Genomic DNA, 56,148 nt, shown 5'->3' on the forward strand with positions numbered 1-56,148 from the left:
GTGGCGCAGGCCCGCGCCATCGCCGGGCGCCTGCAGGTGGGCACGGTGTGGATCAACACCATCCACCTGCTCAACCCGCACGCGCCCTTCGCCGGCCGCAAGCAGTCGGGGTTGGGCGTGGAGAACGGCGTCGAGGGCTTGATGGAGTTCAGCGCGCCGCAGACCTTGGCAGTGGCTTGAACTGGAGCGTGGCGAGGCGCCGCGCTTTCTTCTTTCAGCGAGCCGCCGCCAGCGCCACCGCATCCGGCCCGGCCGGAAAGCGAAGCTGGCCGGTCTCGTCGTTGGCCGCCTGCCAGACGCCCTGCGCCACGTCGATGGGCCGCGTCACCTGCGCCTGCTGCCCCAGGCTTGCGAACACGCCCTGCGCGTAACTGCCGTAGGGCTCGGGCAGCAGGCCCTTCATGCGCTCGCCGCCGTTGTCGGCAAAGCGCGTGCCGGGGCCGTAGCCCGGTTCCACCAGCTTGGCCTTGACGCCGAAGGACTGCAGCTCGAAGGCAAGCGAGGCGGTGAAGCCTTCCATCGCCGTCTTGCTCGCGGTGTAGACCGCCACCAGCGGGAAGGGCGCCAGCGTGGCGCTGGAGGTCACGTTGACGATGGTTCCGGTGCCGCGCAGCCGCATGCCAGGGAGGAAGGCCTGCGTCATCGCCATGGCGCCGAAGGTGTTGGTCTCGAAGACCTCGCGGGTGGTGGCCATGGGCGTGGCCTCGAAGGCGCCCAGCAGGCCGATGCCCGCGTTGTTGACCAGCACGTCGATGGGTCCCGAATTGCGGACGGCCGCCGAGATGCTGCGTGGATCGGTCACGTCCAGCGCCATCAGGCGCAGGCGGTCCGAGGCCGGCAGCAGCCCCTCGCGCGGCGTGCGCATGGTGGCGATGACCTGCCAGCCGCGTTCGAGGAAGAGGCGGGCGGTTTCCAGGCCATAGCCCGAGGAGCAGCCGGTGATGAGGATGGTTTTCATGGGAGGACGGCTATGCGTCGAGTTGGGATGGCCAGACTTTAGGCGGCTGAAACCGGACTGACTACAATCAATAGTCCGCATTTGATTCGCAATAGTCCAAACTCATGACCGACCCGCTTTCCGAAGTCATCTCGCTGCTGCAGCCCGGCACGGTGTTCTCCAAGGGCATCAGCGGGGCGGGCAAGTGGGCCGTGCGCTACGAGGCCTTCGGCCATCCCAGCTTCTGCGCCGTGCTCGAAGGCAGCTGCCGCCTCATGGTCGACGGGCACGAGCCGCTCGTGCTGCAGGCGGGCGACTTCCTGCTGATGCCCGCCACGCCCGGGTTCACCATATCCGGCTTCGAGCCGGCGCGGCCGAAGAAGATGGACCCGTCGGTGGCGGCATCGCCCGGCGGCGAACTGCGCCACGGCCGGCAGGAGGGGCCGGTGGACGTGCGCTTGCTGGGCGGCTACTTCGTGTTCGGCTCGCCCGACGCGGCGCTCATCGTCTCCCTGCTGCCGCAGCTGGTGCATGTGCAGGGCGAGCCGCGGCTGTCGGTGCTGGTGCGGCTGCTGGCCGAAGAGGCGCGCGAGCAGCGTGCCGGGCGCGAGCTGGTGCTGGGGCGCATGGTCGAGATCCTGCTCATCGAGGCGCTGCGCTCCGGCACGGGTGCCGGCGCTTCGCCAGGGCTGCTGCGCGGGCTGGCCGATGCGCGCCTCTGCGCCGCCATCCGCCGGATGCACGAGGCGCCCGCGCAGGCCTGGACCATGGAGCAGCTGGCGAAGGAGGCGGCGCTGTCGCGCTCGGCCTTCTTCGAGCGCTTTTCGCGCGCCGTCGGCATCCCGCCCATGGAGTACCTGGTCGCCTGGCGGATGGCCCTGGCCAAGGACCTGCTCAGGCGCCGGGCATGCGGCCTGGCCGAAGTCGCCGAGCGGGTGGGCTACAGCTCGGCCAGCACCTTCAGCACCGCCTTCAGCCGGCACGTGGGGCAGCCGCCGGCCCGCTTCGCACGCGCGCTCGCGACGGCCGTCGCTGCCTGAGATCCGGCCGGCCTTGCGGTTGCCCGCGTCCGCGGGCACCATAGCCGGACCGCGGCAACCCGGCGCTCGGTTGCCGCCCGTCACTCCGCGAGCGCGCCACCCGGGCCACCCCACGCCATGTACGCCATGTACTTCCTCTGGCCGCAGTTTCTCTGGCTGTTGCTGGCGATGCCGCTGTTGCTGGCGCTGTACGTGTGGCTGATCCGCCGCAGGCACCGCGCGGCCCTGCGCTACAGCAGCCTGGAGACCGCCCGTGCGGCCGTCGCGGGGCGCCAGTGGCGCCGGCACCTGCCGCCCGCGCTGCTGCTGCTTGCGCTGGCCGGCCTGGCGGTGGCCGCGGCGCGCCCGGTGGCGCGGGTGCCGCTGCCCTGGGCCCGCACCGTCATCATGATGGCCATGGACGTGTCGCTGAGCATGCGCGTGGGCGACATCGAACCCACCCGCATGGTGGCCGCGCAGGCCGCCGCGAAGGACTTCCTGCGCGACGTGCCGCGCCACATCGAGGTGGGCATGGTCACCTTCGCCGGCAGCAGCCATGTCGCCCGCCAGCCCACGCTGGACCGCGATTCGCTGGCGGCCACCGTCGATGCGATCCAGATGCAGATGGGCACGGCCGTGGGCGACGCCATCGTGCTGTGCCTGGCCGAACTGTTCCCGGAGCAGGCCATCGACGTGACCGACCTGAGCTATGGCAACCGCGCATCGACGGGCCGCAGCCTGGATGACAAGAAGAAGCCCCCGCCGCGCGAATTCAAGCCCGTGGCGCCGGGCTCGAACAACAGCTCGGCCATCATCCTGCTGAGCGACGGCCGCCGCACCACCGGCGTGGACACGCTGGCAGCGGCGAAGATGGCGGCGGACCGCGGCGTGCGCATCTACGTGGTGGGGCTGGGCACGGTGGACGGCGTGGCCAACGCGCCCGAGGGCATGTCGATCTACCTGCAGCTGGACGAGCCCACGCTGCGCGAGGTGGCGCGCGTGACCGGCGGCCAATACCACCATGCCGGCACGGCAGAGCAACTGCGCAGCGTCTACCAGAACCTGGGCTCGCGCATGGAGATCATGACGCGCGAGACCGAGCTGACGGGCCTGTTGGGACTGGCCGCCTGCCTGGTCGCGCTCGTGGGCGCGTCGCTGTCCTTCCTGTGGTTCGGTCGCCTGGCCTGAGGCGGCCCGCCCGCCTTCAGACCGGCCGGATCAGGAAGCGCACCGGCACTTCGCGCCAGACCACGCTGCCGTCGTCGGGCGTGGGCTTGAACTTCCACTTCCACACGGTCTCGACGGCGGAGCGATCGAGTCGTGCGAAGCCACTGGACTCCTTGACCTCCACCGCCAGCGGAACGCCCTGCGGCGAGGTGCGCACGCGCAGCAGCACCGTGCCCTGCTCGTTGTTCGTGCGCGATTCGGGCGGGTAGGGCGCGCTGGGGTTGGGCGGGTTGGCGGTCCACTCGCCGCCGGGCATTGCGGGCGCCGGCGCAGTGCATGCGGCCAGCAGCGCCAGGCCCGTGGCGGCCGCGAGTGCGGCGATTGCAGCTTGCAGGTTCTTCATCATCGCTGTCTTCTCCTGTGGGTCGCGGCGCATGCTGCCACAGGCTTGTAAACGTGCGTGAAGGCGCGAATCAGTCCACGAAGGACTTCACCTTCACCGGCAGCACCGGCGGCTGCCACCGGTAGTCCGGCGCCAGCACGTTGCGCCCGGGCTCCTGGCCGTTCCAGCGCAGGTGCAGCAACTCCGCCAGGGTCCAGCCGGCCCAGTCGGCACGGAATGGTCGCTGCGCCGCCGCCTGGTGCAGCGGCTCGTTGCGCCACACCAGCGCCGGGATGCGGTAGCCCGATTCGGTGTGGGGGCTGTGGCCGGCGCGGTCGCCGCCGTGGCCCACTTCCTGGCCGTGGTCCGACAGGTACATCCAGGCGCGGTGGCCGCCCTGTCCGCGCCCAATGCTGCGGGTGAGTTGCAGCGTCTCCGACACCACGAAGTCGTGGTACAGCAGGGCGGCGTCGTAGTCCTGCCGGAAGCTGCGCACCCAGGCGGCGCGGCCGTCCTTCACCATCTGCGACTCCACCGCGTCCACCTCGTCATCGAAGGGGTTCTGGCCTCCGGGGTAGCGCAGCCGGTAGTGGGGATGCGCGCCCAGCAGGTGCACCACCACCAGCTTGCGCTCGGCCGGGTCCTCCAGCGCTTCCTGGATGCAGTCGAGCAGCTCGCCGTCCAGCGAGGCGCTGGCGCGGCCGGGCGTGCGGTTGACGAACTCGACCACGTCCGCGAGGCGCGCATGCTGCTGCTCGATCGCGACGTCGTCGTGGTTGCTCATCCACCAGACCTTGTAGCCGGCGGCCCGCGCCAGGGCCAGCAGGTGCTGCGGCTGCGCCTCTTCGGGCCGACCGAAGGCGAACATGTTGCGCAGGGCGGGCAGGGTGCTCGCATCCACCGACCAGGCATTGCGCAGCACCAGCATGTTCTCGCCCGCCTGGCGCTGCTGCACCTGCAGGCGCGGCGTGGTCGCGCGGCGGTAGCCGTACAGGCCCATGTTGTCGCGGTTGATGCTGTCGGTGATGACCAGCACCACCGTGGAAGGACCGCTGCGCGTGATGACCGGTGCCGCCTGCTTCGCGCGGGCCAGCACCTCGTCGCGCTCGCGCTGCTGGTCGGCCATGTCGGCCGCGAGCGTCTGCACCGACTGCGCCCAGTTCGACCAGAAGGCCAGGGGATGCAGGCGGCGCCAGGGCTTGCTCGCATAGGCCACGGAGGCGATCAGCAACGCGATCACGAGGGCGATCACCAGCCAGCGCGGCGTCTGCGCCGGGCCCCTGCGGCCGCGGCCGGACAGGCGCCAGGCCAGCGTGCCGGCGCCCGCCAGCGCGGCCAGCCACAGCACCACCGTGCGCCAGTGCAGCCACAGGTACTCGCCGCCTTCGCGCCCGTTGCTGTTGGCCACCGCGCCCAGCACCAGGGCGCCGTCCGGGGCGGCCTGGTAGCTGTCCAGCAGGAAGGCGCGCGCGGCGCCGTCCAGCGCGAAGAGCATGACCCAGGTCCAGAGCGCCACGCGCCGCAGTCGCATCGCGGCGGTGCTGCGAAGTGGCCATGCGAGCCAGGCCAGCAGGGGCAGCAGCAGCAGGAGCAGTTGCGCCACCCGCCGGCCGTCGTGGCCCAGGACGATGAAGACGGCCGCCACTGCCGCGAGCCCGGCCATGGCCCATCCCCATCGTTCGGGCTGCATCCGGGGGGTGGTGGCGGGGATGTTCATTCTGCGGGCGGAGATCGGGCGGGGCGTCGGCTGGCGCGCATTCTGCCGGCCATGCCGCGAGCCGCCCGGCCCATGAACCCAGGACAAGAAAGGGACATTGCCTTTGCTGCGCTGCGGCATCGACAGGGGTGGTGCGGCGCGCGACGCGGGCGCACAATGGTCCGAACCCGGCTCCAACGCCCCTTGTCCATGCTGGCTTTCGAATCCGCCTGGCGAATCCTTTCCGCAGAGCACGCGCAGATGCGCGAGCTTGCGCTGGCCTTGCAGCGCGACGCGCAAGACGGTGGGTGGCGCAGCAGTACCGCCGCGCTGTCGGCGCTGCAACGCAGGCTGCAGGAGCTTCAACAGCTGGACAACGACAGCCACCGCCCCAAGGGCGTCGCGCTGGTGGCCGCGCTGCGCGGCAAGTCGGCCGAGGTGGATGCCCTGCTCGAGACGCTGGAGTCCGACCAGTCCCGCTGCGACGACTGGCTGGCCGAGGCCATCGCGCTGTGCGAGCAGGTGCGGGCCGGCCGCGAGCCGGCCGCCGCCGAACTGCAGCAGACGCTGGGCAGCCATGCGCAGGTGCTGCTCGAACACCTGGATCGCGAGGACACGGTGCTGCGCGAGATTTCGGCCCGATGCCTGGCGCCCGAAGACTGGCCGGCGATCGTGTCCTCGATCTCGAAGGTGCTGCGGGCGTCGCGTCCGGCAGCCCCTACGTCGCGCTGAGCCGCGCGGCCGTATCGCCGGTGCCGATCCAGCGGGTGATCCGGCTGTCGCTGCGCCAGCAGAAGATCTGCACCCAGTCGGTGTCGTGCAGTTTGCCGGCGGGCAGCCGGCGGCCCCGGGTGCGTCCGATCACCGTCACGTGGTTCGTGCCTTCGAGGAATTCCAGCGGCTGGAACTCGACGATCTCGTCGGACTGCGCAAGCGTGGCGAACCACTCGGCCACCTGCTGCTTGCCCTTGCAGGTGCCGCCGAAGGGCGTGCCGGTCTCGGGCTTGCCCAGGAAGCGCCATTCGACGTCGTCGGACAGCAGTTCCAGCAGGGCAGGGATGTCGCGCCGGCCGAAGGCGGCGTAGCCCCGCATCGCGATGTCGGTGGGTGTGCCCATGGCGACTCTCCTCGGTGAAGAAAACGGGCCGAAAGTCTAGTCCTCCGGGGGCCGCTTGCAAGGTGTCTCAGCGCGTTGACACCCGTGGGGGCACGGCGATGTCGAAGTGAAGCACTTCCTCGCGCGCTCCCAGCTTTTCGTAGAGCGCGACGGCCGGCGCATCCGGCGGGTCGGCCTGCACGAAGATCACCCAGGCGCCGCGCCGCGCCGCGAGGTCCTGCAAGCAGCGGATCAGCGCCGTGGCCACCCCGAGGCGGCGCTGCGGCTGGGCCACGGCCAGGTCGTAGATGTAGATCTCGCTGCGCTCCTGCTCGAACTTGGGCAGCTCGTAGGCCGCCAGGCCGCCAACGACCCGGCCGGCGTCGTCGCAGGCGGCCAGCGCGATGAAATGGTCGCTGCCCTGCAGCTTGCGCAGGTAGTCAGGGCGTGGCCGCTTCGCGCCGTAGGTCTGCGTGTCCTCGAAGGCGTCGCCGAAGACGTCGAGCAGCTGCTGCATCAGCGGCTCGACGTCGGCCAGGAGATGGTGGACGGTGAAGGTGCTCATGCACCCCGTTGTAGCGGACGGCGCCTGCATCCGGATGCAGTGACCGTCCGCCGGCCGGGGTCATCCGGCGCTGCGCAGCAGTTCGAGCAGGGTGTAGATCGGGTCCTGCGGCGCCGCGGCACCCACCGGCGCGCGCACGCCGAAGAGCGCGGCCGGATCCTTCTTCAGCTCCGGCCGCTCGCGTTCCTCGATCCAGTCGTAGACGACGACACGGTCGGCCACGCGCCATTCGCCGCCGCGGCGCTCGAAGCGGTCGACGTAGCGGCCGCACAGGAAGGTTTCCGACTCGGGCCTGGCGGCACCGGCCTGCAGCGCGAGAAAGCTGCTCTCCACTGCCGCGCTGTTGCCATGCAGCTCGATGAGGATGTTGCTGACCTGGTGCACCCGGCGCCCGCCGGAGCGCAGCTTCGACAAGGCCTGGTCGATGAAGCCCGAGGCGCTGCCGCGCCAGGCGCCGTGGCAGTCGGTGGCGTCGGGCCAGTAGGCCGAGCGCAGCGCCTCTTCGTCGGCGCGGTCGATGCCGCGGCAGTAGCGGTACAGGCAGTCGCGGATCGCCTCGCGGTCCAGCAGCGCCTGGAGCGCGTCCCCTGGCGAGCCGCTCATGCAGCCGCCGGCGCGGCGGCGCGCTTGAACAGCTGCACCACGTTGCCCTCGGGGTCGCGCAGCGACAGCACGGCGCCGTGCGCGCCCATGTCGCGCACGCCCAGTACCTGGCCGCCGGCGGACTCGATGCGGGGGCGCAGGCCCTCCTGCTCGAAGTCGTCCACTTCCAGCACCACGACCGCGCCCGAGGTGGCGGGCGCTGCTTCTTCGGGGCAGGCCAGCGACAGGCTGGCGTTGCCCAAGTTGTACTGGACCCAGCGCTCGGCATCCCGGAACTTCAGCGGCAGGCCCAGCGCATCGGCGTAGAAGGCATCGAGCTTGCCCGGCTCGCGGGCGACGAGGTAGACGTTCTGCAGTCGCATGACGGTGGTCATGCCGCTCACCCCACCGTGGTCTGCGAGGCGCCGCCGTCGATGGCGAACACGTCGGCGTTGATGAAGCGCGAGGCGTCGCCGGCCAGGAAGCAGATCGCGTCGGCGATGTCCTCCACCGTGCCCAGGCGGCCCAGCGGCGTGCGGCCGATGCGCCTGGCATCGAGGTCCGCGTTGCGGTGCTTGGCCGTGCCCTCGGTGGGCACCGCGCCCGGCGCCACCGCGTTGACGCGGATGCGCTTGGGTCCCAGGTCGGCCGCTGCCGCGCGGGTGATGCCCAGCACGCCAGCCTTGATGCCGCTGTAGACGATGGAGCGCATCGGCGACTTCAAGCCCGCCACCGAGGCCACGTTGATGATCGAGCCGCCGCGCTCCGGGTCCATCACCTCGGCCGCGGCCTGGATGCCCCACACCACCGACTTGAAGCCGATGCCCAGCATGCGGTCCATCACGTCTTCGGTGATCTCGTCGACAGGCTGGTAGCGCACCCAGGCGGCGTTGTTCACCAGGATGTCCAGGCGCCCGGCTTCGCGCGCCAGTTTCAGCACGGCGTCGCGCATGCCTTCGCGGCTGGACACGTCCTGCGCCAGCGCGATGGCGCGGCCGCCCAGGCGCTCGATCTCGCCCACGGTCTCGGCGACGAACTCGGGCTTGAGGTCGTTCACGCCGATGGTGGCGCCCAGCTGGGCCATCGCGAGGGCGGTGGCGCGGCCGATGCCGTGGCCGGCGCCGCTGATGAAGGCCACGCGGCCGTCCAGGGAGGTGTTCATGGTCTCACTCGTCCTTCTTGTTCGCGCCGGCGCTCTCGCGCACCAGCAGTGCGTCGAGCGCCCAGGCGCCTTGGCCCTGGTCTTGCACCAGCAGCGGGTTGATGTCGATCTCGGTCACGCGGTCGGCATGCCGCGCTGCGAAGCGCGAGAGCTTCACGATGGCCTGCGCGGCGGCCTGCACGTCCGCCTTGGGGCGGCCGCGTGCGCCGTCCAGCAGGGCGAAGGCCTTGAGCGAGCGCAGCATGGCCAGGGCCTGCGCCTCGTCCACCGGCGCGGTCTCCAGCGCCACGTCGCGCAGCACCTCTGCAAAGATGCCGCCCAGGCCGACCATCACGACCGGGCCGAAGACCGGGTCCTTCTTGGTGCCCAGGATCAGCTCGGTGCCGCCACGGGCCATCTGCGCCACCAGCACGCCGGTGATGCGCGCCCTGGGCGCCTTGACGGCCACGCGCTCCAGCAGCGCGCCGTACTCGGTGCGCAGCTGCGATTCGGACTGCACGCCCACCACCACGCCACCGACCTCTGTCTTGTGGGCGATGTCGGGCGACACGATCTTGAGCACCACCGGAAAGCCGATGCCGCCCGCGAAATCCAGCGCCTGCGGCAGGCTTTGCACCACCTGCTCGCGCAGCATGGGCAGCCCGGCCTGGCCCAGCGCGGCCTTGGCGTTGGCTTCGTCCTCGAAGGCGGCGTCGGCCAGGGGCGGCAGGTCTTGCAACGAGACGGCAGCGGTCTCCGCGCGCGACTGGTTCTTGCCCAGCTTCACCAGCGCGGCCACCGTCGCGCAGGCGGCGTCGATGCCTTCCACCGTGGGCAGGCCCATGGCGTTGAGCTGCGCCAGCACCTCGCGCGGTCCGCGGCAGCACAACAGGATCAGGCGGTCCGGATGCTTCTCGCGCACCTGCCGCAGCGCGGCGATGTAGGTGTCGCGCAGGCGCGGCACGTGGAAGGCCGCGGCCGATTGCAGGATGAGCGCATCGCACACCGGGTCCTCGGCCACGGCATTGAGCACCTGGGCCAGCAGCTCGGGCTTGCTCGACACCTGCGCCGTCATGTCCACCGGGTTGGCCGGCGAGGCATAGGGCAGCACCGAGAGGATGCGCTCGCGCGTTTCCTGCGAGAGCTTGGGCAGCTCCAGCCCCTGCGCGCTGGCGGCATCCGCCAGCAGCACGCCGAAGCCGCCCGAGGCGGTGATGAGTGCGGTGCGGCCGCCGTGCGGCAGGCGCTGGCGGCCGACGACCGCGATCGCGTGGCCGACTTCCAGCAGCTGCTCGATGCTGGGCACACGCAGCGCGCCGGCGCGGCGCAGCACCGCGTCGAACACCGCGTCGGAGCCGGCCAGCGCGCCGGTGTGCGAGGCCGCGGCCTCGCTGCCGGCTTCGGACACGCCCACCTTCAGCACGACGACGGCCTTGCCGGCTTCGCGCGCAAGGTCGAGCGCCTTCACGAAGCGCTCGCCGTCGCGGCAAGTCTCCATGCAGCACAGGATGACGGAGGTGGACACGTCGCCCGCCAGCGAGGCGATGCCGTCGGCGATGTCCACGTCGCATTCGTTGCCGGTGGTCAGCAGGCGGCTGATGCCCACGCCGCGCTCGGCGGCCAGGCGCATGGTGAAGCTGCCCAGGTTGCCGCTCTGCGAGACGATGCCCACGTTGCCCGCGGCCGGCATGGCCGACTCCAGCGCGACCGAGAAGGTGGCGATGCTTTTCTCGGCAATGCCGATGGCGCCCAGGCAGTTGGGCCCCACCACGCGCATGCCGGAGTCGCGCGCCACTTGGCTGATCTGGCTTTGCAGCCGGCTGCCGGCCTCGCCCATCTCGGAGAAGCCCGAGCTGAGGATCACCGCGGCGCGCACGCCGCGCCGGGCGCAGTCGCGCACCACGTCCAGCACGCCTTCGGGCGGCACCGCCACCACGGCCAGGTCCGGCGCCTCGGGCACCTCGGCCACGCTCGCATATGCCGGCAGCGTCTGCACGACGCCGCCCTTGCGGTTGATGGGATAGATCGCGCCGGCATAGCCGTACTTCTGCAGGAACTGCAGCGGTCGGCCGCCGATCTTGGTGGCGTCGTCCGATGCGCCGAAGATGGCGATCGAGCGCGGTTGGAAGACCGCGTCCAGGCCTCGTCCGATGTCCATGCTCAGCGCCCCTTGTAGACCGGCTGGCGCTTTTCCAGGAAGGCGGTGCGCGCTTCCTGGGCGTCCTCGGTGCGCGAGAGGGCCATGGTGAAGTTCTGCTCGAAGCGGTAGCCGTCGCGCTGGGGCATCAGGTCCATCATGTTGGCGGCCTGCTTGGCATAGGCCACGGCCAGCGGCGCCTTGGAGGCGATATCCTGCGCAATCTGCATGGCCAGGGGCATCAGCTCGTCGGCGGGCACCACCTCGTCGATCACGCCGCGGCGGTACAGCTCGGAGGCCGGCACCTTCATGCCGGTGAAGAACATGCGGCGGGTGAAGGAGCGGCCCACCATCGTGCGCAGCATCGACACGCCGCCGGCCAGGCCGACGTTGATCTCGGGCATGGCGAAGGTCGCGTCCTCGCTGGCCAGGAAGATGTCGCAGGCGGCCATGAGGCCGAAGCCCGCGCCCAGCGCCGGCCCGTTGACCGCGGCGATCACCGGCTTGGCGCATTCGCGGATGGCGTTGCCGGTCTCGCGCGTCAGGCGGTTGTGGCCCAGGAAGTCGCCGGCCCTGTCGGGGTCCGGGCGGTCCTTGAGGTCGGCGCCCGCGCAGAAGTACTTGCCCGTGCCGGTGAGGATGGCCACGCGGATGTCGCTGCGTTCGGACACCTCGTCGAAGGTGTCGATGATGCGCTGGCGGGTGGCGCGGTCCACCGCGTTGACCGGCGGCTTGTCCAGCCGGACGACGGCGATGTATTCGGATACTTCGAGGCTGACGGTCATCGTGCGCTCCCGGCGAGGTTGGAAGAAAGGGAAGGGGTGGATTCGGTGGTGGCCGGCGCCAGCAGCAGCGCGGCATGCGCCAGGCGGTCGCCGTAGCGGAACTCGGAAGCCAGCAGGCGCTGCGCCAGGCGCGTGGCCAGCACTTCCTCGCTCACGCCCATGCCGCCGTGCATCTGGATGGCGGCCTCGGCGCAGGCACGGGCCGACTCGGCCAGCGACACCTTGGCCAGGCGCAGCGTGCGGCGCAGGTCGGGTGCGTCCTGCTCGTGGGCGTGGAAGCAGTGGATCACCAGGCCCTTGGCGCCCAGGTACTTCACGTACATGTCGGCCACGCGGTGGCGCAGCACCTGGAAGGTCGAGAGGCTCACGCCGAACTGGCGGCGTTCCTTCAGGTGCGTGGTGGTCTGCTGGATCAGCGCGGCCAGCGCTGCCACGGTGTCGGTGGCGGTGAGCAGCAGCGCGGCATCGGTGGCGGCCGCCAGCGCATCGCGGGCGGCAGCGCCGCGGGCGATGCAGGCGCTTTCGGGCAGCGTGAGCTTGTCCAGCACGAAGTCGGCGCCGCGGCGGCCTTCCATGGTGCGGTAGCTGGCGACCGGTGCGCCGATGCGCTCCGCGTCCACCAGGAAGAGGGCGGCCTCGCCGTCGACCCAGGCGGGCACCAGCCAGTGCGTGGCGGGCAGCGTGGCGTCGGCGCCCAGCACGCGGCCGCTCAGTTCGTAGCCGATGTCGAGGTGGCGGGCCTGCACGGCGATCTCGTCGGGCGTGGCCGAGAGGGCACACAGCGGCGCGACCTGCGCGCTGCCTTCGGCCACGGCTTCGAGCCAGCGGCCGGCGACTTCAGGCGCCGCCGATTTCAAGAGCAGCGGCACCACGGCGCAGGTTTCCACCACGGGCAGCTGCAAGCCATGCGTGGCCAGGCCTTCGACGATGGAGGCGAGGTCGGCCAGCGTGCCGCCCACGCCGCCCGATTCCTCGGCAACGAGGGTGGCGGTCCAGCCCAGCTCGCGCACCGGGTCGCCTTCGATGGTGGCGGCGCCGGCGTGGTCCTGCGCGTAGCGCTGCGCCGCGTCGAGCAGCATGCCGGGGAAGAGGGAGGGGAAGGAAACGGAGGACATGTGGATCAGGCTCCCAGCAGTTCGTTGGCCACCACGTTGCGCTGCACTTCCGAGGTGCCGCCGGCGATGGTCCGGGCGCGGGTGAACATGTAGTTCTGGATCCAGGTGGCGTCGGCCACCTCCTGGCCTTCGACTTCGGCGAGGAAGCGGTGCGCCGCGTCGGGGCCGACGGCATCCAGGGCGATGGTGGTCAGGCGCTGCGCGCAGTCGGCCACGGTCATCTTGATGGCCGAGGGCTGCACGCCCAGCGGGCGCTGGTGGATCAGGTCGTCGGTGGCCTGGGCCATCATCACGCGGGCCCCCTTCACGTCGGCTTCGCACAGCAGCAGCTTGTGGTGCAGGCCGCTGAAGTCGCGCCTGGCGCCGGCGGCCTTGGTGGCTTCCTCGACCAGGCGCGTGACCTGGCGGCGGATGAGCTCCAGGCGGGCCACGTTGGCCGGAGGCAGGCGCTCGCGCTCCAGCAGGAACTTGGCGCAGGTCCAGCCCTTGCCGACCTCGCCGATCAGGTTGTCGGCGCGCACGCGCACCTCGTCGAAGAACACTTCGTTGAGGTGGTGCCAGCCGTCGATGGTGTGGATGGGGCGCACCGTGATGCCCTTCGTGTCCATGGGCACCAGGATCAGCGAGATGCCTTCCTGCTTCTTCGCTTCCCTGGAGGTGCGAACCAGCATGTAGATCATGCTGGCCTCGTGCGCATGCGACGTCCAGATCTTCTGGCCGTTGATGACCCACTCGTCGCCCTCGCGGCGGGCGCTGGTGGTCAGCGACGCGAGGTCCGAGCCCGAGCCCGGCTCGGAGTAGCCCTGGCACCACCAGTCGGCGCCGTCCAGGATGCGCGGCAGGAAGCGCGCCTTCTGCTCGGGCGTGCCGAAGCGGATGATGACCGGGCCGATGTGGCCCAGGCCGTGGTGGTACAGCGGCGGGCAGTCGTTCTCGGCCATCACCTCCTCGAAGATCAGGCGCTGGCGGATGTCCCAGCCGGTGCCGCCGGCTTCCCTGGCCCAGCCGGGTGCGCCCCAGCCCTTGGCGTTGAGGATCTTCTGCCAGGCCTGGTACTCGCGCTTGGTGATCTTCTGGCCCGCGGCCACGACCGCGCGGATCTCCGGCGGGCAGGCCTCGCGCGCGAAGGCTTCCAGCTCGCGCCGGAAGCCGGCGTAGAACTGCGCGTCGCGCTCGGGGGTGTCGTTCTTTGTGTCGGACATGGTGTCTCCGTGAAGTCCCGTCGAATTCGTTCTCGTGGGCGGCGCCGGACGCCGCCGTGCGCTCAAGCGTCGCGGCGCAGCGTGGCGATCAGCTCTTCCAGCGCGGCCACCGCGGCATCGGCCTCGCGCCGCTTCAGGTGGTGCGCGATGCGGTGGCGGATGGGGAAGAGGTCGGGTCGTGCGCGCGAGGGCAGCACATGGGTCATGCGCTCGCGCAGAACGGTGGCCATGGTCTGCGCCATCAGCATCAGCGCCTCGTTGTGGCCGGCGGTGGCAATGGCCTGGAAGAAGCCGCTGGCCGTCTCGATGCGGCGCGCCAGGGGCGCGTCGGCCGGCATCTCCTCGATGTGGGTGGCCGCGACCTGCACCGCGTCCAACTCCTCAGACGTGCCACGCTCGCAAGCCAGGCGCAGCAGCGTGCCGTACAGGGTGCGGTAGGCCTCGTCGATGTCGGGCTGCCCCAGGCGGCCTTCGACCACCAGCTTGCGCAGCGACTCGGCCAGCATCATGTAGGCGCCCTTGTAGAAAACCAGCGCCTCGTCGGCCGGGCCGCCGCTCATGTGCCGCACCTGGCCGATGAAGACCAGGTGGTCGCCCGCGTCATGGCAGGCGAAGCGGCTGCATTCGAAGCTGGCCAGGCAGTCCTCGATGAGCGGGGTGCCCAGCGGGCCCGGGCGCCACTGCACGCCCTCGAACTTGTTCTCGATCCTGCTCGATGCGAAGCGGCCGGACAGCGCATCCTGGCTCTGCGACAGGATGTTGATGGCGAAGCTCTCGGCCTGCGTGAACACCTCGCGCAGCTTGCTGGCCTTGCGCAGGCTGAACAGCACCAGCGGCGGCTCCAGCGAGACCGAGCTGAAGGAGTTGCAGGTCAGGCCGGCGGGCTCGCCGTCGCGCGTGCGGGTGGTGATTACCGCCACGCCGGTCGGAAAGCAGCCCAGCAGCTGGCGGAACAGCCCGGCCTCGATGGGCGTGAGGCTCGCTGCCGGCGGCTGGCTCTGGGCCTGCACCGCCGGTTCTTCGCGGACGAGGGTGGCTGAAGACGACATGGCGCGGCTCCTTGCTTGCGTGCTTGCTTGCGTGCGGTGGCGCGCCCTCAGGCGGCGGCCAGCTCCGGGGCGGGCTCGGCCACGTGCGGCGGGTCGTTGGCGATCTCCTGCTGCACGGCCGGGATGATGACCTTGGCCCAGGTCTCCAGCTGGCGCAGCATGGTGGGATGGTCGAAGTCGCCCATCTGCGTCTGGAAGCAGTAGTGCACCGGCTTCAAGGCGCGGATCTCGGCGACCACGCGCTCGATCACGGTGTCGATGCTGCCCACCGGCAGCAGGGCGCGCATCTCGTCCAGCGTGGGCTCGCCCTCGACGATGCCTTCTTCCACCTGGTAGTCGTCGGCGATCTGCGCGGTGCGGCGCTTCAGGCTCAGGGCCACGCGGCGCTGGTAGCGGGCGCAGTCCAGGTAGGCCTCGACCTCGGCCTTGTCGTTGCTGGCATAGGCGGCACGCAGCAGGCCCACCGGCACTTTGGCCGCGTCCTTGCCTTCGGCCTTGGCGACCTTGTCGATGAGGGCGCGGTGCGCGTGCATCTTCTCCACGCCGCCGTCGCCGCCGGAGACGAACACGTGGTGGCCGCCCTTGACGGCACGCGACACGAAGGCCGGGTCCACGCTGGTGATCCACATCGGGGGCATCGGCTTTTGCAGCGCGCGCTGGCTGATGGCGCTCATGGGCTGCTGGTAGAACTCGCCGTCGTAGCTGAACTTGGGCTGCTTCAGGCCCAGCTCCAGCATGTCCAGCATCTCGAAGGTGCGCTGCTTGGCCGTGTCCAGCGAGACACCGAAGCGCTCGAACTCGAAGTGCTGGTAGCCCGAGCCGATGCCCAGGTTCAGGCGGCCGTCGGAGAGCTGGTCGACCATGGCGACGTCGGCGATCAGGCGCGCCGGCGTGTACAGCGGGGCGACGACAATGCCGGTGCCCAGGCGGATCTGGCGCGTGGCCGCGGCGCAGTGGGCGATCATGGTCAGCGGCGACGAGCACATGCCGTAGTTGCTGAAGTGATGCTCCGCGTACCATGCGGCGCCGAAGCCCAGCTCGTCCGCCCGGCGCGTCTGCTCGACGGCATCGCGCAGGATCTGGTAGGACGTCTTATGCTTGTTCCGTTGCTGCATCAGGATGAAGATTCCGAAATCCATCGCTGGTCTCCTAAGGGGGTGATTGGGGTTGCGATCGATGGTAGGAGCCGGGTCCGCGCGTGGCGCACCAGCATGCGCACAGCTTCTTTGCGACTTTCGAAATGAAGGCACTCGATTCCCTCCGCATCTTTGTCACCACCCTGCGCAAGGGCAGCCTGTCGGCCGCCGGGCGCAGCCTCTCGCTCTCACCAGCCACCATCTCGCGGCGCATCAGCGCGCTCGAGGAGGAACTGGGCGTGCAGCTGGTCGACCGCACCAGCCGCCACCTGAATGCCACCGAGGCGGGCGTCGCCTTTCTGGAGAGAGCCGAGCGGGTGCTCGAAGCGATGTCCGACGCAGAGGACGCGGCGCGCAACGCCAAGCTGCTGCCCGAGGGGCGCCTGCGCGTGCACTCGCGCACCCAGGTGGGCCTGCGGGTGATCGCGCCGCTGCTGCCGCGCTTCCAGCAGCGCTACCCCGACATCCAGCTGGAGTTCGAGCTTTCGGAGCATCCGGTGAACCTGGTCGACCAGGACTTCGACATCGACATCCGCACCGGCGCCTCCAGCGATTCCAGCTTCGTCATCAAGCGCCTGCTCAGCAGCGACGAGGTGCTGGTGGCCAGCCCCGCCTTCATGAAGGTGCACAAGCGCGTCAAGCATCCCAGCGACCTGCCGCAGGTGCGCTGCCTCACCTACCGGCGCGAGCGCGAGGCCACCACCTGGAAGTACATCGACGAGCAGGGCCAGCAGCAGGAGCTGGTGATCCAGGGCGTGATGAGCGCCAACAACGGCGAGATGCTGCGGCTGGCGGCGCTGGGCGGCATGGGCGTGGCGCTGCTGTCGGAGGCCACGGTGCGCAGCGACATCGAAAGTGGCTCGCTGCTGCGCCTCATGCCGCAGTACCGCTTCGCGGTGCGCGGCTTCTCCAACGGCATCTACGCGGTGTTCCGCCAGAGCACCACGCTGCCGCTCAAGGTGCGCTCCTTCGTCGACTTCGTGGCCGACGAGCTGCGCAGCGCGGACGATCAGATGGCCGCCGCGCGGGCGGCGGCCCTGCAGGCGGCAGGCTCAGGCGGCTGAGGCCGTCGCGCGCGAGGGCGCTGCTGCGGCGAAGCGCGCCGGCGCCAGGCCTGGGGCGGGCAGGCCGCGCAGCTCGAACAGGCCACCGTCCTGCGGCAGCCTGCCTTCCAGGTGCGTGCTGCGCGAGATCGAGGTCACGTACAGGCTGCTCAGGCCCGGTCCGCCGAAGCACAGGCTGGTCGGGTGCGTGGCCGGCAGCTGCACCAGTCGCTCCAGCGTGCCGTCGGGCTTGAAGCGGGCCAGCTGCCCGGTGCGGGTGAGCACGGTCCAGACGTGGCCCTCAGCATCCACGGCCGCGCCGTCGGGGCCGGAGCCGAAGGACTCGGTCTGCACGAAGACGCGCGGTGGGCCCAGCGGGCCCTGCGCCGCGTAGTCGTAGGCGTAGATGGTGCGGATCGCGCTGTCGGCCACGTAGAGCGTGCGGCCGTCGGCGCTGAAGCAGGGGCCGTTGGCCAGGCCGAAACCGGGCGCGATCTGCTCCACGCTGCCATCGGGCCGCAAGCGGTACAGCCCGCCCAGGATCGCGTCGCCTGGCTGGCGGTTGATGTGCATGGTGCCGGCGACGAAGTTGCCGAAGGGGTCGCACTTGCCGTCGTTCAGGCGCACGTCGGGGTGCTCGATGCCGATGCCGGCCAGCGTCTGCAGCTCGCGCGTGGCCCAGCGGTAGCGGGCGAAGCGGGTCTTCAGGGCCACCACCACCGAGCCGTCCTCGCACAGCGCCATCGAGCCGATGGGGGCGGGCAGGCTGTGCTGCTCCAACTCGCCGGTGGACGGCACCAGGCGGCGCAGGCTGCCCGCCAGCGAATCGATCCAGCACAGCGCGCCCGAGGCGGCGTCCCAGCAGGGGCTTTCGCCCAGCAGGTCCTTCGTGTCTCCGATCCTGTGCACCTCGACGGTCATGGTCTCCTCGCCCGGGTCCGGGGAATGGCAGTGGTTGTTGTTGCGTGAACGCGCGCAGTGTCGCAAGCCACCGGGCGCGCTCCCCGGTGTCCGGTGCAAAGCAGCTTTTCACTCCTTGCACCGTCATGGGAAAAGCCGCGGACTAGACTGGATTCAATGCCCCGTTGCCGGGGCGCACAAGGAGACAACAGAGTGATCAAGCGACTTTTCATCGGCGGGCTGCTGCTCGCCCTGGGCACCGCCTTCGGTCCCCTGGCCCACGCGGCCGACCCCGTGACCCGCTTCGTGGTGCCCTTCGCCGCCGGCGGCGGCACCGACCAGTACGTGCGCCTTCTCGCGGCCGAGCTGAGCAAGAAGGGCATCCAGGTCATCGTCGAGAACAAGCCGGGCGCCAGCGGCATCATCGCCGCCGACTACGTCGCCAAGGCGCGGCCGGACGGCCACACGGTGCTGGTGTCCTCCATGGGCACGCTGGCCACCAACACGGTGATGTACGACAAGCTGCCCTACAACCCGGCCAAGGACTTCGCCTCGGTCACGCAGATCGCCTACCAGCCCTCGGTGATCGTGGGCCGCATGGACCTCCCCTACAAGAACATCAAGGAGATGGTCGAGTACGCCAAGAAGAACCCAGGCAAGATCAACCGGGGTTCGCCGGGCGCAACCATCCTGACCAACCTGGCGCCACTGAAGTTCGAGCGCGACGCGGGCTTCAGCACCACGCACGTGCCTTTCAACGGCGACACGCCGGGCATCCAGGCGCTGCTGGGCAACACCATCGACATCCAGGGCACCTCCATCACCGGATCGCTGCAGCACGTGAAGGCCGGCAAGCTGCGCGTGCTGGGCGTGATGGACAGCAAGCGCCTGCCGCAGGTGCCCGACGCGCCCACCTTCAAGGAGCAGGGCTTCGACATCGAGGCGCTGCTCTGGTATTGCCTGTCGGTGCCCTCGGCCACGCCCAAGGACTCGATCAGCAAGCTGAGCAAGGCGGTGAACGAGGTGATCGCCGAGCCCGACTTCGTGCAGCGCGCCCAGGCCATCGGCATGGAGCCGCGCGGCAGCACGCCCGAGCAGATGGACAAGTTCATCCGCAGCGAGTTCGACCGCTGGGTGCCGGTGCTGCAGAGCCTGAACCTGCCCAAGCAGGACAGCTGAGCGAGCGCCGGTCTCTTCTCGCGCAAGGCCCGCTGTCCTACAGGGGGCCTTCTTCTTTTGGGCGCCTGATTCGTCCGTTGCAGCCGTCAGGCGGGCGGGTGTGTGCGACACGGACATTGGGGCCACCGGACGATGTCCCGCTGCCCGGCGACGGCGCACATTGGGGTTGCGCAGCACAAATCGAACAAGGCAATGAGGTCTGGCCGCGCCGAAGAACGACAACGACAACACCAAGGAGTGCGCCATGCCCATCCCGATCCCGCGCCCGGACCACGATCCGATACCGATCCCCGTGCCTTTCCTCCCGCCCGACCGCTCCCAGATGCGCCCCTACGGCGCCAAGCCGGCCTGAGCGCCGCCATTGGGCGAGCGTCCGCACCGCAAGCCTAGGGTTTGCGTCGGGGTGCAAGTGGCGCGCCGCGTTCCAGAATCGCGGCCGATGAAGGCCCCGCTCGCATTCCTAGCTGCCTCCCTGGTCGTGCCCTGTGCGGCACTCGCCCAGGACTCGGGCAGCGACACCACGCCGGCACCCTCGCTGCCGCCCCTCACCGTTACCCTGCCGCGCGGCTCCGCGCCGCCGCTGGCGGTGCCTGCCTCGGTCGACGTGGTGGACGGCGAGCAGTTGCGCAATGCCAACTTGTCGGTGAACCTGTCCGAGGCCATGGGCAGCGTGCCGGGCTTGCAGATCCAGAACCGGCAGAACTACGCGCAGGACCTCCAACTTTCCATCCGCGGCTTCGGCGCGCGTTCGACCTTCGGCGTGCGCGGCGTTCGCATCTACGTGGACGGGGTGCCCGCCACCATGCCGGACGGGCAAGGCCAGACCTCCAACATCGACATCAGTTCCGCCGACCGGGTGGAGGTGCTGCGCGGCCCTTTCTCTGCGCTGTACGGCAATTCCTCGGGCGGCGTGATCCAGGTGTTCACGCAGGCCGGCGAGGGTCCGCCGCGCCTGGGCTTCGGCGTGGCGGCTGGCAGCTACGGGACCTGGCGCGAGAGTGCGCAGGTCAGTGGCTCCACCCCCTCGGTGAGCTATCTCCTGAGCGGCAGCCACTTCGAAACCGACGGCTACCGGGACCACAGCGCGGCCGAACGCAACATCATCAACGGCAAGTTGGGCATCCAGTTGGGCGACGACAGCAAGCTCACGGTGGTGATGAACGGCGTGCGCATCCGCGCCGACGACCCGCTGGGACTGACGCCGCAGCAGTACGCCCTGAATCCGCGCAGCGCCGCCGTGGCGACGCAGTACAACACCCGCAAGACGGTCGACCAGATGCAGGCGGGCCTGATCTACGAGAAACGCCTGAACGCCGACAACGACCTGCGCCTGATGGTCTACGACGGCGAGCGCAGCACCACGCAGTACCAGGCGATTCCGCCCTCGGCGCAGGTGGCGGCCTCGAGCGCGGGCGGCGTGATCGACCTGCACCGCGACTACGGCGGCGTGGACGCGCGGTGGACCACGCGCGGGCAGTTGGCCGGCCGGCCCTTCGAGATTTCCACTGGCCTGGCCTACGACACGCTGGACGAACACCGCCGTGGCTACGAGAACTACACCGGCACCGTGGCCAATCCCACGCTGGGCGTGCGCGGCCGGCTGCGACGGGACGAGATCAACAAGGTCCACAACCTGGACCCCTACGTTCAGGGCCAGTGGCAGATCGCCGACCAGTGGAGCCTGGAGGCCGGCCTGCGCTACAGCACGGTGGATTTCGATTCGAGGGACCAGTACATCCAGCCGGGCAACGGCAACGACAGCGGCACGGCCGACTACAAGCGCGCTTTGCCGATGGTGGCGCTGCGCTATTCGCCCACGCAGGACCTGTCCTTCTACGGCACCTGGGGCCGCGGCTACGAGACGCCGACGCTCAACGAGCTGTCGTACCGGCCGGACGGCAGCAGCGGGCTGAACTTCGCGCTGCAGCCCTCGGTGAACGACAGCGTGGAGTTCGGTGCCAAGGCGAAGCTGGCCGGCGGCCTGCTGACGGCCGCGGTGTTCCAGACGCGCACCAGCGACGAGATCGTGACCAACTCCAACGTGGGCGGCCGCTCGACCTTTCGCAACGCGCCAAGCACCCAGCGCGACGGCTTCGAGCTGGCCTGGCAGCAGGAGACCGCGGGGAACTGGCGCACCCAGCTGGCCTACACCTGGCTGCGCGCACGCTACAGCGATGCCTTCTGTTCGCCGCAGCCCTGCACCGGCGCCAACACGGTGCAGGCGGGCAACGAGATCCCGGGCGTGGCGCCGCAGGCCATCTTCGCGTCCTTCGGCTACGTGCCGCCGCAGGGCTGGCGCGCCGGCGTGGAGATGCGCGCGCTGGACAAGATCCAGGCCAACGACATCAACACCGTGAGCGCGCCGGGCTATGCGGTAGCCGCGATCTACACGGGCTATGTCCTGAAGCTGGAGCACTGGGAATTCAATGCCTTTGCGCGCATCGACAACCTGTTCGAAAAGCAGTACATCGGCTCGGTGATCGTGAACGAGGGCAACGGCCGCTACATCGAGCCGGCCCCTGGGCGCAACTGGACAGCGGGGGTGGGCGCGGCGTATCGTTTCTGACGCCGGCCGGGCGCATTGCTGCGCCAGCCGGTTGTCCATATGGCATTCCAGAACCGGGAGCAGGCGGGACTCCGCCTGGCAGACGCACTGGCCGCGTGGCGCGGCCAGCCGGACCTGATCGTGCTGGCGCTGCCGCGCGGCGGGGTGCCGGTGGCGGCGGTGGTGGCGCGCGAGCTGCATGCGCCGCTGGACATCCTGGTGGTCCGCAAGCTGGGGCATCCCGGCCAGGAGGAATACGCGATGGGTGCCATCGCCAGCGGCGGTGTGCGCGTGCGCGCGGAGCCGGGCGACTGGCCGGTGTCTCCATCACAGCTCGACGAGATCGTGCAGCGAGAACAGGCGGAGCTGCAGCGGCGCGAGTGTGCCTATCGGGGCGACCGGCCAGCGCCTTCGCTGCAGGGGCGCCCGGTGCTGCTGGTGGACGACGGGCTGGCGACCGGGGCCACCATGTCGGCGGCGGTCCACGCCGTTCGCGCGCAGGCACCCTCCCGGATTGGCGTGGCTGTACCAGTGGCTTCGCGCGAGGCCCTGGCCATGGTGGGCGCGCTGGCGGACGAGGTTGTCTGTCCTTTGGTGCCTGAGCCTTTTCATGCGGTCGGGCTCTGGTATCGGAACTTCGAGCAGACTTCGGATGAGGAGGTGAAGGCGTTGTTGTCTCAGGTCGGATGAGTTCGCCTGCCGCGCCCCGTGCGCTCCGAACGATGCACCCAGACCGCTCATCCCGACAAACAAAAAGGGCGCCAAAGAATGGCGCCCTTCGCAACGAAGAAGTAGCCCTCGTGCTTACTTCAGACCAGCAGCAGCCCGCAGCACCGCCGACTTGTCCGTGCGTTCCCACGTGAACTCCGGCTCCTCGCGGCCGAAGTGGCCGTACGCCGCGGTCTTGGCGTAGATGGGACGCAGCAGGTCCAGCATCTGGATGATGCCCTTGGGACGCAGGTCGAAGTGCTCCTGCACCAGTTCGGCGATCTTCGCGTCGGAAATCACGCCCGTGCCTTCGGTGTAGACCGTCACGTTCATCGGACGCGCCACGCCGATCGCGTAGGCCACCTGGATCTGGCACTGGCGCGCCAGCCCCGCGGCCACGATGTTCTTGGCCACGTAGCGTGCAGCGTAGGCGGCCGAGCGGTCCACCTTCGACGGGTCCTTGCCCGAGAACGCGCCACCACCGTGCGGGCAGGCGCCGCCGTAAGTGTCGACAATGATCTTGCGGCCCGTCAGGCCGCAGTCGCCCTGCGGACCGCCGATGACGAAGCGCCCGGTCGGGTTGATCAGGTACTTGGTGTCCTGCAGCCACTCCTTGGGCAGCACCGGCTTGATGATCTCCTCGATGATGGCTTCGTTGAAGCTGGCCTTCATCTTGGTCGGCGTCTCGCTCTGGTCCGGGCTGTGCTGCGTCGACAGCACCACCGTGTCGATGCTGTGCGGCTTGCCGTCCACATAGCGCATCGTGACCTGGCTCTTCGCGTCCGGGCGCAGGAAGGGCAGGCGGCCGTCCTTGCGCAGCTGCGCCTGGCGCTCCACCAGGCGGTGCGCGTAGTAGATCGGCGCGGGCATCAGCTCGGGCGTCTCGTCGCAGGCGTAGCCGAACATCAGGCCCTGGTCGCCGGCACCGGTGTTCAGGTGGTCGTCAGAGGCATGGTCCACGCCCTGGGCGATGTCGTTGGACTGCTTGTCGTAGCAGACCATCACGGCGCAACCCTTGTAGTCGATGCCGTAGTCGGTGTTGTCGTAGCCGATGCGCTTGATCGTGTCGCGCGCGACCTGGATGTAGTCCACGTGCGCGTTGGTGGTGATCTCGCCGGCGAGCACCACCAGGCCGGTGTTGGTCAGCGTCTCGGCAGCCACGCGCGAGCGCGGGTCCTGCGCGAAGATCGCATCGAGGATCGCATCGGAAATCTGGTCCGCGACCTTGTCGGGATGGCCTTCGGAAACCGATTCGGAAGTGAAGAGAAAATCGTTCGCCATGTGCTGAAACTCCGTCTATGCAAAGAGTGGTTGGCGCGTTGCCGACCTCGGGGAGTTCTGGCGAACGCTTTAGCAGTGTTGTTTAACGTCGCCCTGCAAGTAGTTCCATAACTCGGCGACAATTTACATTCTATAAGAATGAGTGTGCCTGTGGTCTGCGACCTTCCAGAGCCAGCGCGCGCGTCCTGCCTATTTCATCGTCCCCCGACTTTTTTGGATGATCACCCTCTTTCGCCTGCTCGCCCGCGTGCCGCTTTCGCTGATGCAGCGCCTCGGCACCCTGCTGGGCTGGATCGTGTGGTGGGGCTCTTCCGGCTACCGCAACCGCTTCAAGGCCAATGCGCAGGCGGCCGGATTCACCCCGGATCAATACCGCCCGGCCATCGCGGCCGCAGGAGCCGCCCTGGCGGAGCTTCCTTTCATGTGGGGCCGGCCGGCAGGCGTCAGCGTGTTGCCGCACGTGGCCAGCTGGAGCGGCATGGAAGCAGTGGAGGCGGCCCTCGATGAGAAGAAGGGCGCCATCTTCATCACGCCCCACATCGGCAGTTGGGAACTGCTCGGCCAGGCGGTGGCCGAGCGCTATGCCGACAAGTACGGCCCGATGACCGCCCTCTACCGGCCGGCGCGCAAGGCCTGGATGAGCGAGCTGGTGGCCAGCTCGCGCGAGAACCGCCACGGCCTCAAGATGCTGCCCACCAACACTTCGGGCGTGCGCGGCCTGATGCGCGCCCTCAAGTCCGGCGGTTACACCGGCATCCTGCCCGACCAGGTGCCTCCGCTGGGCCAGGGCGTGTGGGCACCTTTCTTCGGCCGCCCGGCCTACACCATGACGCTGCTGCCGCGCCTGGCGCAGCAGACCGGCGTGCGCGTCTTCATCGCGGTGGGCGAGCGCCTTGGGCCCGGCAAGGGTTACGCCATCCGCTTCGAGCCGCTCGAAGGCACCGCGCTGAGCGATCCCAAGGCCCCCATCGAGGAGGCCGCCGCCGCCATGAACGCCGGCATCGAGAAGCTCATCCGCCAGCTGCCGGGCCAGTACGTCTGGGACTACGCGCGCTACAAGGAGCCGCGGGCCGAGATGGAGGTGGCCCAATGAGCGTGAGCGCGCGCATCGGCATCGGCTTCATGAAGGCCCTCGCGCATGTGCCGCTTCCGGTGCTGCGCGGCGCGGGCACGGCGCTGGGCCGCCTGCTGCATTCGGTGGCCCTGCCGCGCCGGCGCGTGGTGGATGCCAACCTGAAGATCTGCTTTCCCGAGCTGTCGGACGCGCAGCGTTCCAGCATCTCGCGCGAGACCTTCGTCTACTTCGCCCAGTCCTGGCTGGACCGCGCCTGGCTCTGGCATGCGCCGCGCGAGGTGGTGGAAAGCCGCCTGGCCGTGCGCGGCGCCAAGGAAGACCTGGACGAACTCGCCAGCGGCGAGCAGGCCGTGATCCTCTTCGCGCCGCACTTCTACGGGCTCGACGCCGGTGCCACCACGCTGACCATGCACATGGGGCGGCCGTCGATGACCATCTACACCACCCAGCGCGACCCCATGGTCGACGCCTGGGCGCGCGAGGGGCGCACGCGCTTCGGCAACGTCACGGCGCTGGAGCGCACCGATGGCGTCAAGCCGGTGCTGCATCGGCTGCGCAAGGGCGAGGTCCTGTACCTGCTGCCGGACATGGACTTCGGGCCCAGCCAGTCGATCTTCGTGCCCTTCTTCGGCGTGGACGCGGCCACCGTTCCTTCGCTCTCGCGCTTCGCGCAGCTGGGGCGGGCCATCGTGATGCCGGTGCTCACGCGCGTCACGCCCCAGGGCTACGAGGTGGAACTGCTGCCACGCTGGGAGGGCTTTCCCACCGGCGACATCGTGGCCGACACCACGCGACAGAACGAGATGCTCGAGGGCTACATCCGCACCATGCCCTCGCAGTACTACTGGGTGCACCGGCGCTTCAAGACTCGGCCCGAAGGCACGCCGACGATCTACTGAGCTCGCGGTCGCTCAGGTCGAGCGCGCGAAGGCCTCGATCTCGCGGGCGACGTAGTCGGGGCGCTCGTGCACGATCCAGTGCGTGGCGCCGGGCACCTTGCGCAGCTGCATCTTCGGCACGTAGTCCTCCAGCCCGTCGAGCAGGCCGGGCAGCAGCGCCACGTCGTCCAGGGCCCAGAGCACCAGCGTCGGCACTTCGACCACCAGGCGCTCGCGCGGAATGTCGGGAAAGACCTTCGGCCCCTCGCCCGGCGCCGCGGGCTTGAGGGGCGTGACGCGGTAGAGGTTGCAGGCGCCCGTGAGGCCTGCGCCCCACACTTCGCGGTATTGCGCCTTCACTTCCTCGGTGAGCCAGTCGCGGCGGGCCTCGGGCATGGTGAGGAAAGGCCACAGGCGCTGGTAATCGTTGGCCGAGAGCAGTTCCTCGGCGTCGGGCCGGGACAGGAAGGTCATGTAGGCGCTCGACGCCTGCTGCGCCGGGCTGTCGCGCAGTTCGCGCAGGAAGGTGCCGGGGTGGGGCGAGTTGATGATGACCAGGCGTTTCAGCCTGCCCGGCTGTGCGTTCGCCAGGCCCCAGCCGAAGGCGCCGCCCCAGTCGTGCGCGACCAGGGTGTCGATGCGGCCGTCGGGCGATTCGAGGGCTGCCAGTTCCAGGATGTCCTTGACCAGCAGGTGGGCGCGGTAGGCCTCGACCTCGGGCGGCGAGCTGGATTGCTCGAAGCCGCGCAGGTTGGGCGCCACGCAGCGGTAGCCGCCGTGCTCGGGTTGCGAGAAGTACTCGAGCAGCGGGTCCCAGATGAAGGCGCCCTCGGGAAAGCCGTGCAGGAAGACCATCAGCGGCCTTCCGGCGTCGCCTGCGGCGCGGCAACTGAGGGTGATGCCGTGCGGCAGGGTGCGCTGGAAGGTCTGGATCATGTCGTCCTCGGGTTAGGACGCGGCTTCAGGGTCTCCGGTCGAGTCTGCAGCCGCGCCTTCTTCTGCGGGATGCACCCAGCGCGATAGCAGTTCGGCGGCTTCGCCCACGCCCTGCCGGTTGAGTGCGGAGAAGAGTTTGACCTCGCCGCCGCCGGCCTGCAGTCGCGTGATGGACAGCACCTTGGCGCCTTCGGAGCGGGTGAGCTTGTCGGACTTGGTGAGCAGCACCAGGAACTTCAGACCTTCCTCGACGCGCGGGCGGATCACGTCCAGCAGGATCTCGTCCAGCTCGGTCATGCCGTGGCGCGGATCGCACATCAGCACCACGCCGCGCAGGGTGGGACGGGTCGCCAGGTAGTTGCCCATGACACGCTGCCAGCGCAGCTTGGCTTCGCGCGGGACGGCCGCGTAGCCGTAGCCGGGCAGGTCGGCCAGCACCGCGTCGTCGATGTTCTGCCTGCCCACGCCGAAGAGGTTGATGTGCTGCGTGCGCCCCGGCGTCTTGGAGGCGAAGGCCAGGCGCTTCTGCTGGGTGAGGGTGTTGATGGCGGTGGATTTGCCGGCGTTCGATCGGCCCACGAAGGCGATTTCGGGCAGTGCGAGCTCGGGCAGGTGCTCCAGTTGCGGCGCGCTGGTCAGGAAGTGGGCCGTGTGCAGCCAGCCCAAGGCCACCCGCTCGCGTTCTTCGGCGGCCTTGTCCTTGGCTTTGGCGTAGGCGGCCGGTGGGCGGGAAGGGGGGGTCATTACTGAGCTTTCGTTGTGAGTCGCTAATTGTAGAATCGCGAGGTTTTGCGCACTAAAACCAAACCCCTCGATATGAAGTCGTTTGCTCACTCCCTGCGCGCAGCCCTCCTGGCCGCGACCGCTTTCGTCAGTGTCGGTGCAAGCCTTGCAGCCGACGGCCATGCGCCCGCCGCCCCGGCCGTCGTCGTGGCCAAGCCGGACGTAGCGAAGGGAGACGCGATCTTCAATGCCACGCCGACCAACGGCCAGAGCTGCGCCTCGTGCCACGCCGCCGACGGCAACTCGTCCATCGCGGCCAACCCCAAGCTGGCGCAGCAGCATCCCGAGTACATCCTGCGCCAGCTGCAGGACTTCAAGTCCGGCAAGCGCAAGAGCGCGATCATGAAGCCCTTCGCCTCGGCGCTGAGCGACGACGACATGCGCAACATCGCCTACTTCGTGGGCAGCAAGAAGGTCAAGCCGGGCTTCGCCAAGGACAAGGACACCGTGGCCCTGGGCGAGAAGATCTTCCGCGGCGGCCTGTCCGACCGCCAGGTGCCCGCCTGCGCCGGCTGCCACAGCCCCACCGGCGCCGGCATGCCCGCCCAGTACCCGCGCATCGGCGGCCAGCACGCCGACTACACCACCGCGCAGATGATCGCCTTCCGCGAAGGCCAGCGCACCAACAACCCGGTGATGAACGGCGTGGCCGCCAAGCTCAACGACCGCGAGATCAAGGCGGTGGCCGACTACATCGCCGGCCTGCGCTGAACTATTTAGCGAACCAACCGCCAAACAACAAACCCAACAAGGCGGGCCGATCCAGGCGGATCGCCCGCCTTTGTTTTTGAGCCTTTCTTCTTCATCCCCAGCTGAGCATGTCGGTTTCCACCCACGGTCTTCGCCTCCACCGCGGCCCCCACGCCTGGCGTGTGGCGGTGGAACTGCTGTCGTCGATGCGCTTCGCCATCACGCTGCTCACGGTCATCTGCATCGCCTCGATCATCGGCACCGTGCTCAAGCAGGGCGAGCCGCTGGGCAACTACGTCAACCAGTTCGGCCCCTTCTGGTCGCAACTGTTCCGCGCGGCGCAGCTGGACACCGTCTACAGCGCCTGGTGGTTCCTGCTGATCCTGCTGTTCCTGGTCGTCAGCACCAGCCTGTGCATCTGGCGCAACACGCCGCACATCGTGCGCGAGCTGCGCACGGTGAAGGAAGACATCCGGGAGAACAGCCTGCGCGCCTTCGGCCAGCATGCGCAGACCACGCTGGCGACAGAGGCGCCCGAAGCCGCGGCCCAGCGCATCGGCAAGCTTCTCGCCGGCGGCGGCTGGAAGGTCAAGCTGCAAAAGCGCGATCTAGCCAACCGCGGCGTCGGCTGGATGGTGGCCGCACGCGCCGGTGGTGCGCACAAGCTGGGCTACCTGGCAGCGCACAGCGCCATCGTGCTGGTGTGCATCGGCGGCCTGTTCGACGGCGACCTCATCGTGCGCGCGCAGACCTGGTTCAACGGCAAGAGCTTCTACCAGGGCGGCGGGCTGATCGCCGACGTGCCGCCGCAGCACCGGCTGTCGCCGGGCAACCCGACCTTCCGCGGCAACATCCTGGTGCCCGAGGGGCAGCAGGCCAGCGTGGCCATCCTCAACCAGAGCGACGGCGTGCTGCTGCAGGAACTGCCCTTTGCCATCGAGCTGAAGAAGTTCATCGTCGACTACTACTCCACGGGCATGCCCAAGCTCTTCGCCAGCGAGGTGGTGCTGCATGACCGCGAGACCGGCGAGCAGGTGCCGGCGCGCATCGAGGTGAACCACCCGGCCAGCTACAAGGGCGTGGAGATCTACCAGTCCAGCTTCGACGACGGCGGCTCCACCGTGAAGCTCAAGGCCGTGCCCATGGCGGCGGCGGCCAAGTCCTTCGAGGTCGAGGGCACCATCGGATCGAGCGCGCGCATCACCAACGGCAGCGATGCGCTCACGCTCGAGTTCACCGCGCTGCGCCTCATCAACGTCGAGAACTTCGGCTCGCCCCAGGGCGGCAGCGGCGTGGACGTTCGCAAGGTGGATCTCCGGCAGCAGCTGGAGTCGCGCCTGGGCGCCGCCCACAAGGTCAACGGCAACAAGGAATTGCGCAACATCGGCCCGAGCATCGGCTACAAGCTGCGCGACGCGGCCGGCCAGGCGCGCGAGTTCCAGAACTACATGGTGCCGGTGGACACGGGCGACGGCGTGCCGGTGTTCCTGCTGGGCGTGCGCGAGCAGCCCAACGACCCCTTCCGCTACCTGCGCGTGCCTGCCGACGACCAGGGCTCGATGCAGGGCTTCATCCGCATGCGCGCCGCGTTGGCCGACGGCGCGCTGCGCACCAAGGCGGTGGAGCGCTACATCGCCCGCGTGGCCGATCCCAAGCGGCCTGAACTGTCCGAGCAGCTGCGGCTGTCCGCCGCGCGCGCGCTGTCCCTGTTCTCGGGCAGCGAGCGTGCCAAGGCCGACGCCGCCAGCCAGGGCGGCTGGCAGGCCATTGCCGAATTCATGGAAGCCAACGTGCCCGAGGGCGAGCGCGAGCGCGCTGGCAGCGTGCTGGTGCGCATCCTGAACGACGTGCTCTTCGAGATGCTCAACCTCAGCCGCGAGCAGGCCGGCCTGGCGCCGCTGCCGGCCGACGACAAGGCCCAGAGTTACCTGACGCAGGCGGTGCTGGCCATCAGCGACGCCTATTTCTACCCGGCGCCGGTGGCCATGATGCTGGAGGACTTCAAGCAGGTGCAGGCCAGCGTGTTCCAGGTGGCACGTGCCCCTGGCAAGAACATCGTCTACCTGGGCTGCCTGTTGCTGATCATCGGCATTTTTGCCATGCTGTACGTCCGCGAGCGCCGGCTGTGGGTCTGGCTGGCACCCGATGCGGCGCAGCCTGGCGGCAGCAGCGCCACCATGGCGATGTCGACCAACCGCAAGACCCTGGACAGCGATCGCGAGTTCGAGCAGCTGGAGCGCAAGCTGCTGGCCATCCACAAGGAACAGGCGCCATGACCACCACCACGACCACCCTGACCCTCAACGAGAGCTGGCTCTCGCGCCGCAATGCCTTCGACTGGGTGTTCGCCGCGCTGGTGCTGGCCGGCGGGCTGTTTGCCTTCGTGCGCTATGCGCATGCGATGGACGTCTACGAGAAAGTGATCCTGCTCGGTGCCATGCCGGCGGTCATCTGGCTGGGCTGGTTCTGGCGGCCGCTGGCGGTGCTGGGGCTGGTGGTCGCGGCGGCCTCGCTGCTGGGCATCACGTCCTACCAGGGCGACCTGGCGCGCGCCGAGAGCGTGTTCTGGCTCAAGTACTTCCTGTCGAGCCAGTCGGCCATCCTCTGGATGAGCGTGCTCTTCTTCATGAGCACGGCGTTCTACTGGCTGGGCTTCTTCGGTGGGAAGCAGGCCGACGCGCTGGAGGCCATCGGCTCTCGCGTCGCCTGGGCGGCGGTGGCGCTGGCGCTCACCGGCACCATGGTGCGCTGGTACGAGAGCCACTTGCTGGGCCCGGACATCGGCCACATCCCGGTGAGCAACCTGTACGAAGTCTTCGTGCTGTTCTGCTGGATCACCACGGTCTTCTACCTCTACTACGAGTCGCACTACAGGACCCGCTCGCTGGGCGCCTTCGTGATGCTGGTGGTCAGCGCGGCGGTGGGCTTCCTGCTCTGGTACACGCTGGTGCGCGAGGCCCACGAGATCCAGCCGCTGGTGCCTGCGCTGCAGAGCTGGTGGATGAAGCTGCACGTGCCGGCCAACTTCATCGGCTACGGCACCTTCTCGCTGGCGGCGATGGTGGCCTTCGCCTATCTCATCAAGCAGCAGGCGAGCGAGACCCGCTGGTACAAGCTCACGCCGATCTGGCTGCTGGGGGTGGCCCTGTGCTTCGTACCGGTGGCCTTCCGCCAGCGCGCGCAGGAGGCCGGCGGCAGCTACTGGGTGGTGTATGCGGCCATCTCGGCGCTGATCGCCGCCGGCATCCTCTTGGGCCGCAAGCGCATCGCGCAGCGCCTGCCGGCGCCGCAGGTACTGGACGACGTCATGTACAAGGCCATCACGGTGGGCTTCGCCTTCTTCACCATCGCGACCGTGCTGGGCGCCCTGTGGGCGGCCGATGCCTGGGGCGGCTACTGGAGCTGGGACCCGAAGGAGACCTGGGCGCTGATCGTCTGGCTCAACTATGCGGCCTGGCTGCACATGCGCCTGGTCAAGGGCCTGCGCGGCACGGTGGCGGCCTGGTGGGCGCTGGCGGGGCTGGCGGTGACCACCTTCGCCTTCCTGGGCGTCAACATGTTCCTGAGCGGCCTGCACAGCTACGGCACCCTGTAGGACCGCCTCGGTCATCCTTCGCGGCTTGAACCATTTCGCCGGTCCGGGTAACCAAACTCGGAAACAGTGCGAAATACAAGCAAACTGCGATTCAAAAAGCGAAAGGCGACCGATGCTGATTCATTCCCGCGACAAGGGCTTCGTCCATCCGCATGCCAGCGAAATCACGCCCCGCGGCGTGTATGAAGGGCGGCGCGACCTGCTCAAGCTGATGGCCACCGGCGCTGCCGGCGCCGCACTGGCTGGCTGGGCCGGACGCGAAGCGCTGGCCGGCGTGACGCCACCCGGCAAGCTGGCGGCCCTGCCCGGCGCTGCATCCTCGGTGCCCGGCGCGCAGACGATGGAGAAGATCAGCGACTACAAGGACGCCACCAGCTACAACAACTACTACGAGTTCGGCACCGACAAGGGCGACCCGGTGAAGAACGCCCACACCCTCAAGACCCGCCCCTGGACGGTGGAGGTCGAGGGCCTGGTGAAGAAGCCGGGCAAGTACGCCATCGAGGACCTCATCAAGCTGAGCGCGCAGGAAGAGCGCATCTACCGACTGCGCTGCGTGGAAGGCTGGTCGATGGTCATCCCCTGGGTGGGCTATTCGCTGGCGGAACTCATCAAGAAGGTCGAGCCGCAGGGCAACGCCAAGTACGTCGAGTTCGTGACGCTGGCCGACCCCAAGACCATGCCCTTCGTCGGCTCGCGCGTGCTCGACTGGCCCTACGCCGAAGGCCTGCGCATGGACGAGGCGATGCATCCGCTCACGCTGCTCACCTTCGGCATGTACGGCGAGGTGCTGCCCAACCAGAACGGCGCGCCGGTGCGCATCGTGGTGCCGTGGAAGTACGGCTTCAAGTCGGCCAAGTCGATCGTGAAGATCCGCTTCGTCGAAAAAGAGCCGGGCACGGCCTGGAACAAGGCGGCCGCCAACGAGTACGGCTTCTTCTCCAACGTGAACCCCAACGTGGACCACCCGCGCTGGAGCCAGGCCACCGAGCGGCGCATCGGCGACGGCAGCAGCCTGTTCGCCAAGCGCCAGAAGACGCTGATGTTCAATGGCTACGAGGCGCAGGTCGGCCAGCTGTATGCGGGCATGGACCTGAAGAAGTTCTACTGACGCCGGGCCCTGGCCGATGAACTCGCTGCTGCTGAACAAGGCGACCAAGCCGCTGGTCTTCCTGCTGTGCCTGCTGCCCTTCGCCTGGCTGGTGTGGGGCATCGTCACCAACAACCTCGGCGCCAATCCGGCGGAGTACCTGATCCGTGCGACCGGCGACTGGACCTTGCGCTTCCTGTGCATCGTGCTGGGCGTCACGCCGCTGCGGGTGATGTCGAAGACGCCGGCCCTGGCGCGTTTTCGGCGCATGCTGGGCCTGTTCGCCTACTTCTACGTCTGCCTGCACCTGCTGAGCTACGGCCTTTTCGACATGGACCTGGACGTGGCCGAGATCGCCAAGGACATCGCCAAGCGGCCCTTCATCCTGGTGGGCTTCAGCGCCTTCGTGCTGCTCACGCCGCTGGCCGCCACTTCGTTCAACCGCGCCATCAAGGCGCTGGGCGCGAAGCGCTGGCAGTGGCTGCACAAGCTGGTCTACCTGATCGCCGGGCTGGGCCTGCTGCACTTCTTCTGGATGCGCGCGGGCAAGAACAACTTCGCCGAGCCGCTGGTCTACGCGGCCATCATCGCGGTGCTGCTGGGCTGGCGCGTGTGGAATGCGACGCGCAAGCCGCGTGCGCCGGCGTCCGGTCCGGCAAGGCAGCGCACGCAGCTGTCCTCGGCTTCTTCGACGAAGCAGGGCGCCTAGATCAGTCGCCCGCGAGTTCGTTGCGCATCTGATCTTCGAGCGTCTCGCGGCGGCGGATGAGCGTGGCGCTGCTGCCGCTCACCAGCACCTCGGCCGCGCGGTTGCGGGTGTTGTAGTTGCTGGCCATGCTCATGCAGTACGCACCGGCCGACAGCACCGCCAGCAGGTCGCCGGCCCGCACGTCCAGCACGCGGTCGCGGCCGATCCAGTCGCCGCTCTCGCACACCGGGCCCACCACGTCGTAGGTCTTGGCCGCGTCTCCGTGCCTGGCCGACAGCTGCTCGATGCGGTGGTAGGCCTGGTACATGGCCGGGCGCGGCAGGTCGTTCATGGCCGCGTCGACGATGCAGAAGTTCTTGTCCTCGCCGGGCTTGGTGTAGAGCACCTCGGTCACGCACACGCCCGCGTTGCCCACCAGCGAGCGCCCGGGCTCGATGATGAGCTTGCGCTGGCCGAAGCCGCGCGCGTCGATGCGCGCGAGCAGCTGCTGCCACAGGTCGTCGGCCGCGGGCGGCGTGTCGCCGTTGTAGTCGATGCCCAGGCCGCCGCCGAAGTCGATGTGGTGCAGCGGGATGCCGGCCTCCTCGATGGCCTGCACCAGGTCCAGCACGCGCTCCAGCGCGTCCAGGTAGGGCGATGCCTCGGTGATCTGCGAGCCGATGTGGCAGTCGATGCCCACCACCTTCAGGCCGGGCAGCGAGGCTGCGTGCTGGTAGGCATGTAGGGCGCGGTCGTGCGCGATGCCGAACTTGTTGCCCTTCAGGCCGGTGGAGATGTAGGGGTGCGTCTTCGGATCGACGTTGGGGTTGATGCGGATGCTCACCGGCGCGCGCCGGCCAGCGGCCACCGCGACCTCGTTGAGCACGTCCAGCTCTTCCTCGCTCTCGACGTTGAAGCAGCCGATGTCGGCGTCGAGCGCCTGGCGCATTTCGGCGCGCGTCTTGCCCACGCCGGAGAAGATGATCTTCGCGGGCTCGGCGCCGACCGCCAGCACGCGCGCCAGTTCGCCGCCCGAGACGATGTCGAAGCCGCAGCCCGCCTGAGCGAACACGCGCAGGATGCCCAGCGAGGAGTTCGCCTTCATCGCATAGCAGATGAGCGCGTTGCGCCCTTCGAAGCCGCGCTGGTAGGCGGCCAGTGCATCGAGCATCCACTGCTTCGAATACACGAAGAGGGGCGTGCCGTGTTCGCGGGCGAGGGTCTGGAGCGACACCTGCTCGACGTGCAGGGTGTCGCCCAGTCGGGCAATGTGCGGCTGGCCGGGCAGCCGCGGGTTCGGTTCGCTCATCGCGAGGCTCCCGTCGGGTTGTTGTTGTTGGTGTTCGTGCCGTCGGGCTTCTTGTCTTCCGAGGGCGGCTGGCTTTGCTGCGAAGGAGTGGTCGTGGTGCTTTGCTCGCGCGCGGGGATGGGCAGCAGCGCCTGGGGCAGGGTGGCCCGATTGGCCGCGGCCGGATCGGTGGGCAGGTACAGGGGCCCGCGCTGGCCGCAGCCGGCAAGGCTGACCCCGAGCACCGCAAGGCCAATGGCCCTCACTAGAATTTGGCTGACGTTCGACATAACAAAATTGTAATGACCGACCCCGAGTACATGGACCGCGCAGAAGCCGCACTGGCTGCGATCGAGCGCGGATGCGACCGCATCAACGACGAAACCGATGCCGACATCGACAACCAGCGGGTGGGCGGCATGATCACCATCACCTTCCCCAACGGCAGCCAGCTGATCGTCAACCTGCAGAAACCGCTGCAGGAGATCTGGCTGGCAGCGCGCTCCGGCGGCTACCACTATCGCCATGATGGAAGGCAGTGGGTGGACACCAAGACCGGCGCGGAGTTCTTCGAGCAGCTCTCGCGCGAGGCCAGCGCGCAGGGCGGCCAGGCGTTGGCCTTCACCGCGTAGGCAGGCGCCCGGCGCGCAGCGCGCGCCCCTCAGTTGCGGAACAGGTCCAGGATCCGGTTGCGCTCCTCCGGCGGGGGCGGTGCCGAGGGTGCTGCGCCGTTCGTCGCGGACGGATCGGCGCTCACCGTTGCCGGCGCGGCTTCCACGCCCAGCGAGGCCACGCCGCGGCCCGGCGCGTAGTCGTCGAAGTACCACTCGCCGCCAACGTTGACCACGCCGCTGGCCGGCGGGGTCACCTCGGCCACCGGCACGCCCTTGAGTGCGGTCTGCATGTAGTTGATCCAGATCGGCAGGCTCAGGCCGCCGCCGGTTTCCTTGTCGCCCAGGCTGCGGGGCGTGTCGTAGCCCATCCACGCGATCGCGACCATGCTGGGCTGGAAGCCGGCGAACCAGGCGTCGAGCGAGTCGTTGGTGGTGCCGGTCTTGCCGTACAGGTCGGGGCGCTTGAGCTGGCGCTGCGCGTTGGCCGCGGTGCCCGAGCGGGCCACTTCCTGCAGCAGGCTGTCCATGATGAAGGCGTTGCGCGCGGAGATGGCGCGGATCGTCTCGTTGAGCAGCGGCGGCTCCTTCTCGACCAGCACCTTGCCCTTGTGGTCGGTGACCCGCGTGATCAGGTACGGATTGACGCGGTAGCCGCCGTTGGCGAACACCGAGTAGCCCACCGCCATCTGCATGGGCGTGACCGAGCCCGAGCCCAGTGCCATCGGCAGGTAGGCCGCATGCTTCTCGCGGTCGAAGCCGAAGCGGGTGATCCAGTCCTGCGCGTAGTGCGTGCCGATGGACTGCAGGATGCGGATCGACACCATGTTCTTCGACTTGGCCAGCGCACGGCGCATGGACATGGGGCCGTCGAAGCCGCCGCCGTAGTTCTTGGGTTCCCAGGGCTGGCCGCCGGTGGTGCCGGCGTCGAAGAACAGCGGGCCGTCGTTGATCACGGTGGCCGGCGTGAAGCCCTTTTCCAGCGCGCCCGAATAGATGAAGGGCTTGAAGCTGGAGCCCGGCTGGCGCCAGGCCTGGGTGACGTGGTTGAACTTGTTCTTGCCGAAGTCGAAGCCGCCGACCATCGCCTTGACGGCGCCGTCGCGCGGGTCCAGGGCGACGAAGGCGCCTTCGACTTCCGGCAGCTGGGTGATCTCCCAGGTGTCCTTGGGCGCACGCGCCACGCGGATCACCGCGCCGCGGCGGATCTTGATGTTGGGCTGCGCCTTGTCGGACAGGCCCGTCTGCACGGGCTTGAGGCCTTCGCCCGTGATGGTGATGGTCTCGCCGTTGCCGCGCACCGCCTGCACTTCCTTGGCCGAGGCCTTGAGCACCACGGCCGCCAGCACGTCGCCGTTGTCGGGGTGGTCCGCCAGCGCGTCGTCCACCGCGTCGTCCAGCTCGCGCGGGTTGTTGGGCAGGTCGACGAACTTCTCCGGGCCGCGGTAGTACTGCTTGCGCTCGTAGTCCATGAGGCCCTTGCGCAGCGACTTGTAGGCAGCGGACTGGTCGGCCGCGACCAGCGAGGTGTAGACATTCAGGCCGCGGGTGTAGGTGGTGTCGCCGTACTGCGCGAACATCAGCTGGCGCACCGTCTCGGCCACGTACTCGGCATGCAGCCGGTCGGGGTCGGAGGCGCCGTCGCGCAGGCTGGGCTGTTCCTTGCGGGCTTCCTCACCCTGCTGCTCGGTGATGAAGCCGGCGTCGACCATGCGGTCGATCACGTACAGCTGGCGCGCCCGTGCCCGGCTGGGGTTGTTGACCGGGTTGTTCGCGCCCGGCGCCTTCGGCAAGCCCGCCAGCATGGCGGCCTGGGCGATGGTGATGTCCTTCAGGGGCTTGCCGAAGTAGGCTTCCGATGCTGCCGAGAAGCCGTAGGCGCGATTGCCCAGGTAGATCTGGTTCAGGTAGATCTCCAGGATCTGGTCCTTGGTCAGCAGGTGCTCGAGCTTGAAGGTGAGCAGGATCTCGTAGATCTTGCGGGTGAAAGTCTTCTCGGAACTCAGGTAGACGTTGCGCGCCACCTGCATCGAAATGGTGGAGGCGCCCTGGCTCTTCACGCGGTTCATGTTGGCGATGGCCGCGCGCATCACGCCCTTGTAGTCCACGCCGCCGTGCTCGTAGAAGCGGGCGTCCTCGGCCGCGAGAACGGCGTCCTTCATCACCTTGGGAATGGTGGAGATCGGCGTGAGATTTCTGCGCTCCTCGCCAAATTCACCAATGAGCACCCCTTCGGACGAGAATACGCGCAAGGGCAATTTGGGCCGGTATTCCGACAGCTCGGAAATATCGGGCAGGTTGGGGTAGGCCACGGCCAGCGCGACGGCAATCACGAAAAGCACCGAGAGTGCGGCGGCAGCGGCCAAGCCAACGCCCCACATCAAGATGCGCAGCACCCACGTCAGCCATGTCGGGCGTCGGGAAGGAGGTGGTGAATTGGACTTGGAGGGCCCGGAAGGGCGATTCTTATCGGGCATGTGCGCGGGCGAAGTCGATGCCCATTATAAAAAACCGGCCCCGCCACAGGCCCCATCCGGGCGTCTAAAACCCAAGTACTCCAATTTGTGACCTAAGTTACACCAACGCACTTTTACGTCCACTTTTGACAACGAATGTTGCGGAGTGCGCACCTTGTCGCTTGGTTGCCTGCGGAGCTTGCACTAGCATCAGCCGAAGCCGGAATTTTTACGCACATTTTTCGAATCGTTACAACTCATCGGGATCGAACTTGGCTGCATTTGGTTCGCTGTTTCGCCGTCAACCCGCGCCGCTGCTCGGGTTGGACGTCAGTTCTTCCAGCGTGAAGCTGGTTGAACTCGGGCGCGACGCGTCGGGCAAGTTGGTGCTCGAGCGTTGCGCGATCGAGCCGCTGGAGCGCGGCTGGATTACCGACGGCAACGTCGAGAAATTCGACGAAGTCGCCGAAGCGGTGCGCCGCGTGGTCCGCAAGAGCGGAACGCGTACCAAGCACGCCGCCCTGGCGCTGCCCCCTTCGGCAGTGATCACCAAGAAGATCATCCTTCCCGGTGGCCTGAGCGAGCCGGAACTCGAGATCCAGGTCGAGTCCGAGGCGAATCAATACATTCCCTTCTCGCTGGACGAAGTGAGCCTGGACTTCTGTGTGATGGGGCCGGCCAACAACTCCACGGGTGACGTCGAGGTGCTGATCGCGGCCTCGCGCAAGGAAAAGGTGCAGGACCGCCAGGGCCTGGCCGAGGCCGCCGGCCTCAAGGCCATGATCCTGGACGTCGAGTCCTTCGCGTCCCGCCTGGCGGCTTCGCGCCTGATCGAGCAGTTGCCCGGCCAGGGGCAGGATGCCGTCGTTGCCCTGTTCGAAGTGGGCGCTTCCACCACCAGCATGCAGGTGCTGCGCAACCAGGAAGTGTTGTACGACCGCGACCAGGCCTTTGGTGGCGCGCAGCTGACCCAGCTGATCGTGCGCCAGTACGGCTTCTCGGCCGAGGAGGCCGAGACCAAGAAGCGCAGCGGTGACCTGCCGGACGACTATGGCACGGGGGTGCTCAAGCCCTTCGTGGCCAGCATCGCCCAGGAAATCGCCCGCGCGCTGCAATTCTTCTTCACCAGCACGCCCTACAACCGGGTGGACTACGTGCTGCTGGCCGGTGGCTCGGCTTCGCTGCCGGGCCTGACCAGCGCCGTGACGCGCCAGACCTCCTTTGCTTGCTCGCTGATCAATCCCTTCGACGGGATGGACATGGCCTCGGGCATCCGCGAGAAGAAGGTCAAGCGTGAAGCGCCGTCCTACCTGACCTCGTGCGGGCTGGCCATGCGGAGGTTCCAGTCGTGATCCTCATCAACCTGCTCCCGCATCGCGAAGCGGCGCGCAAGCGCCGGCGCGAGAATTTCTATGCTGCGCTCGGTGCCTCGGCGCTGGTGGGCGCCTTGATTGCCGGCGCGGCCTATGTCTGGTTCGAGACGCAGATCGCGAGCCAGAATTCGCGCAACCAGTTCCTGCAAAGCGAGATCACCAAGCTGGAGTCCGAGATTCGCGAGATTTCGACCCTGCAGGCTGAGATTGCTTCGCTCCAGGCGCGTCAAAAGGCAGTGGAAGATCTCCAGGGTGACCGCAACATGCCGGTTCACCTGATGAATGAACTGGTGCGCCAGCTGCCTGATGGCGTCTATCTGACAAGCATGAAGCAGGACAACCAGCGGGTGACCCTGCAAGGCATGGCGCAGTCCAACGAGCGCGTCTCGGAGCTGCTGCGCAACCTGGGCAACAGCAGCCCCTGGCTGGTGCAGCCTGAGTTGGTCGAAATCACTGCAGCCACGGTGTCGTTGTCTCCGCGAGACCAGCGCCGGGTGGCCAATTTCACGATGCGTATCGGCTTGAAGCGGCCGACTGACGCGAACAAGCCTGCGCAAGGCGCGCCTGCCGGCAAGGTGCCGGCCCCGGCGGCGAAGGGATAAGGCGTATGGCAAGAAATCGCTCAACCCAAAAAATCGACTTTGCTGGCGCAACGCGGCGGCTGGCGGACCAGTTTCGCGGCCTCAATCCGAACGACCCGTCGATTTGGCCTGCCTTGCCTCGCTATGTCCTGTATCTGGTCATCGTGGTCGGCGTGCTGGTGGCCCTGTGGTTCGCCTGGCTGACCAACTCCAACGACGAGCTCGAAGCGGCGCGTTCCAAGGAGGTGACCCTGCGCGAGGACTACAAGAAGAAGGTCGCGCAGGCCGCCAACCTCGACCTGCTCAAGAAGCAGCGCGAGCAGGTGCAGCAGTACGTGATCCTTCTGGAGAAGCAACTGCCCAGCAAAGCCGAGATGGATGCGCTGCTCTCCGACATCAACCAGGCCGGCCTGGGACGCAGCCTGCAGTTCGAGCTTTTCCGGCCGGGCCAGGTCTCGGTGAAGGACTACTACGCCGAACTGCCGATCGCCGTGCGGGTCACCGGCCGCTACCACGACATGGGTGCGTTCGCCGCCGACATCGCCAATCTTTCGCGCATCGTGACACTCAACAACCTCTCGGTCACGCCTGCCAAGGACGGTGCGCTCACGATGGATGCGACCGCCAAGACCTTCCGCTACCTAGATCCGGAAGAGCAGGCAGCGCAAAAGCGCGCCCAGACCCAGAAGGGCGGCAAGAAATGATGCGCCTTCGCCATACCGCCTTGGCCGCGCTGGCCCTGCTGAGCCTGGCTGGCTGCTCCGGCTCGGACCGCGAGGAACTGCAGCAGTGGATGAAGGACCAGCGCGCACAGGTGCGCCCCAACGTTCCGCCCATCGCCGAGCCGAAGAAGTTCGTGCCGCAGGCCTACACCGAAGGTGCTGCCTTCGAGCCATTCAACAGCCAGAAGCTGACGCAGGCCCTGCGCCGCGACTCTGCCCAGCCTTCCATGTCCGGCCTGATTGCGCCGGAACTGACCCGGCGCAAGGAGGCCCTGGAGGCCTATCCGCTGGATGTGATGGCAATGGTCGGCAGCCTGAGTCGCAATGGCCAGCCGGTGGCTCTCGTCACCGTGGACAAGCTTCTTTATCAAGTCAAGGTGGGCAACTACCTCGGCCAGAACTACGGAAAGATCACCCGGATCACCGAAACCGAACTCGGCTTGCGTGAAATCGTGCAGGACGCCGCCGGTGAATGGATCGAACGCCCGGCGACGCTGGTGTTGCAAGAGAGGTCGAAGAAATGAATCAAGGAAAAATCGCGATGGCAACGTGGCTGCGCGCCATTGGCGCCTCGGTGCTCGCGTTTGGCGTGACTTGCGCCGCTTATGCGCAGAACGCCATCGAATCGGTGACAAGCTCGACGCAGGGTGGGGCTGAGCTGATCCGCATCGACCTGGCCCAGCCACTGGCGACCGTGCCCAACGGCTTTGCGGTCGCTTCGCCGGCACGCATTGCGCTGGACTTTCCGGGCGTGACCAACGCCATCGGGCGCTCCACGATCGACGTGAACCAGGGCAACCTGCGCTCGGTCAACGTGGTGCAGGCGGGTGACCGCACGCGCCTGGTGCTCAACCTGAAGGACGCCACCACCTACAAGGCCGAGCTGCAAGGCAAGTCGGTGCTGGTGACGCTTGGCCAGGTGGCTGGGGTCGCTCAGCAGCAGTCTGCTACCTCGAGTTTCGCGGAGAACCGCAACCGCGATTCGCAACCGCTGCGTGACATCGATTTCCGCCTGGGCTCGGACAAGACCGGCCGCGTGATCGTCGACCTGGCCAACAACCAGGTGGGCGTGGACATTCGCCCGCAGGGCAAGAATCTGGTGGTGGAGTTCACCAAGACGACGCTGCCCGAGGGTCTGCGCCGCCGCCTGGACGTGGCCGACTTCGGTACCCCGGTGCAAACCATCACGACGCAGCAGCAGGGCGACCGTGTCCGCATGGTGATCGAACCGCGTGGCGAGTGGGAGCACAGCGCCTACCAGAGCGACAACCAGTTCGTGGTCGAGGTCCGCCCGCGCAAGATCGATCCGACCAAGCTGACGCAAGGCACCGGCTACAGCGGCGAAAAGCTGTCGCTGAACTTCCAGAACATCGAGATCCGCTCGCTGCTGCAGGTGATCGCCGACTTCACCAACTTCAACATCGTGACCTCGGACTCGGTCACCGGTGCCCTCACGCTGCGCCTGAAGGACGTGCCCTGGGACCAGGCGCTGGACATCATCATGCAGGCCAAGAACCTGGGCATGCGCAAGAACGGCAGCGTGCTGTGGATCGCGCCCAAGGATGAGATCGACGCCAAGGAGAAGCGTGAATTCGAAGCCCAGGCGGCCATTGCGAACCTGGAACCGCTGCGCACGCAGTCCTTCCAGCTGAACTACACCAAGGCTGCTGTCATCGCCCAGGGCCTGACCGGCCAGGGGCTGGGTGGTTCGGGCGGCGGCGGTGGCACCAGCAACACCCGCATCCTGAGCCCGCGTGGCAGCGTGATTGCAGAGACGCGCACCAACCAGTTGTTCGTGTCGGACATCCCGGCGCGCCTCGCAGACGTCGCTGAATTGATCACGAAACTGGACGTTCCCGTGCGCCAGGTGCTTATCGAGGCGCGCATCGTCGAAGCCTCAGACACTTTCGGCAAGTCGTTGGGCGTTCGCCTGGGCGGCGGCGCGGTGAACAACAACAGTTCCATCGGTACGCAACCGACGGTTGCGAATGGCACGGCGACCTTCGCCTCGCCGACCGCGGGCAACTTCGTGAGCCTTCCGGCCATCAGTCCCGGCAGCACCGGCAACATCCCCGGCACCTTCGCGGTCTCGCTTTTCAACTCCAGCTTCTCGCGCCTCTTGAACCTGGAAATCTCCGCCCTGGAAGCAGACGGCAAGGGCAAGGTGGTGTCCAGCCCGCGCGTGGTCACGGCCGACCAGACCAAGGCGCTGATCGAGCAAGGCACGGAACTGCCCTACCAGGTGGCGACGTCCAGCGGTGCGACCTCCATCGCCTTCCGCAAGGCCAACCTCAAGCTCGAGGTCACGCCGCAGATCACGCCCGAAGGCAACATCATCCTGACGCTGGACGTCAACAAGGACACGGTGGGCCAGCAGACCCTGGCGGGCTTCGCGATCAACACCAAGCACGTGCAGACCGAGGTGCTGGTGGAGAACGGCGGCACGGTCGTCATCGGTGGTATCTTCGAGCTCACCGAATCGAATGACGAATCGCGCATCCCGGTGCTGGGTGAAGTGCCCTACGTCGGGGCACTGTTCCGGACGCGCAATCGCACATTCAACAAGACCGAAATGCTCGTCTTTATCACCCCGAAGATGATTACCGACCGCAACGCCGCGCGCTGACGCGCGCCTGGCGTGCCGACCCTGTGTGGCGGTAGCACTGGTCGGCCTCCCCGGATCGGGGAAATCTGCAGTCGGGCGACGCTTGTCGCAGCGACTGCAGTGGTCTTTTGCGGACACCGATACGCTCATCGAGGAGCGTATCGGCTGCTCCATCCGCGAATACTTCGAGCGTGAGGGCGAGGCGAGCTTCCGCGACATCGAGCAGGCGGTGATCGCCGAGATGGCGCAGATTCCCCACGGCGTGCTTGCCACCGGCGGCGGCGCCGTGCTGCGCGAAGCCAACCGCCAGCAGCTGCGCCGGGGCTTCCACGTGATCTACCTGCGCTCATCGCCCGAAGACCTGTTTAGGCGCCTGCGCCACGACGTCAAGCGCCCGCTGCTCCAGGTGCAGGACCCGCTGGGCCGCCTGCGCGAGCTGCATGCGGTGCGCGACCCGCTGTACCTCGAAGCAGCGCACGACATCGTCGAGACGGGCAGGCCCACCATCGCCATGCTGGTCAACCTGATCGTGATGCAGCTGGAACTGGCCGGCATCGCCGTTCCGCCGGCCGGCGACACACCCGGCTGAGTCGCCTGTCACGGGTGCGGCTTCGGGCCAGCGCCTAAACTCGGGGGCTATGCCAGTGCCTGCTTCCCACGAGCGCGTCGAGATCGATTTCGGCGACAGAAGTTATTCCATCCTGATCGGCAGCGGCCTGCTGCAGGACCCCCAGTCCTTCGAGGGGCTGCCGCGCGCGGCCCAGGGGCTGATCGTGACGAACACCACCGTCAGCCCGCTCTACATGGCGGCACTGCGCGCCGCGCTGGCGGGGCGCCACGAGCAGGTCCACGTGCTCGAGTTGCCGGACGGCGAGGCCTACAAGGACTGGAAGACGCTCAACAGCATCTTCGACTCGCTCCTGGGCCACGGCGCCGACCGCAAGACGGTGCTGTACGCACTGGGCGGCGGGGTGGTGGGCGACATGACGGGCTTCGCCGCTGCGAGCTACATGCGCGGCGTGCCCTTCGTGCAGGTGCCGACCACGCTGCTGGCGCAGGTCGACTCCTCGGTGGGCGGCAAGACGGCCATCAACCACCCCCTAGGCAAGAACATGATCGGCGCCTTCTACCAGCCGCAGCGCGTGCTGTGCGACCTGGCGACGCTGAAGACCTTGCCGCCGCGCGAGATGAGCGCGGGGCTGGCGGAAGTCATCAAGTACGGGCCGATCCACGACCTGGACTTCCTCGACTGGATCGAGGAGAACCTCGATGCGCTGGTGGCGCGCGAGCCCGCGGCGCTGGCGCATGCGGTGCGCCGCAGCTGCGAGATCAAGGCGCTGGTGGTTGGGCAGGACGAGCGTGAGGCGGGTCTGCGGGCCATCCTCAATTTCGGCCACACCTTCGGCCATGCCATCGAGTCCGGCCTCGGCTACGGCGAATGGCTGCACGGCGAGGCGGTGGGCTGCGGCATGGTGATGGCGGCCGAGCTGTCGCGGCGGCTGGGTGGCATCGACGGCGCCTTCGTGCAGCGGCTCACCCGCCTGATCGAGGCGGCGGGCCTGCCGGTGCGCGGTCCGGCGCTGGGTGCCGAGCGCTACCTGGAGCTGATGCGCGTGGACAAGAAGTCCGAAGCCGGCGAGATCCGCTTCGTGGTGCTGGATGCGCCCGGTTCGGCCAAGGTGCGCGGCGCCCCCGACGCGATGGTGCGCGAGGTGCTCGCCGCCTGCTGCGAGCCCGCCTGACATGACGCTGGCGACCTATGCCAGCCACGCGGCCGCATCGCGCGGCCGGCGCCATCCGGAGCCGCCGGCGCCCACGCGCGACGATTTCCAGCGCGACCGGGACCGCATCGTCCATTCCACCGCCTTCCGCCGGCTGGTCTACAAGACACAAGTCTTCCTGAACCACGAAGGCGACCTGTTCCGCACCCGGCTGACCCACTCGCTGGAGGTGGCGCAGCTGGGCCGCTCCATCTCGCGCTCGCTGGGGTTGAACGAGGACCTGGTCGAGGCCATCGCGCTCGCGCACGACCTCGGGCACACGCCCTTCGGCCATGCCGGCCAGGACACGCTGAACGCCTGCATGGTGGCGCACGGCGGCTTCGAGCACAACCTGCAGAGCCTGCGGGTGGTGGACCAGCTGGAGCACCGCTATCCGCAATACGACGGCCTGAACCTCAGCTTCGAGACGCGCGAGGGCATCCTCAAGCATTGCTCGCGCGCCAATGCGCAGCGCCTGGAGGTCGTGGAGCCCAACGGAGTGGCGCGGCGCTTTCTCGAGAACACGCAGCCCAGCCTGGAGGCGCAGCTGTGCAACCTGGCCGACGAGATCGCCTACAACGCGCACGACATCGACGACGGTGTGCGTTCCGGACTGATCGGCATCGAGCAGCTGAAAGACGTGGAGCTGTTCGAGCGCTTTCGGCGCGAGGCCGTGGCCGAGCATCCGCAGCTGGCCGGCCGCCGGCTTCTCTACGAAACCATCCGGCGCATGCTCAGTGCACAGGTCTACGACGTGATCGACGCCACCCGCGCCGCCTTGGCAGATGCCGGGCCGACCGATGCCGAGGCGGCGCGCCGTTGCCCGCAACTCGTCCAGTTCAGCGCGGCGATGCGTGCCGAATCCACCGCGCTCAAACGCTTCCTCTTCGCCAACCTGTATCGCCATGCGCAGGTCGTGCAGACGACCACGCAGGCCCAGCAGGTGGTGCGTGAACTGTTTGCCGCCTACCTCGCCGATCCCGATGAGATGCCGCCCGACTATGCGCAGCGCGACGACACGCATCGCGCGGTGGCCGACTACATCGCCGGCATGACCGACCGCTTCGCCATGCGCGAGCACGAGCGGCTGACCGGGCGCACATGGACCGTCTGAGTCCATCTTCCGACGCCGAACAGCCGCGCACTGGTGCCGTGCCCATGGCGGCGTACGCCGTGGTGGCTGCGGGCGTCAGCGCCGCGCTGCACCTGGGCAAGCTGGCGCCCGCGGTGCCCGCCCTTCGCGACGCCCTGGGCATCGGGCTGGTGGAGGCAGGCTTTCTCCTGTCGCTGGTGCAGGTGGCGGGCATGACCCTGGGCCTGGCCGTGGGACTGATCGCAGACTCGTTGGGCCTGCGCCGCAGCATGCTCGGCGGCCTGATGCTGCTCACCTTGGCCGGGTTTGCAGGCGGGCTGGTGCAGCCGGGGCCGCAGGCGCTGACCTGGCTTCTGCTGTTTCGCGCATTGGAAGGAATGGGTTTCCTGCTGGCGGTGATGCCCGGGCCCGGCCTCATCCGAAATCTCGCGTCGCCGGCCGCGGAGAAGTCGGCGATGGGCCTCTGGGGTGCCTACATGCCGGTGGGCGTGGCAGCGGCCCTGCTGGTGGGGCCGCCCCTCATCGCGCGCAGCGGCTGGCCGGGCTGGTGGTGGCTGATCTCGGCGATCTCGGCGGTTGCAGCCGTCGGCGTGCTGCTGGCGGTGCGGCCGGACGCGCGCAAGGCGACTGGCGCCGCCGCGGCGCCGGCCTGGCAGGGCCGTCTGTCGCTCACGCTGAAAAAGCCCGGACCGCGCCTGCTGGGCCTGGCCTTCGCGGTCTATGCCGCGCAGTGGATGGCGGTGATCGGCTTCCTGCCGGCGATCTATGCCGATGCCGGCGTTGCGGCCACCTGGACCGGCGTGCTCAGCTCGGTGGCCGCGGCAACCAACATCGTCGGCAACATTGCCGGCGGGCGCTTCCTGCAGGCCGGCGTTGCGCCAGGGCGGCTGATGCGCTGGGGCTACGGCGTGATGCTCCTCGGCAGCGTGGGCGCCTTCGCGCAATGGGGGCATGGGGCGGATGCCTGGGCGCTGCCCTCGGGGCTGCGCTACGCTTGCGTCTGCCTTTTTTCGCTGGGAGGCGGCATGGTGCCGGCGACCCTGTTCATGCTGGCGGTGCGGCTGGCGCCCTCGTCGTCGACCGTGTCGACCACGGTGGGGTTGATGCAGCAGGCCTCGTCCCTGGGACAATTCTTCGCGCCGCCGGCCGTGGCCTGGCTGGCGATGCGGGCCGGCGGCTGGCAATGGACCTGGGTGGCGACCATGGCCTGCTCGGTGGTGGGCATGGCCGCCGCCGCGAAGCTGGCCAGGCTGAACAGCGCAAGGCTGGCGGAAAACACCCCATGATGAACCTCGACGATCCCTCCGCTGCACAAGACATGGCAGAGCACGAGCGCGTGCTGGCCGACGTGCGCCGCTGGCTCGAGAAGGCGGTGATCGGCCTGAACCTCTGCCCCTTCGCGAAGGCGGTGCACGTGAAAGCGCAGATCCACTACGCCGTGTTCCGCGAAAGTGACGATGCGGGCCTCCTCGATGCCTTGCTGTTCGAGGCGGCCGAACTGGTGGCGCACGACGCCTTGGTGCGCGACACGACCCTGCTGGTGGCGCCGCATGTGCTCGAGGACTTCCTGGACTTCAACGATTTCGTCGGCCGCGCCGAGCGACGCCTTGCCAGGGCGGGATTCGACGGCGTACTGCAACTGGCGAGCTTCCATCCCCGCTTCCAGTTCGCCGGCAGCGAGGAGGGCGACATCGGCAATGCCACCAACCGCTCGCCTTACCCCATCCTTCACCTGCTGCGCGAAGACAGCGTGAGCCGCGCGGTGGACGCCTTTCCGGACGCGGCCGAGATCTTCGATCGAAACATCGACACGCTGGAGCACCTCGGTGCCGAAGGCTGGAAGGCGCTCGGCGTCGGCCCGGGCGCCGCATCGGAAGAAAAGAAATGAACCAGGCCCTCAAGCTGTCGAAGAACGAGAAGGCGCAGGCCGAAGTGCAGCAGGAACTGCGCCCGGGCCAGTCCGTGGAGCTCCTGAAGGAACTGCACATCCTGACCCGCGAAGGCCGGCTCAACCAGGATTCGCGGCGCAAGCTCAAGCAGGTCTACCACCTGTTCCAGTTCATCGAGAAACTGCTGCTGGAACTGCCGGAAGAGGGCGCCCACGCGACCCTGGCCGACCACGGCGCCGGCAAGTCCTACCTGGGGTTCATCATCTACGACCTGTTTTTCCGCCAGCGGGCGGGAGAGGGGAAGGTGTTCGGCATCGAGACGCGGCCCGAGCTGGTCGAGCGCTCGCGCGAACTGGCCCATCGGCTGGGCTTCGAGCGCATGGCGTTCCTCAACCTGAGCGTGGCGGAGTCGACCACGGCGAGCGCGCTGCCCGAGCGAATCGACGTCGTCACCGCGCTGCACGCCTGCGATACCGCGACCGATGATGCGATCGCCTTCGGCCTGGCGAAGAAGGCGCGCTTCATGGTGCTGGTGCCCTGCTGCCAGGCGGAAGTCGCTGCGTGCCTGCGCGAGACCAAGGCGCTGGCCCTGTCGCGCACGCCGCTGGCCGAGCTGTGGCGCCATCCGCTGCACACGCGCGAGATCGGCAGCCAGCTGACCAACGTGCTGCGCTGCCTCTACCTCGAGGCGCACGGCTACCAGGTGACCGTCACCGAACTGGTCGGCTGGGAGCACAGCATGAAGAACGAACTCATCATCGCCCGCCACACCGGCCACCGGAAGGCCAGCGCGGCGGCGCGGCTGCGCGAGCTGCTGGCGCAGTTCGGGCTGGAGCCGCTGCTGGAAACGCGCTTCCGCCTCGACTGATCCGCAAGGCATTCGCCATGGCACGCCTTCCCCGCCTCACGCTGCCGGGCCAGCCGCACCATGTGATCCAGCGCGGCAACAACCGGCAGCCGGTCTTCGTCGACCGAGAGGACCGCGAGATGCTGCTGGCCCTGCTGGGCGAGCACGCCGCGCGCCTGCAGGTCGCGCTGCATGCCTACGTGCTGATGGACAACCACTTCCACCTGCTGGCCACGCCCACGACCGAGACCGGCATGCCGCAGTGGATGCAGGCCGTCGGGCGGCGCTACGTGCGCTACTTCAACGACCGGCACGGCCGCAGCGGCACGCTGTGGGAAGGGCGCTACCGCTCCACGCTGATCCAGACCGAGCGCTATTTCCTGGCCTGCATGGCCTACATCGACCTCAACCCGGTACGGGCCGGCATGGTGGCGGATGCGCGCGACTTTCCCTGGTCCAGCCACGGCCATTACGCAGGGCTGCGCATCGACCCGCTCATCACGCCGCATCCCCTCTACTGGTCGCTGGGCAACACGCCCTTTGCGCGGGAGGCGGCCTACGCCGAACTGGTGCGCGCCGGCGTTTCGCAGTCGGACACGCAGCTTCTGACCGACTCCACCCTTCGCGGCTGGGCAGCGGGCGATGCCGGCTTTGTCGAATTGCTACAAAACAGTACCGATCGCCGGGTGGTCAAGAAACGGCCGGGTCGGCGCCCGCGCGTCGAAATCACTTAGGAATCAACATCGATGCCTTTTATGTACGGGAAGGCGTGCTATCAAATTTGATGTGTCCCCAATTAATTTCCGATCAGGAAAGTAGGGAAATAATTGGAATCTGACCCCAAATAAAGTGATTGGCATTGTTTGTGCAACGCAATATCCTTGCGGTCCCTGCGAAAAAACTGTCCCTCAAGGAGTGCGCCATGACGACGGCTGCCGAAATTCAACACCTGCAAGAACACGGCCTTTACTCGGGTGCTGACGAGCATGACGCCTGCGGCGTCGGCTTCGTGGCCCACATCAAGGGTGAGAAGAGCCACAACATCGTCCAGCAGGCGCTGAAGATCCTCGAAAACCTCGACCATCGCGGCGCCGTGGGCGCCGACAAGCTGATGGGCGACGGCGCCGGCATCCTGATCCAGTTGCCCGACGCGCTGTACCGCGACGAGATGGCCAAGCAGGGCGTCACGCTGCCGCCGCCCGGCGAGTACGGCGTGGGCATGATCTTCCTGCCCAAGGAACACGCTTCCCGCCTGGCCTGCGAGCAGGAAATGGAACGCGCCATCAAGGCCGAAGGCCAGGTGCTGCTCGGCTGGCGCGACGTGCCGGTGAACGTCGACATGCCCATGTCGCCCACCGTGCGCAAGAAGGAACCCATCCTGCGCCAGGTCTTCATCGGCCGCGGCGACGACGTCATCGTGCAGGACGCGCTGGAACGCAAGCTCTACGTCATCCGCAAGACGGCCAGCGCGAACATCCAGCGCCTGAAGCTCAAGCACAGCAAGGAATACTACGTTCCCAGCATGTCCAGCCGCACCGCGGTCTACAAGGGCCTGCTGCTGGCCGACCAGGTCGGCACCTATTTCATCGACCTGCAGGACAAGCGCTGCGTCTCGGCCCTGGGCCTGGTGCACCAGCGCTTCTCCACCAACACCTTCCCCGAGTGGCCGCTGGCCCACCCCTACCGCTACGTCGCCCACAACGGCGAGATCAACACGGTCAAGGGCAACTACAACTGGATGAAGGCCCGCGAAGGCGTGATGAGCTCGCCGGTGCTGGGCGCCGACCTCGCCAAGCTGTACCCCATCAGCTTCGCCGGCCAGTCCGACACCGCCACCTTCGACAACTGCCTCGAGCTGCTGACGATGGCCGGCTACCCCATCAGCCAGGCCGTGATGATGATGATCCCGGAGCCCTGGGAGCAGCACGCCACCATGGATCCGCGCCGCCGCGCCTTCTATGAGTACCACGCCGCCATGCTGGAGCCCTGGGACGGCCCGGCCTCGATCGTGTTCACCGACGGCCGCCAGATCGGCGCCACGCTGGACCGCAACGGCCTGCGCCCCTCGCGCTACTGCGTGACCGACGACGACCTGGTCATCATGGCCTCGGAATCGGGCGTGCTGCCCGTGCCCGAGCAGAAGATCGTGCGCAAGTGGCGCCTGCAGCCCGGCAAGATGTTCCTCATCGACCTGGAACAGGGCCGCATGATCGACGACGAGGAAGTCAAGGCGACGCTGGCCAACAGCAAGCCCTACAAGCAGTGGATCGAGAACCTGCGCATCAAGCTGGACAGCGTGCAGGCCGAGTCGGTCACCGTGCCGCAGTCGGAAGTGAAGCTGCTGGACCAGCAGCAGGCCTTCGGCTACACGCAGGAAGACATCAAGTTCCTGATGAGCCCGATGGCCCAGGCCGGCGAGGAAGGCATCGGCTCCATGGGCAACGACAGCCCGCTGGCCGTGCTCTCGAGCAAGAACAAGCCGCTGTACAACTACTTCAAGCAGTTGTTCGCGCAGGTGACCAACCCGCCGATCGACCCGATCCGCGAGGCGATCGTGATGTCGCTGGTGTCCTTCGTGGGCCCCAAGCCCAACCTGCTGGACATCAACCAGGTCAACCCGCCGATGCGGCTGGAGCTGAGCCAGCCGATCCTGGACTTCGCCGACATGGCCAAGATCCGCGACATCGGCAAGTACACCCAGGGCAAGTTCAAGAGCTACACCCTGGACATCACCTACCCGCTGGCCTGGGGTGACGAGGGCGTGGAAGCCAAGCTGGCGTCGCTGTGCGCCGAAGCGGTGGACGCCATCAAGGGCGGCCACAACATCCTGGTGGTGAGCGACCGCGGCGTCAGCGCCACGCAAGTGGCCATCCCCGCGCTGCTGGCGCTGTCGGCGGTGCACCAGTTCCTGGTGCGCGAGGGCCTGCGCACCACCGCCGGCCTGGTGGTGGAAACCGGCTCGGCCCGCGAAGTGCACCACTTCGGCGTGCTGGCCGGCTACGGCGCGGAAGCCGTGCACCCCTACCTCGCCATGGAAACCCTGGCCGCCATGCACGAGGACCTGCCCGGCGACCTGTCCGCCGAGAAGGCCATCTACAACTACGTGAAGGCGATCGGCAAGGGCCTGTCCAAGATCATGTCGAAGATGGGCGTGTCCACCTACATGAGCTATTGCGGCGCCCAACTGTTCGAGGCCATCGGCCTGAACAACGAGACGGTGGAGAAGTACTTCACCGGCACTGCCAGCCGCGTGGAAGGCATCGGCGTGTTCGAGATCGCGCAGGAAGCGATCCGCATGCACAAGGCCGCGTTCGGCGACGACCCGGTGCTGTCCAACATGCTGGACGCCGGCGGCGAGTACGCCTGGCGCACCCGCGGCGAAGAGCACATGTGGACGCCCGACGCGATCGCCAAGCTGCAGCACAGCACGCGTGCCAACAACTTCAGCACGTACAAGGAATACGCGCAGATCATCAACGATCAGAGCCGCCGCCACCTGACGCTGCGCGGCCTGTTCGAATTCAAGTTCGACCCCGCCAAGGCCATCCCGGTGGGCGAGGTCGAGTCGGCCGCCGAGATCGTCAAGCGCTTCGCCACCGGCGCCATGTCGCTGGGCTCCATCAGTACCGAGGCCCACTCCACCCTGGCCGTTGCCATGAACCGCATCGGCGGCAAGAGCAACACCGGCGAGGGCGGCGAAGACCCGATGCGCTACCGCAACGAGCTCAAGGGCATCCCGATCAAGCAGGGCGACACGCTCAAGAGCGTGATCGGCGCCGACAACGTCGAGGTCGACCTGCCCCTGCAGGACGGCGACTCGCTGCGCTCGCGCATCAAGCAGGTGGCATCGGGCCGCTTCGGCGTCACGGCCGAGTACCTGTCCTCGGCCGACCAGATCCAGATCAAGATGGCCCAAGGCGCCAAGCCGGGCGAGGGCGGCCAGCTGCCCGGCGGCAAGGTCAGCAACTACATCGGCCTGCTGCGCTACTCGGTGCCGGGCGTGGGCCTCATCAGCCCGCCGCCGCACCACGACATCTACTCGATCGAGGACCTGGCCCAGCTGATCCACGACCTGAAGAACGTGTCGCCCCATGCCTCCATCAGCGTGAAGCTGGTGTCGGAAGTGGGCGTGGGCACCATCGCCGCGGGCGTGGCCAAGTGCAAGAGCGACCACGTGGTGATCGCCGGCCACGACGGTGGCACGGGCGCCTCGCCCTGGTCGTCCATCAAGCACGCCGGCAGCCCCTGGGAAATCGGCCTGGCCGAGACACAGCAGACGCTGGTGCTCAACCGCCTGCGCGGCCGCATCCGCGTGCAGGCCGACGGCCAGATGAAGACCGGCCGCGACGTCGCCATCGGCGCGCTGCTGGGCGCCGACGAGTTCGGCTTCGCCACCGCGCCGCTGGTGGTCGAGGGCTGCATCATGATGCGCAAGTGCCACCTGAACACCTGCCCGGTGGGCGTGGCCACGCAGGACCCGGTGCTGCGCAAGAAGTTCTCGGGCCGCCCCGAGCACGTCGTCAACTACTTCTTCTTCGTCGCGGAAGAAGTGCGCCAGATCATGGCGCAGCTGGGCATCCGCAAGTTCGACGACCTGATCGGCCGAGCCGACCTGCTGGACATGCGCAAGGGCATCGAGCACTGGAAGGCGCGCGGCCTGGACTTCAGCCGCCTGTTCGCCCAGCCGCAGGTGCCGGCCGACGTGCCGCGCTTCCATGTGGACAAGCAGGACCACGGCTTGGAAAAGAGCCTGGACGTCAAGCTGATCGAGAAGTCGCGCCCCGCCATCGACAAGGGCGAGAAGGTGCAGTTCATCGAGGTGGCGCGCAACGTCAACCGCTCGGTGGGCGCCATGCTCTCGGGCGCGCTGACCAAGGTGCATCCGCAGGGCCTGCCTGACGACTCCATCCGCATCCAGCTGGAAGGCACGGGCGGCCAGTCCTTCGGCGCCTTCCTGCAGCGCGGCATCACGCTCTACCTGATCGGCGATGCCAATGACTACACCGGCAAGGGCCTGTCGGGCGGCCGCGTGGTGGTTCGCCCCAGCCTGGACTTCCGCGGCGAGGCAGCGAAGAACATCATCGTGGGCAACACCGCGCTGTACGGCGCGACCACCGGCGAGGCCTTCCTGTGCGGCGTGGCCGGCGAGCGCTTCGCGGTTCGCCTCTCGGGCGCCACCGCGGTGGTGGAAGGCACCGGCGACCACGGCTGCGAGTACATGACCGGCGGCACGGTCGCGGTGCTGGGCAAGACCGGCCGCAACTTCGCGGCCGGCATGAGCGGCGGCGTGGCCTTCGTCTACGACGAGGACGGCGAGTTCGCCTCGCGCTGCAACCTGGCCATGGTCTCGCTGGACAAGGTGCTGACCTCGGCCGAGCAGACCGCCAGCGTCAAGCGCGCCGTGTGGCACGGCGGCCAGACCGACGAGGCCCTGCTGCGCAAGCTGCTGGAAGACCACCACCGCTGGACCGGCAGCAAGCGCGCCCGCGAACTGCTGGACCACTGGGCCACGGCACGCACCCGCTTCGTGAAGGTGTTCCCCAACGAGTACAAGCGCGCCCTGTCGGAGATCCACGACCGCGAGGTGGAAGCCAGCAGCGCCGGCAACAACGCCCACGTGGGCCTGGAGCCGCACGCCACCCGCGCGCCGGCCAAGGTCTGAGCCGCGGCAGCGAAGAGCACATAGAAATACAAGGAAAGCACGATGGGAAAGATCACCGGCTTCATGGAGCATGAGCGCGTCGAGGAGGGCTACAAGCCCGTCGAGGAACGCGTCAAGCATTACAAGGAATTCGTCGTCGGCCTGGACGCCTCGCAGGCCAAGGTGCAGGGCGCGCGCTGCATGGACTGCGGCACGCCCTTCTGCAACAGCGGCTGCCCGGTCAACAACATCATTCCGGACTTCAACGACCTGGTCTATCGCAACGACTGGCAAAGCGCCTTCGCGGTGCTGGACTCCACCAACAATTTCCCGGAGTTCACCGGCCGCATCTGCCCCGCGCCCTGCGAGGCAGCCTGCGTGCTGAATGTGAACGACGACCCGGTGGGCATCAAGTCGATCGAGCACGCCATCATCGACCGCGCATGGGACGAGGGCTGGGTGGCAGCGCGCCCCGCGCGCCACAAGACCGGCAAGAAGGTCGCCGTGGTGGGTTCCGGCCCGGCCGGCATGGCCGCGGCCCAGCAGCTGGCACGCGCCGGCCATGACGTCACCCTGTTCGAGAAGAACGACCGCATCGGCGGCCTGCTGCGCTACGGCATTCCCGACTTCAAGATGGAGAAGTCGCACATCGACCGCCGCGTCGAGCAGATGAAGGCCGAAGGCGTGGTGTTCCGCACCGGCGTCATGGTGGGCGCCGCCAAGGACCCGCTGGGCAAGGGCTCCAAGGTCACCAACCTGGCCAAGGAAACCGTCACGCCCGAAGAGCTGCAGAAGGAATTCGACGCCGTGGTGCTCACCGGCGGTGCCGAACAGTCGCGCGACCTGCCCGTGCCCGGCCGCGACCTGGACGGCATCCACTTCGCCATGGAGTTCCTGCCCCAGCAGAACCGCGTCAACGCCGGCGACAAGGTCAAGGGCCAGCTGCGCGCCGACGACAAGCACGTCATCGTCATCGGCGGCGGCGACACCGGCTCCGACTGCGTGGGCACCAGCAACCGCCACGGCGCGGCCAGCGTGACCCAGTTCGAGCTAATGCCCCAGCCGCCCGAAGAGGAGAACCGCCCGCTGACCTGGCCCTACTGGCCGATCAAGCTGCGCACCAGCTCCAGCCACGAGGAAGGCTGCGAGCGCGAGTTCGCCATCTCCACCAAGGAGTTCACCGGCGAGAAGGGCAAGATCACCGGCCTGACGACGGTCAACGTCGAGTTCAAGGACGGCAAGTTCGTCGAGGTTGCCGGCAGCGAGAAAACCTACAAGGCCGACATGGTGCTGCTGGCCATGGGCTTCGTGAGCCCGGTCGCCTCGGTGCTGGAGGCCTTCGGCGTCGAGAAGGACGGCCGCGGCAACGCCAAGGCCACGGTGGACTTCATCGGCGGCTACCAGACCAATGTGCCCAAGGTGTTCGCCGCCGGCGACATCCGCCGCGGCCAGTCGCTGGTGGTGTGGGCAATCCGCGAAGGCCGCCAGGCCGCGCGCGCCGTCGACGAATTCCTGATGGGCTTCTCCGACCTGCCGCGCTGAACAGGCGGGGAGGGCGGCTGGGTCCAAAGGCCGGCCGCAGCGCCCGCCATCCGGAGGGTGTCGCAAGCCTGCCACGCCGCCACACTGGGGCGGCCGGCACCATCCCTTATCATCGTGTCACCGCAAAGCCGGGATTTCCCTGATGGGACACCCGGCTTTCTTTTTTGTCCGATGACCGACCTGGCCACCCCCTCTCTCGTCGAATTCCGGAACCTCGTTTTCGGCTACGACTCGCGCGCCATCCTGGACGGCGTGTCCTTCCGCGTGCCCCGCGGCAAGGTGACGGCCATCATGGGTGCGTCCGGCGGCGGCAAGACGACCACGCTGCGCCTCATCGGCG

At 68.1% G+C, this 56,148-nt stretch carries 52 protein-coding genes (2 of these 52 running past the window's edge); 31 read left to right on the forward strand and 21 right to left on the reverse strand.

Features of this window, described 5'->3' with window-relative positions; translation table 11 throughout:
- Window positions 1-180: the 3' portion of an aldehyde dehydrogenase family protein gene (locus tag BM345_RS06175; RefSeq protein WP_093376696.1), read on the forward strand. The gene continues 1,263 nt to the left of window position 1, outside the view; only the last 180 of its 1,443 coding nucleotides appear in the window; its start codon lies beyond the left edge, outside the window; it ends in the stop codon at window positions 178-180.
- 34 nt (window positions 181-214) lie between these two features.
- Here the strand turns inward: BM345_RS06175 and BM345_RS06180 are convergent, their stop codons facing one another.
- Window positions 215-958: an SDR family oxidoreductase gene (locus BM345_RS06180; RefSeq protein WP_093376698.1), complete on the reverse strand. Its 744-nt coding sequence runs from the start codon at window positions 956-958 to the stop codon at window positions 215-217.
- A gap of 104 nt (window positions 959-1,062) precedes the next feature.
- On the opposite strand from BM345_RS06180, the gene BM345_RS06185 reads away from it, so the two are divergent.
- Entirely contained in the window at window positions 1,063-1,977 is a 915-nt protein-coding gene (locus tag BM345_RS06185) for an AraC family transcriptional regulator (protein WP_093376700.1), read from the forward strand.
- 126 nt (window positions 1,978-2,103) lie between these two features.
- A complete protein-coding gene (locus BM345_RS06190) occupies window positions 2,104-3,144 on the forward strand; it encodes a VWA domain-containing protein (protein WP_093377322.1) in 1,041 nt (346 codons plus the stop codon).
- A gap of 16 nt (window positions 3,145-3,160) precedes the next feature.
- Here BM345_RS06190 and BM345_RS06195 read toward each other — a convergent pair whose 3' ends face one another.
- Complete coding sequence (locus BM345_RS06195) at window positions 3,161-3,529, reverse strand: energy transducer TonB (protein ID WP_175544921.1); 369 nt, start codon at window positions 3,527-3,529, stop codon at window positions 3,161-3,163.
- A 67-nt stretch (window positions 3,530-3,596) separates the two neighbouring features.
- On the reverse strand, window positions 3,597-5,222 hold the full coding sequence (locus BM345_RS06200; RefSeq protein WP_368086477.1) for a sulfatase-like hydrolase/transferase: 1,626 nt from the start codon (window positions 5,220-5,222) through the stop codon (window positions 3,597-3,599).
- A gap of 189 nt (window positions 5,223-5,411) precedes the next feature.
- Here BM345_RS06200 and BM345_RS06205 point away from each other — a divergent pair, with 189 nt between their 5' ends.
- Window positions 5,412-5,933, forward strand: coding sequence for a hemerythrin domain-containing protein (locus BM345_RS06205; RefSeq protein ID WP_175544922.1), 522 nt, complete (start codon window positions 5,412-5,414; stop codon window positions 5,931-5,933).
- Here the strand turns inward: BM345_RS06205 and BM345_RS06210 are convergent.
- From BM345_RS06210 to BM345_RS06260, 11 genes are all read right to left on the reverse strand, one after another.
- Window positions 5,920-6,318, reverse strand: a complete 399-nt coding sequence (locus tag BM345_RS06210; protein WP_093376707.1) for a nuclear transport factor 2 family protein — start codon at window positions 6,316-6,318, stop codon at window positions 5,920-5,922. The genes BM345_RS06205 and BM345_RS06210 overlap by 14 nt on opposite strands.
- A 67-nt stretch (window positions 6,319-6,385) precedes the next feature.
- Window positions 6,386-6,862 carry an AAC(3)-I family aminoglycoside N-acetyltransferase gene (locus BM345_RS06215; RefSeq protein WP_093376709.1) on the reverse strand — a complete coding sequence of 159 codons (477 nt, stop codon included), beginning with the start codon at window positions 6,860-6,862 and terminating at the stop codon, window positions 6,386-6,388.
- Window positions 6,863-6,922: 60 nt separating this feature from the next.
- The gene (locus tag BM345_RS06220; RefSeq protein ID WP_093376712.1) at window positions 6,923-7,465 is read right to left on the reverse strand and encodes a nuclear transport factor 2 family protein; all 543 of its coding nucleotides are present in this window, start codon (window positions 7,463-7,465) and stop codon (window positions 6,923-6,925) included.
- Window positions 7,462-7,839, reverse strand: a complete 378-nt coding sequence (locus BM345_RS06225) for a VOC family protein (protein ID WP_093376714.1) — start codon at window positions 7,837-7,839, stop codon at window positions 7,462-7,464. Before BM345_RS06225 ends, BM345_RS06220 begins: the two co-directional genes overlap by 4 nt.
- A gap of 5 nt (window positions 7,840-7,844) precedes the next feature.
- Complete coding sequence (locus BM345_RS06230) at window positions 7,845-8,606, reverse strand: SDR family NAD(P)-dependent oxidoreductase (protein WP_093376716.1); 762 nt, start codon at window positions 8,604-8,606, stop codon at window positions 7,845-7,847.
- Between the two features lie 4 nt (window positions 8,607-8,610).
- Window positions 8,611-10,743: an acetate--CoA ligase family protein gene (locus BM345_RS06235; RefSeq protein WP_093376719.1), complete on the reverse strand. Its 2,133-nt coding sequence runs from the start codon at window positions 10,741-10,743 to the stop codon at window positions 8,611-8,613.
- Window positions 10,744-10,745: 2 nt separating this feature from the next.
- Window positions 10,746-11,507: an enoyl-CoA hydratase/isomerase family protein gene (locus BM345_RS06240; protein WP_093376722.1), complete on the reverse strand. Its 762-nt coding sequence runs from the start codon at window positions 11,505-11,507 to the stop codon at window positions 10,746-10,748.
- The gene (locus BM345_RS06245; protein WP_093376725.1) at window positions 11,504-12,622 is read right to left on the reverse strand and encodes an acyl-CoA dehydrogenase family protein; all 1,119 of its coding nucleotides are present in this window, start codon (window positions 12,620-12,622) and stop codon (window positions 11,504-11,506) included. The genes BM345_RS06240 and BM345_RS06245 overlap by 4 nt, the downstream gene beginning before the upstream one ends.
- Window positions 12,623-12,627: 5 nt before the next feature.
- Window positions 12,628-13,824, reverse strand: a complete 1,197-nt coding sequence (locus BM345_RS06250; protein WP_093376727.1) for an acyl-CoA dehydrogenase family protein — start codon at window positions 13,822-13,824, stop codon at window positions 12,628-12,630.
- Window positions 13,825-13,886: 62 nt separating this feature from the next.
- Window positions 13,887-14,873, reverse strand: coding sequence for a flavin reductase (locus BM345_RS06255; protein ID WP_093376729.1), 987 nt, complete (start codon window positions 14,871-14,873; stop codon window positions 13,887-13,889).
- Window positions 14,874-14,920: 47 nt separating this feature from the next.
- Entirely contained in the window at window positions 14,921-16,012 is a 1,092-nt protein-coding gene (locus tag BM345_RS06260) for an LLM class flavin-dependent oxidoreductase (protein ID WP_093376732.1), read from the reverse strand.
- Between the two features lie 101 nt (window positions 16,013-16,113).
- Between BM345_RS06260 and BM345_RS06265 the strand changes: the two genes are divergently transcribed.
- Window positions 16,114-17,073 (forward strand): LysR family transcriptional regulator, encoded by a 960-nt coding sequence (locus tag BM345_RS06265; RefSeq protein WP_093377330.1) that lies wholly within the window; start codon window positions 16,114-16,116, stop codon window positions 17,071-17,073.
- On the opposite strand, the gene BM345_RS06270 is transcribed toward BM345_RS06265, so the two are convergent.
- Window positions 17,062-17,973 (reverse strand): SMP-30/gluconolactonase/LRE family protein, encoded by a 912-nt coding sequence (locus tag BM345_RS06270; RefSeq protein ID WP_093376734.1) that lies wholly within the window; start codon window positions 17,971-17,973, stop codon window positions 17,062-17,064. The two genes, BM345_RS06265 and BM345_RS06270, sit on opposite strands and share 12 nt — an antisense overlap.
- A 192-nt stretch (window positions 17,974-18,165) precedes the next feature.
- On the opposite strand from BM345_RS06270, the gene BM345_RS06275 reads away from it, so the two are divergent.
- The 3 genes from BM345_RS06275 (at window position 18,166) to BM345_RS06285 (ending at window position 22,366) form a co-directional block, all read left to right on the forward strand.
- A complete protein-coding gene (locus tag BM345_RS06275; protein WP_254789598.1) occupies window positions 18,166-19,131 on the forward strand; it encodes a Bug family tripartite tricarboxylate transporter substrate binding protein in 966 nt (321 codons plus the stop codon).
- Window positions 19,132-19,570: 439 nt separating this feature from the next.
- Window positions 19,571-21,697 (forward strand): TonB-dependent receptor family protein, encoded by a 2,127-nt coding sequence (locus tag BM345_RS06280; RefSeq protein ID WP_093376739.1) that lies wholly within the window; start codon window positions 19,571-19,573, stop codon window positions 21,695-21,697.
- Between the two features lie 39 nt (window positions 21,698-21,736).
- Entirely contained in the window at window positions 21,737-22,366 is a 630-nt protein-coding gene (locus BM345_RS06285) for a phosphoribosyltransferase (protein ID WP_093376741.1), read from the forward strand.
- Window positions 22,367-22,480: 114 nt separating this feature from the next.
- Here BM345_RS06285 and metK read toward each other — a convergent pair whose 3' ends face one another.
- Complete coding sequence (metK, locus tag BM345_RS06290; protein ID WP_093376744.1) at window positions 22,481-23,665, reverse strand: methionine adenosyltransferase; 1,185 nt, start codon at window positions 23,663-23,665, stop codon at window positions 22,481-22,483.
- 148 nt (window positions 23,666-23,813) lie between these two features.
- On the opposite strand from metK, the gene BM345_RS06295 reads away from it, so the two are divergent.
- The gene (locus tag BM345_RS06295) at window positions 23,814-24,758 is read left to right on the forward strand and encodes a lysophospholipid acyltransferase family protein (protein ID WP_093377332.1); all 945 of its coding nucleotides are present in this window, start codon (window positions 23,814-23,816) and stop codon (window positions 24,756-24,758) included.
- Window positions 24,755-25,639 carry a lysophospholipid acyltransferase family protein gene (locus BM345_RS06300; protein ID WP_093376746.1) on the forward strand — a complete coding sequence of 295 codons (885 nt, stop codon included), beginning with the start codon at window positions 24,755-24,757 and terminating at the stop codon, window positions 25,637-25,639. Before BM345_RS06295 ends, BM345_RS06300 begins: the two co-directional genes overlap by 4 nt.
- 12 nt (window positions 25,640-25,651) lie before the next feature.
- Here the strand turns inward: BM345_RS06300 and BM345_RS06305 are convergent, their stop codons facing one another.
- Both BM345_RS06305 and yihA read right to left on the reverse strand, forming a co-directional pair.
- Window positions 25,652-26,554 (reverse strand): alpha/beta fold hydrolase, encoded by a 903-nt coding sequence (locus tag BM345_RS06305; RefSeq protein ID WP_093376747.1) that lies wholly within the window; start codon window positions 26,552-26,554, stop codon window positions 25,652-25,654.
- 12 nt (window positions 26,555-26,566) lie between these two features.
- Window positions 26,567-27,298 carry a ribosome biogenesis GTP-binding protein YihA/YsxC gene (gene yihA / locus BM345_RS06310; RefSeq protein WP_254789603.1) on the reverse strand — a complete coding sequence of 244 codons (732 nt, stop codon included), beginning with the start codon at window positions 27,296-27,298 and terminating at the stop codon, window positions 26,567-26,569.
- Window positions 27,299-27,370: 72 nt separating this feature from the next.
- Between yihA and BM345_RS06315 the strand changes: the two genes are divergently transcribed.
- The 5 genes from BM345_RS06315 (at window position 27,371) to BM345_RS06335 (ending at window position 33,421) form a co-directional block, all read left to right on the forward strand.
- The gene (locus BM345_RS06315; RefSeq protein WP_093376750.1) at window positions 27,371-28,048 is read left to right on the forward strand and encodes a c-type cytochrome; all 678 of its coding nucleotides are present in this window, start codon (window positions 27,371-27,373) and stop codon (window positions 28,046-28,048) included.
- Between the two features lie 107 nt (window positions 28,049-28,155).
- Window positions 28,156-30,303, forward strand: a complete 2,148-nt coding sequence (locus tag BM345_RS06320) for a cytochrome c biogenesis protein ResB (protein ID WP_093376752.1) — start codon at window positions 28,156-28,158, stop codon at window positions 30,301-30,303.
- A complete protein-coding gene (gene ccsB, locus BM345_RS06325) occupies window positions 30,300-31,622 on the forward strand; it encodes a c-type cytochrome biogenesis protein CcsB (protein ID WP_093376753.1) in 1,323 nt (440 codons plus the stop codon). The genes BM345_RS06320 and ccsB overlap by 4 nt, the downstream gene beginning before the upstream one ends.
- Before the next feature lie 112 nt (window positions 31,623-31,734).
- Window positions 31,735-32,733 carry a protein-methionine-sulfoxide reductase catalytic subunit MsrP gene (gene msrP / locus BM345_RS06330; protein WP_093376756.1) on the forward strand — a complete coding sequence of 333 codons (999 nt, stop codon included), beginning with the start codon at window positions 31,735-31,737 and terminating at the stop codon, window positions 32,731-32,733.
- A gap of 16 nt (window positions 32,734-32,749) precedes the next feature.
- Entirely contained in the window at window positions 32,750-33,421 is a 672-nt protein-coding gene (locus BM345_RS06335; protein WP_093376758.1) for a protein-methionine-sulfoxide reductase heme-binding subunit MsrQ, read from the forward strand.
- A gap of 1 nt (window position 33,422) precedes the next feature.
- On the opposite strand, the gene lysA is transcribed toward BM345_RS06335, so the two are convergent.
- Both lysA and BM345_RS06345 read right to left on the reverse strand, forming a co-directional pair.
- Window positions 33,423-34,709: a diaminopimelate decarboxylase gene (gene lysA, locus BM345_RS06340; protein ID WP_093376761.1), complete on the reverse strand. Its 1,287-nt coding sequence runs from the start codon at window positions 34,707-34,709 to the stop codon at window positions 33,423-33,425.
- Window positions 34,706-34,978 carry an LPS translocon maturation chaperone LptM gene (locus BM345_RS06345; protein WP_093376763.1) on the reverse strand — a complete coding sequence of 91 codons (273 nt, stop codon included), beginning with the start codon at window positions 34,976-34,978 and terminating at the stop codon, window positions 34,706-34,708. Before BM345_RS06345 ends, lysA begins: the two co-directional genes overlap by 4 nt.
- 12 nt (window positions 34,979-34,990) lie before the next feature.
- On the opposite strand from BM345_RS06345, the gene cyaY reads away from it, so the two are divergent.
- On the forward strand, window positions 34,991-35,320 hold the full coding sequence (gene cyaY, locus BM345_RS06350; protein ID WP_093376765.1) for an iron donor protein CyaY: 330 nt from the start codon (window positions 34,991-34,993) through the stop codon (window positions 35,318-35,320).
- A 29-nt stretch (window positions 35,321-35,349) separates the two neighbouring features.
- Here cyaY and BM345_RS06355 read toward each other — a convergent pair whose 3' ends face one another.
- Window positions 35,350-37,776, reverse strand: a complete 2,427-nt coding sequence (locus BM345_RS06355; RefSeq protein ID WP_093376767.1) for a penicillin-binding protein 1A — start codon at window positions 37,774-37,776, stop codon at window positions 35,350-35,352.
- A 251-nt stretch (window positions 37,777-38,027) separates the two neighbouring features.
- Between BM345_RS06355 and BM345_RS06360 the strand changes: the two genes are divergently transcribed.
- The 15 genes from BM345_RS06360 to BM345_RS06430 all read left to right on the forward strand — a co-directional run.
- Entirely contained in the window at window positions 38,028-39,107 is a 1,080-nt protein-coding gene (locus BM345_RS06360) for a pilus assembly protein PilM (RefSeq protein WP_093376770.1), read from the forward strand.
- Entirely contained in the window at window positions 39,104-39,730 is a 627-nt protein-coding gene (locus BM345_RS06365; RefSeq protein WP_093376772.1) for a PilN domain-containing protein, read from the forward strand. Before BM345_RS06360 ends, BM345_RS06365 begins: the two co-directional genes overlap by 4 nt.
- Window positions 39,731-39,735: 5 nt before the next feature.
- Complete coding sequence (locus BM345_RS06370; RefSeq protein WP_093376775.1) at window positions 39,736-40,413, forward strand: type IV pilus inner membrane component PilO; 678 nt, start codon at window positions 39,736-39,738, stop codon at window positions 40,411-40,413.
- Window positions 40,410-40,955 carry a pilus assembly protein PilP gene (locus BM345_RS06375; RefSeq protein WP_093376777.1) on the forward strand — a complete coding sequence of 182 codons (546 nt, stop codon included), beginning with the start codon at window positions 40,410-40,412 and terminating at the stop codon, window positions 40,953-40,955. Before BM345_RS06370 ends, BM345_RS06375 begins: the two co-directional genes overlap by 4 nt.
- Window positions 40,952-43,057, forward strand: a complete 2,106-nt coding sequence (gene pilQ, locus BM345_RS06380; RefSeq protein ID WP_093376780.1) for a type IV pilus secretin PilQ — start codon at window positions 40,952-40,954, stop codon at window positions 43,055-43,057. Before BM345_RS06375 ends, pilQ begins: the two co-directional genes overlap by 4 nt.
- Before the next feature lie 25 nt (window positions 43,058-43,082).
- A complete protein-coding gene (locus tag BM345_RS06385; RefSeq protein ID WP_093376784.1) occupies window positions 43,083-43,625 on the forward strand; it encodes a shikimate kinase in 543 nt (180 codons plus the stop codon).
- A 49-nt stretch (window positions 43,626-43,674) separates the two neighbouring features.
- Window positions 43,675-44,778 (forward strand): 3-dehydroquinate synthase, encoded by a 1,104-nt coding sequence (gene aroB / locus BM345_RS06390; protein ID WP_093376787.1) that lies wholly within the window; start codon window positions 43,675-43,677, stop codon window positions 44,776-44,778.
- A gap of 1 nt (window position 44,779) precedes the next feature.
- Window positions 44,780-45,910: a deoxyguanosinetriphosphate triphosphohydrolase gene (locus BM345_RS06395; RefSeq protein ID WP_093376789.1), complete on the forward strand. Its 1,131-nt coding sequence runs from the start codon at window positions 44,780-44,782 to the stop codon at window positions 45,908-45,910.
- Between the two features lie 44 nt (window positions 45,911-45,954).
- The gene (locus BM345_RS06400) at window positions 45,955-47,175 is read left to right on the forward strand and encodes an MFS transporter (protein WP_254789605.1); all 1,221 of its coding nucleotides are present in this window, start codon (window positions 45,955-45,957) and stop codon (window positions 47,173-47,175) included.
- Window positions 47,172-47,777 (forward strand): DUF1415 domain-containing protein, encoded by a 606-nt coding sequence (locus BM345_RS06405; protein ID WP_093376793.1) that lies wholly within the window; start codon window positions 47,172-47,174, stop codon window positions 47,775-47,777. Before BM345_RS06400 ends, BM345_RS06405 begins: the two co-directional genes overlap by 4 nt.
- Entirely contained in the window at window positions 47,774-48,646 is an 873-nt protein-coding gene (locus tag BM345_RS06410) for a class I SAM-dependent methyltransferase (protein WP_093376796.1), read from the forward strand. The genes BM345_RS06405 and BM345_RS06410 overlap by 4 nt, the downstream gene beginning before the upstream one ends.
- 17 nt (window positions 48,647-48,663) lie before the next feature.
- Complete coding sequence (locus BM345_RS06415; RefSeq protein WP_093376799.1) at window positions 48,664-49,359, forward strand: REP-associated tyrosine transposase; 696 nt, start codon at window positions 48,664-48,666, stop codon at window positions 49,357-49,359.
- Window positions 49,360-49,547: 188 nt separating this feature from the next.
- The gene (locus BM345_RS06420) at window positions 49,548-54,287 is read left to right on the forward strand and encodes a glutamate synthase-related protein (RefSeq protein WP_093376802.1); all 4,740 of its coding nucleotides are present in this window, start codon (window positions 49,548-49,550) and stop codon (window positions 54,285-54,287) included.
- Between the two features lie 42 nt (window positions 54,288-54,329).
- Entirely contained in the window at window positions 54,330-55,808 is a 1,479-nt protein-coding gene (locus BM345_RS06425; protein WP_093376804.1) for a glutamate synthase subunit beta, read from the forward strand.
- Between the two features lie 171 nt (window positions 55,809-55,979).
- Window positions 55,980-56,148: the 5' end (the start) of an ABC transporter ATP-binding protein gene (locus tag BM345_RS06430; RefSeq protein WP_093376806.1), read on the forward strand. It continues 656 nt past the right edge of the window; only the first 169 of its 825 coding nucleotides appear in the window; it begins with the start codon at window positions 55,980-55,982; its stop codon lies beyond the right edge, outside the window.

Source organism: Variovorax sp. OV329, from assembly GCF_900114785.1.
GTDB lineage: Bacteria > Pseudomonadota > Gammaproteobacteria > Burkholderiales > Burkholderiaceae_C > Variovorax.

What these genes read in the sequence shown, in the direction of transcription:
- BM345_RS06270 (WP_093376734.1), bottom strand. Translation starts at nt 17,973, where the DNA reads ATGACCGTCGAGGTGCACAGGATCGGAGACACGAAGGACCTGCTGGGC.
- BM345_RS06240 (WP_093376722.1), bottom strand. Translation starts at nt 11,507, where the DNA reads ATGACCGTCAGCCTCGAAGTATCCGAATACATCGCCGTCGTCCGGCTG.
- BM345_RS06205 (WP_175544922.1), top strand. Translation starts at nt 5,412, where the DNA reads ATGCTGGCTTTCGAATCCGCCTGGCGAATCCTTTCCGCAGAGCACGCG.
- BM345_RS06245 (WP_093376725.1), bottom strand. Translation starts at nt 12,622, where the DNA reads ATGTCCTCCGTTTCCTTCCCCTCCCTCTTCCCCGGCATGCTGCTCGAC.
- BM345_RS06420 (WP_093376802.1), top strand. Translation starts at nt 49,548, where the DNA reads ATGACGACGGCTGCCGAAATTCAACACCTGCAAGAACACGGCCTTTAC.
- BM345_RS06230 (WP_093376716.1), bottom strand. Translation starts at nt 8,606, where the DNA reads ATGAACACCTCCCTGGACGGCCGCGTGGCCTTCATCAGCGGCGCCGGC.
- ccsB (WP_093376753.1), top strand. Translation starts at nt 30,300, where the DNA reads ATGACCACCACCACGACCACCCTGACCCTCAACGAGAGCTGGCTCTCG.
- BM345_RS06335 (WP_093376758.1), top strand. Translation starts at nt 32,750, where the DNA reads ATGAACTCGCTGCTGCTGAACAAGGCGACCAAGCCGCTGGTCTTCCTG.
- BM345_RS06375 (WP_093376777.1), top strand. Translation starts at nt 40,410, where the DNA reads ATGATGCGCCTTCGCCATACCGCCTTGGCCGCGCTGGCCCTGCTGAGC.
- BM345_RS06320 (WP_093376752.1), top strand. Translation starts at nt 28,156, where the DNA reads ATGTCGGTTTCCACCCACGGTCTTCGCCTCCACCGCGGCCCCCACGCC.
- BM345_RS06370 (WP_093376775.1), top strand. Translation starts at nt 39,736, where the DNA reads ATGGCAAGAAATCGCTCAACCCAAAAAATCGACTTTGCTGGCGCAACG.
- BM345_RS06300 (WP_093376746.1), top strand. Translation starts at nt 24,755, where the DNA reads ATGAGCGTGAGCGCGCGCATCGGCATCGGCTTCATGAAGGCCCTCGCG.
- BM345_RS06405 (WP_093376793.1), top strand. Translation starts at nt 47,172, where the DNA reads ATGATGAACCTCGACGATCCCTCCGCTGCACAAGACATGGCAGAGCAC.
- msrP (WP_093376756.1), top strand. Translation starts at nt 31,735, where the DNA reads ATGCTGATTCATTCCCGCGACAAGGGCTTCGTCCATCCGCATGCCAGC.
- BM345_RS06285 (WP_093376741.1), top strand. Translation starts at nt 21,737, where the DNA reads ATGGCATTCCAGAACCGGGAGCAGGCGGGACTCCGCCTGGCAGACGCA.
- BM345_RS06180 (WP_093376698.1), bottom strand. Translation starts at nt 958, where the DNA reads ATGAAAACCATCCTCATCACCGGCTGCTCCTCGGGCTATGGCCTGGAA.
- BM345_RS06225 (WP_093376714.1), bottom strand. Translation starts at nt 7,839, where the DNA reads ATGACCACCGTCATGCGACTGCAGAACGTCTACCTCGTCGCCCGCGAG.
- metK (WP_093376744.1), bottom strand. Translation starts at nt 23,665, where the DNA reads ATGGCGAACGATTTTCTCTTCACTTCCGAATCGGTTTCCGAAGGCCAT.
- BM345_RS06280 (WP_093376739.1), top strand. Translation starts at nt 19,571, where the DNA reads ATGAAGGCCCCGCTCGCATTCCTAGCTGCCTCCCTGGTCGTGCCCTGT.
- cyaY (WP_093376765.1), top strand. Translation starts at nt 34,991, where the DNA reads ATGACCGACCCCGAGTACATGGACCGCGCAGAAGCCGCACTGGCTGCG.
- BM345_RS06410 (WP_093376796.1), top strand. Translation starts at nt 47,774, where the DNA reads ATGAACCAGGCCCTCAAGCTGTCGAAGAACGAGAAGGCGCAGGCCGAA.
- BM345_RS06345 (WP_093376763.1), bottom strand. Translation starts at nt 34,978, where the DNA reads ATGTCGAACGTCAGCCAAATTCTAGTGAGGGCCATTGGCCTTGCGGTG.
- BM345_RS06255 (WP_093376729.1), bottom strand. Translation starts at nt 14,873, where the DNA reads ATGTCGTCTTCAGCCACCCTCGTCCGCGAAGAACCGGCGGTGCAGGCC.
- BM345_RS06250 (WP_093376727.1), bottom strand. Translation starts at nt 13,824, where the DNA reads ATGTCCGACACAAAGAACGACACCCCCGAGCGCGACGCGCAGTTCTAC.
- BM345_RS06265 (WP_093377330.1), top strand. Translation starts at nt 16,114, where the DNA reads ATGAAGGCACTCGATTCCCTCCGCATCTTTGTCACCACCCTGCGCAAG.
- BM345_RS06220 (WP_093376712.1), bottom strand. Translation starts at nt 7,465, where the DNA reads ATGAGCGGCTCGCCAGGGGACGCGCTCCAGGCGCTGCTGGACCGCGAG.
- yihA (WP_254789603.1), bottom strand. Translation starts at nt 27,298, where the DNA reads ATGACCCCCCCTTCCCGCCCACCGGCCGCCTACGCCAAAGCCAAGGAC.
- BM345_RS06395 (WP_093376789.1), top strand. Translation starts at nt 44,780, where the DNA reads ATGACGCTGGCGACCTATGCCAGCCACGCGGCCGCATCGCGCGGCCGG.
- BM345_RS06190 (WP_093377322.1), top strand. Translation starts at nt 2,104, where the DNA reads ATGTACTTCCTCTGGCCGCAGTTTCTCTGGCTGTTGCTGGCGATGCCG.
- BM345_RS06235 (WP_093376719.1), bottom strand. Translation starts at nt 10,743, where the DNA reads ATGGACATCGGACGAGGCCTGGACGCGGTCTTCCAACCGCGCTCGATC.
- aroB (WP_093376787.1), top strand. Translation starts at nt 43,675, where the DNA reads ATGCCAGTGCCTGCTTCCCACGAGCGCGTCGAGATCGATTTCGGCGAC.
- BM345_RS06425 (WP_093376804.1), top strand. Translation starts at nt 54,330, where the DNA reads ATGGGAAAGATCACCGGCTTCATGGAGCATGAGCGCGTCGAGGAGGGC.
- BM345_RS06415 (WP_093376799.1), top strand. Translation starts at nt 48,664, where the DNA reads ATGGCACGCCTTCCCCGCCTCACGCTGCCGGGCCAGCCGCACCATGTG.
- BM345_RS06260 (WP_093376732.1), bottom strand. Translation starts at nt 16,012, where the DNA reads ATGGATTTCGGAATCTTCATCCTGATGCAGCAACGGAACAAGCATAAG.
- BM345_RS06215 (WP_093376709.1), bottom strand. Translation starts at nt 6,862, where the DNA reads ATGAGCACCTTCACCGTCCACCATCTCCTGGCCGACGTCGAGCCGCTG.
- BM345_RS06210 (WP_093376707.1), bottom strand. Translation starts at nt 6,318, where the DNA reads ATGGGCACACCCACCGACATCGCGATGCGGGGCTACGCCGCCTTCGGC.
- BM345_RS06355 (WP_093376767.1), bottom strand. Translation starts at nt 37,776, where the DNA reads ATGCCCGATAAGAATCGCCCTTCCGGGCCCTCCAAGTCCAATTCACCA.
- BM345_RS06315 (WP_093376750.1), top strand. Translation starts at nt 27,371, where the DNA reads ATGAAGTCGTTTGCTCACTCCCTGCGCGCAGCCCTCCTGGCCGCGACC.
- BM345_RS06400 (WP_254789605.1), top strand. Translation starts at nt 45,955, where the DNA reads ATGGCGGCGTACGCCGTGGTGGCTGCGGGCGTCAGCGCCGCGCTGCAC.
- BM345_RS06195 (WP_175544921.1), bottom strand. Translation starts at nt 3,529, where the DNA reads ATGATGAAGAACCTGCAAGCTGCAATCGCCGCACTCGCGGCCGCCACG.
- BM345_RS06305 (WP_093376747.1), bottom strand. Translation starts at nt 26,554, where the DNA reads ATGATCCAGACCTTCCAGCGCACCCTGCCGCACGGCATCACCCTCAGT.
- lysA (WP_093376761.1), bottom strand. Translation starts at nt 34,709, where the DNA reads ATGAGCGAACCGAACCCGCGGCTGCCCGGCCAGCCGCACATTGCCCGA.
- BM345_RS06200 (WP_368086477.1), bottom strand. Translation starts at nt 5,222, where the DNA reads ATGAACATCCCCGCCACCACCCCCCGGATGCAGCCCGAACGATGGGGA.
- pilQ (WP_093376780.1), top strand. Translation starts at nt 40,952, where the DNA reads ATGAATCAAGGAAAAATCGCGATGGCAACGTGGCTGCGCGCCATTGGC.
- BM345_RS06185 (WP_093376700.1), top strand. Translation starts at nt 1,063, where the DNA reads ATGACCGACCCGCTTTCCGAAGTCATCTCGCTGCTGCAGCCCGGCACG.